The organism is Kosakonia sp. AG348, assembly GCF_003337365.1.
GTDB lineage: Bacteria > Pseudomonadota > Gammaproteobacteria > Enterobacterales > Enterobacteriaceae > Kosakonia.
On record NZ_QPJR01000007.1, the window covers coordinates 1 to 57,671 of the forward strand.

The 57,671-nt window shown below is 54.5% G+C and carries 53 protein-coding genes, 1 tRNA gene and 1 other RNA gene (1 of these 55 running past the window's edge); 23 read left to right on the forward strand and 32 right to left on the reverse strand.

Annotated features, from left to right (window positions below):
- Positions 1-874 precede the first annotated feature (874 nt).
- Positions 875-948 (reverse strand) — tRNA-Gly (locus tag DFO56_RS16765).
- A gap of 203 nt (positions 949-1,151) precedes the next feature.
- Between DFO56_RS16765 and DFO56_RS16770 the strand changes: the two genes are divergently transcribed.
- The gene (locus DFO56_RS16770) at positions 1,152-1,568 is read left to right on the forward strand and encodes a hypothetical protein (protein WP_020455121.1); all 417 of its coding nucleotides are present in this window, start codon (positions 1,152-1,154) and stop codon (positions 1,566-1,568) included.
- Between the two features lie 55 nt (positions 1,569-1,623).
- Here the strand turns inward: DFO56_RS16770 and actS are convergent, their stop codons facing one another.
- On the reverse strand, positions 1,624-2,358 hold the full coding sequence (gene actS / locus DFO56_RS16775; protein ID WP_045512762.1) for an amidase activator ActS: 735 nt from the start codon (positions 2,356-2,358) through the stop codon (positions 1,624-1,626).
- Positions 2,359-2,423: 65 nt separating this feature from the next.
- Positions 2,424-3,323, reverse strand: coding sequence for a LysR family transcriptional regulator (locus DFO56_RS16780; RefSeq protein WP_045512765.1), 900 nt, complete (start codon positions 3,321-3,323; stop codon positions 2,424-2,426).
- A gap of 218 nt (positions 3,324-3,541) precedes the next feature.
- On the opposite strand from DFO56_RS16780, the gene DFO56_RS16785 reads away from it, so the two are divergent.
- The 4 genes from DFO56_RS16785 to idi all read left to right on the forward strand — a co-directional run bounded on the left by DFO56_RS16785 (position 3,542) and on the right by idi (position 7,033).
- A complete protein-coding gene (locus DFO56_RS16785) occupies positions 3,542-5,035 on the forward strand; it encodes a UbiD family decarboxylase (RefSeq protein WP_045512769.1) in 1,494 nt (497 codons plus the stop codon).
- A 16-nt stretch (positions 5,036-5,051) separates the two neighbouring features.
- Positions 5,052-5,633 carry a UbiX family flavin prenyltransferase gene (locus DFO56_RS16790; protein WP_045512895.1) on the forward strand — a complete coding sequence of 194 codons (582 nt, stop codon included), beginning with the start codon at positions 5,052-5,054 and terminating at the stop codon, positions 5,631-5,633.
- A 15-nt stretch (positions 5,634-5,648) separates the two neighbouring features.
- The gene (locus DFO56_RS16795; protein WP_020455126.1) at positions 5,649-6,365 is read left to right on the forward strand and encodes a DUF554 domain-containing protein; all 717 of its coding nucleotides are present in this window, start codon (positions 5,649-5,651) and stop codon (positions 6,363-6,365) included.
- Between the two features lie 116 nt (positions 6,366-6,481).
- Positions 6,482-7,033, forward strand: coding sequence for an isopentenyl-diphosphate Delta-isomerase (gene idi / locus DFO56_RS16800; protein WP_045512772.1), 552 nt, complete (start codon positions 6,482-6,484; stop codon positions 7,031-7,033).
- 48 nt (positions 7,034-7,081) lie between these two features.
- On the opposite strand, the gene lysS is transcribed toward idi, so the two are convergent.
- The 5 genes from lysS to xerD all read right to left on the reverse strand — a co-directional run bounded on the left by lysS (position 7,082) and on the right by xerD (position 13,169).
- Entirely contained in the window at positions 7,082-8,599 is a 1,518-nt protein-coding gene (gene lysS / locus DFO56_RS16805; protein WP_045512775.1) for a lysine--tRNA ligase, read from the reverse strand.
- Positions 8,600-8,608: 9 nt separating this feature from the next.
- Positions 8,609-9,707, reverse strand: a protein-coding gene (gene prfB, locus DFO56_RS16810; RefSeq protein ID WP_097406127.1) for a peptide chain release factor 2 whose coding sequence is annotated in 2 segments (ribosomal slippage) — positions 8,609-9,631 and positions 9,633-9,707 — 1,098 coding nt in all. Because the reading frame shifts where the segments join, the coding sequence is not laid out codon by codon here.
- A 91-nt stretch (positions 9,708-9,798) separates the two neighbouring features.
- Positions 9,799-11,532, reverse strand: coding sequence for a single-stranded-DNA-specific exonuclease RecJ (gene recJ, locus DFO56_RS16815; RefSeq protein WP_045512778.1), 1,734 nt, complete (start codon positions 11,530-11,532; stop codon positions 9,799-9,801).
- Positions 11,533-11,537: 5 nt separating this feature from the next.
- Positions 11,538-12,248 carry a bifunctional protein-disulfide isomerase/oxidoreductase DsbC gene (dsbC, locus tag DFO56_RS16820; protein WP_020455131.1) on the reverse strand — a complete coding sequence of 237 codons (711 nt, stop codon included), beginning with the start codon at positions 12,246-12,248 and terminating at the stop codon, positions 11,538-11,540.
- 24 nt (positions 12,249-12,272) lie between these two features.
- Positions 12,273-13,169 (reverse strand): site-specific tyrosine recombinase XerD, encoded by an 897-nt coding sequence (gene xerD, locus DFO56_RS16825; protein ID WP_045512781.1) that lies wholly within the window; start codon positions 13,167-13,169, stop codon positions 12,273-12,275.
- 99 nt (positions 13,170-13,268) lie between these two features.
- Between xerD and fldB the strand changes: the two genes are divergently transcribed.
- Positions 13,269-13,790: a flavodoxin FldB gene (gene fldB / locus DFO56_RS16830; RefSeq protein WP_020455133.1), complete on the forward strand. Its 522-nt coding sequence runs from the start codon at positions 13,269-13,271 to the stop codon at positions 13,788-13,790.
- A 13-nt stretch (positions 13,791-13,803) separates the two neighbouring features.
- Here fldB and DFO56_RS16835 read toward each other — a convergent pair whose 3' ends face one another.
- Together DFO56_RS16835 and sdhE are read right to left on the reverse strand one after the other, a co-directional pair.
- Complete coding sequence (locus tag DFO56_RS16835) at positions 13,804-14,220, reverse strand: protein YgfX (RefSeq protein ID WP_020455134.1); 417 nt, start codon at positions 14,218-14,220, stop codon at positions 13,804-13,806.
- Positions 14,201-14,467, reverse strand: a complete 267-nt coding sequence (sdhE, locus tag DFO56_RS16840; protein ID WP_020455135.1) for an FAD assembly factor SdhE — start codon at positions 14,465-14,467, stop codon at positions 14,201-14,203. Before sdhE ends, DFO56_RS16835 begins: the two co-directional genes overlap by 20 nt.
- Positions 14,468-14,713: 246 nt before the next feature.
- Here sdhE and ygfZ point away from each other — a divergent pair, with 246 nt between their 5' ends.
- A complete protein-coding gene (gene ygfZ, locus DFO56_RS16845) occupies positions 14,714-15,697 on the forward strand; it encodes a tRNA-modifying protein YgfZ (RefSeq protein WP_020455136.1) in 984 nt (327 codons plus the stop codon).
- Between the two features lie 62 nt (positions 15,698-15,759).
- Here ygfZ and DFO56_RS16850 read toward each other — a convergent pair whose 3' ends face one another.
- Positions 15,760-16,419 carry a hemolysin III family protein gene (locus DFO56_RS16850; protein WP_045512784.1) on the reverse strand — a complete coding sequence of 220 codons (660 nt, stop codon included), beginning with the start codon at positions 16,417-16,419 and terminating at the stop codon, positions 15,760-15,762.
- A gap of 237 nt (positions 16,420-16,656) precedes the next feature.
- Here DFO56_RS16850 and DFO56_RS16855 point away from each other — a divergent pair, with 237 nt between their 5' ends.
- A complete protein-coding gene (locus DFO56_RS16855) occupies positions 16,657-17,385 on the forward strand; it encodes a MurR/RpiR family transcriptional regulator (protein ID WP_045512787.1) in 729 nt (242 codons plus the stop codon).
- 116 nt (positions 17,386-17,501) lie between these two features.
- Positions 17,502-18,935 (forward strand): 6-phospho-beta-glucosidase, encoded by a 1,434-nt coding sequence (locus DFO56_RS16860; RefSeq protein WP_045512790.1) that lies wholly within the window; start codon positions 17,502-17,504, stop codon positions 18,933-18,935.
- A 36-nt stretch (positions 18,936-18,971) separates the two neighbouring features.
- On the opposite strand, the gene DFO56_RS16865 is transcribed toward DFO56_RS16860, so the two are convergent.
- The 8 genes from DFO56_RS16865 to DFO56_RS16905 form a co-directional block, all read right to left on the reverse strand.
- Positions 18,972-19,715 (reverse strand): SDR family oxidoreductase, encoded by a 744-nt coding sequence (locus DFO56_RS16865; protein ID WP_045512793.1) that lies wholly within the window; start codon positions 19,713-19,715, stop codon positions 18,972-18,974.
- A 62-nt stretch (positions 19,716-19,777) separates the two neighbouring features.
- Positions 19,778-22,651, reverse strand: coding sequence for an aminomethyl-transferring glycine dehydrogenase (gcvP, locus tag DFO56_RS16870; protein ID WP_045512796.1), 2,874 nt, complete (start codon positions 22,649-22,651; stop codon positions 19,778-19,780).
- A gap of 173 nt (positions 22,652-22,824) precedes the next feature.
- On the reverse strand, positions 22,825-23,214 hold the full coding sequence (gcvH, locus tag DFO56_RS16875) for a glycine cleavage system protein GcvH (RefSeq protein WP_045512799.1): 390 nt from the start codon (positions 23,212-23,214) through the stop codon (positions 22,825-22,827).
- Between the two features lie 23 nt (positions 23,215-23,237).
- Positions 23,238-24,332 carry a glycine cleavage system aminomethyltransferase GcvT gene (gene gcvT / locus DFO56_RS16880; protein ID WP_020455143.1) on the reverse strand — a complete coding sequence of 365 codons (1,095 nt, stop codon included), beginning with the start codon at positions 24,330-24,332 and terminating at the stop codon, positions 23,238-23,240.
- 423 nt (positions 24,333-24,755) lie between these two features.
- Positions 24,756-25,958: an FAD-dependent 2-octaprenylphenol hydroxylase gene (gene ubiI, locus DFO56_RS16890; RefSeq protein WP_045512802.1), complete on the reverse strand. Its 1,203-nt coding sequence runs from the start codon at positions 25,956-25,958 to the stop codon at positions 24,756-24,758.
- Positions 25,959-25,976: 18 nt separating this feature from the next.
- The gene (gene ubiH / locus DFO56_RS16895; RefSeq protein ID WP_045512806.1) at positions 25,977-27,155 is read right to left on the reverse strand and encodes a 2-octaprenyl-6-methoxyphenyl hydroxylase; all 1,179 of its coding nucleotides are present in this window, start codon (positions 27,153-27,155) and stop codon (positions 25,977-25,979) included.
- Positions 27,152-28,465 (reverse strand): Xaa-Pro aminopeptidase, encoded by a 1,314-nt coding sequence (gene pepP, locus DFO56_RS16900; protein WP_045512809.1) that lies wholly within the window; start codon positions 28,463-28,465, stop codon positions 27,152-27,154. Before pepP ends, ubiH begins: the two co-directional genes overlap by 4 nt.
- Positions 28,466-28,489: 24 nt before the next feature.
- Positions 28,490-29,068 (reverse strand): YecA family protein, encoded by a 579-nt coding sequence (locus DFO56_RS16905; protein WP_086873856.1) that lies wholly within the window; start codon positions 29,066-29,068, stop codon positions 28,490-28,492.
- Positions 29,069-29,295: 227 nt separating this feature from the next.
- Here DFO56_RS16905 and zapA point away from each other — a divergent pair, with 227 nt between their 5' ends.
- The 3 genes from zapA (at position 29,296) to DFO56_RS16920 (ending at position 30,468) form a co-directional block, all read left to right on the forward strand.
- Positions 29,296-29,625, forward strand: coding sequence for a cell division protein ZapA (zapA, locus tag DFO56_RS16910; protein WP_017457603.1), 330 nt, complete (start codon positions 29,296-29,298; stop codon positions 29,623-29,625).
- Between the two features lie 43 nt (positions 29,626-29,668).
- A non-coding RNA gene (gene ssrS, locus DFO56_RS16915) (6S RNA) lies at positions 29,669-29,852 on the forward strand.
- A gap of 19 nt (positions 29,853-29,871) precedes the next feature.
- The gene (locus DFO56_RS16920) at positions 29,872-30,468 is read left to right on the forward strand and encodes a 5-formyltetrahydrofolate cyclo-ligase (protein WP_045512812.1); all 597 of its coding nucleotides are present in this window, start codon (positions 29,872-29,874) and stop codon (positions 30,466-30,468) included.
- Positions 30,469-30,504: 36 nt separating this feature from the next.
- Here DFO56_RS16920 and serA read toward each other — a convergent pair whose 3' ends face one another.
- Positions 30,505-31,737, reverse strand: coding sequence for a phosphoglycerate dehydrogenase (gene serA / locus DFO56_RS16925; RefSeq protein WP_017457601.1), 1,233 nt, complete (start codon positions 31,735-31,737; stop codon positions 30,505-30,507).
- 268 nt (positions 31,738-32,005) lie between these two features.
- Entirely contained in the window at positions 32,006-32,665 is a 660-nt protein-coding gene (gene rpiA / locus DFO56_RS16935) for a ribose-5-phosphate isomerase RpiA (protein WP_020455150.1), read from the reverse strand.
- Positions 32,666-32,829: 164 nt separating this feature from the next.
- Between rpiA and argP the strand changes: the two genes are divergently transcribed.
- Positions 32,830-33,723, forward strand: coding sequence for a DNA-binding transcriptional regulator ArgP (argP, locus tag DFO56_RS16940; RefSeq protein WP_017457598.1), 894 nt, complete (start codon positions 32,830-32,832; stop codon positions 33,721-33,723).
- Between the two features lie 39 nt (positions 33,724-33,762).
- Here argP and DFO56_RS16945 read toward each other — a convergent pair whose 3' ends face one another.
- The 8 genes from DFO56_RS16945 to tkt all read right to left on the reverse strand — a co-directional run bounded on the left by DFO56_RS16945 (position 33,763) and on the right by tkt (position 43,356).
- Positions 33,763-34,506 carry an oxidative stress defense protein gene (locus DFO56_RS16945; RefSeq protein WP_020455151.1) on the reverse strand — a complete coding sequence of 248 codons (744 nt, stop codon included), beginning with the start codon at positions 34,504-34,506 and terminating at the stop codon, positions 33,763-33,765.
- A 95-nt stretch (positions 34,507-34,601) separates the two neighbouring features.
- Entirely contained in the window at positions 34,602-35,237 is a 636-nt protein-coding gene (argO, locus tag DFO56_RS16950; RefSeq protein WP_045512820.1) for an arginine exporter ArgO, read from the reverse strand.
- 138 nt (positions 35,238-35,375) lie between these two features.
- Positions 35,376-36,236 (reverse strand): small-conductance mechanosensitive channel MscS, encoded by an 861-nt coding sequence (gene mscS, locus DFO56_RS16955; protein WP_020455153.1) that lies wholly within the window; start codon positions 36,234-36,236, stop codon positions 35,376-35,378.
- A gap of 187 nt (positions 36,237-36,423) precedes the next feature.
- Positions 36,424-37,503 carry a class II fructose-bisphosphate aldolase gene (gene fbaA / locus DFO56_RS16960; RefSeq protein ID WP_020455154.1) on the reverse strand — a complete coding sequence of 360 codons (1,080 nt, stop codon included), beginning with the start codon at positions 37,501-37,503 and terminating at the stop codon, positions 36,424-36,426.
- A 215-nt stretch (positions 37,504-37,718) separates the two neighbouring features.
- Positions 37,719-38,882 (reverse strand): phosphoglycerate kinase, encoded by a 1,164-nt coding sequence (pgk, locus tag DFO56_RS16965; RefSeq protein WP_017457593.1) that lies wholly within the window; start codon positions 38,880-38,882, stop codon positions 37,719-37,721.
- A 48-nt stretch (positions 38,883-38,930) separates the two neighbouring features.
- The gene (epd, locus tag DFO56_RS16970; RefSeq protein WP_045512824.1) at positions 38,931-39,950 is read right to left on the reverse strand and encodes an erythrose-4-phosphate dehydrogenase; all 1,020 of its coding nucleotides are present in this window, start codon (positions 39,948-39,950) and stop codon (positions 38,931-38,933) included.
- A gap of 353 nt (positions 39,951-40,303) precedes the next feature.
- Positions 40,304-41,053 carry a phage antirepressor KilAC domain-containing protein gene (locus DFO56_RS16975; protein WP_045512826.1) on the reverse strand — a complete coding sequence of 250 codons (750 nt, stop codon included), beginning with the start codon at positions 41,051-41,053 and terminating at the stop codon, positions 40,304-40,306.
- A 311-nt stretch (positions 41,054-41,364) separates the two neighbouring features.
- Entirely contained in the window at positions 41,365-43,356 is a 1,992-nt protein-coding gene (gene tkt, locus DFO56_RS16980; protein ID WP_045512828.1) for a transketolase, read from the reverse strand.
- A 279-nt stretch (positions 43,357-43,635) separates the two neighbouring features.
- Here tkt and DFO56_RS16985 point away from each other — a divergent pair, with 279 nt between their 5' ends.
- Entirely contained in the window at positions 43,636-44,394 is a 759-nt protein-coding gene (locus tag DFO56_RS16985) for a M48 family metallopeptidase (protein WP_017457589.1), read from the forward strand.
- Positions 44,395-44,679: 285 nt separating this feature from the next.
- Here DFO56_RS16985 and speA read toward each other — a convergent pair whose 3' ends face one another.
- Together speA and yqgB are read right to left on the reverse strand one after the other, a co-directional pair.
- Positions 44,680-46,656 carry a biosynthetic arginine decarboxylase gene (gene speA / locus DFO56_RS16990; protein WP_071925225.1) on the reverse strand — a complete coding sequence of 659 codons (1,977 nt, stop codon included), beginning with the start codon at positions 46,654-46,656 and terminating at the stop codon, positions 44,680-44,682.
- An 8-nt stretch (positions 46,657-46,664) separates the two neighbouring features.
- Positions 46,665-46,847, reverse strand: coding sequence for an acid stress response protein YqgB (gene yqgB / locus DFO56_RS25170; RefSeq protein WP_141402812.1), 183 nt, complete (start codon positions 46,845-46,847; stop codon positions 46,665-46,667).
- A gap of 675 nt (positions 46,848-47,522) precedes the next feature.
- On the opposite strand from yqgB, the gene metK reads away from it, so the two are divergent.
- The 8 genes from metK (at position 47,523) to ruvX (ending at position 54,722) form a co-directional block, all read left to right on the forward strand.
- Positions 47,523-48,677: a methionine adenosyltransferase gene (gene metK / locus DFO56_RS17000; RefSeq protein ID WP_020455159.1), complete on the forward strand. Its 1,155-nt coding sequence runs from the start codon at positions 47,523-47,525 to the stop codon at positions 48,675-48,677.
- A 402-nt stretch (positions 48,678-49,079) separates the two neighbouring features.
- A complete protein-coding gene (locus tag DFO56_RS17005) occupies positions 49,080-50,474 on the forward strand; it encodes a sugar porter family MFS transporter (RefSeq protein ID WP_017457585.1) in 1,395 nt (464 codons plus the stop codon).
- Positions 50,475-50,555: 81 nt separating this feature from the next.
- Complete coding sequence (locus DFO56_RS17010) at positions 50,556-51,062, forward strand: SprT family zinc-dependent metalloprotease (protein ID WP_017457584.1); 507 nt, start codon at positions 50,556-50,558, stop codon at positions 51,060-51,062.
- A gap of 87 nt (positions 51,063-51,149) precedes the next feature.
- Entirely contained in the window at positions 51,150-51,848 is a 699-nt protein-coding gene (endA, locus tag DFO56_RS17015; RefSeq protein ID WP_045512830.1) for a deoxyribonuclease I, read from the forward strand.
- A gap of 81 nt (positions 51,849-51,929) precedes the next feature.
- Positions 51,930-52,661, forward strand: a complete 732-nt coding sequence (rsmE, locus tag DFO56_RS17020; protein WP_045512833.1) for a 16S rRNA (uracil(1498)-N(3))-methyltransferase — start codon at positions 51,930-51,932, stop codon at positions 52,659-52,661.
- Positions 52,662-52,674: 13 nt separating this feature from the next.
- Complete coding sequence (gene gshB, locus DFO56_RS17025) at positions 52,675-53,622, forward strand: glutathione synthase (protein WP_045512836.1); 948 nt, start codon at positions 52,675-52,677, stop codon at positions 53,620-53,622.
- A 120-nt stretch (positions 53,623-53,742) separates the two neighbouring features.
- Complete coding sequence (locus DFO56_RS17030) at positions 53,743-54,306, forward strand: YqgE/AlgH family protein (RefSeq protein ID WP_017457580.1); 564 nt, start codon at positions 53,743-53,745, stop codon at positions 54,304-54,306.
- Positions 54,306-54,722 (forward strand): Holliday junction resolvase RuvX, encoded by a 417-nt coding sequence (gene ruvX, locus DFO56_RS17035; protein WP_017457579.1) that lies wholly within the window; start codon positions 54,306-54,308, stop codon positions 54,720-54,722. The genes DFO56_RS17030 and ruvX overlap by 1 nt, the downstream gene beginning before the upstream one ends.
- A 153-nt stretch (positions 54,723-54,875) precedes the next feature.
- Here ruvX and DFO56_RS17040 read toward each other — a convergent pair whose 3' ends face one another.
- The gene (locus DFO56_RS17040) at positions 54,876-55,568 is read right to left on the reverse strand and encodes a hypothetical protein (RefSeq protein ID WP_045512898.1); all 693 of its coding nucleotides are present in this window, start codon (positions 55,566-55,568) and stop codon (positions 54,876-54,878) included.
- A gap of 66 nt (positions 55,569-55,634) precedes the next feature.
- On the opposite strand from DFO56_RS17040, the gene DFO56_RS17045 reads away from it, so the two are divergent.
- Positions 55,635-57,671 carry the 5' portion of an FAD-dependent oxidoreductase gene (locus DFO56_RS17045; RefSeq protein WP_045512839.1) on the forward strand. Its footprint extends 222 nt past the window's final position, so the window shows 2,037 of its 2,259 coding nt (coding positions 1-2,037); it begins with the start codon at positions 55,635-55,637; its stop codon lies beyond the right edge, outside the window.

A 57,671-nucleotide genomic window follows, 5' to 3' on the forward strand; every position in this document is an offset into this window, starting at 1 on the left:
GTCGGCATGGTTCTAGCGAACAGATGTCACCGACAGAATATGAAAACCAGTATTATCAACGGCTCGGAAGTGTCTAGATTATCCGTGGCGATTCAGGAGATTCATTATCTCCCTATTCCGGCGGTACTGTAGGCGGTGTATTAAGGGGATCTTATGACAATGAAGAATAGAGTTAAAACCATCCTCCGATGGGGTGGAATTAGCATAGTATCACTTTGCTACTTTATTACATTGATAGCATCAACATTCGCTTACAGTGCATTCAGTGAGAGTGAAAGTATGCGTTTTTCTGGCCCAATCCCATTAAAAGAGTACAAAGCATCAATAGACTCGCTCATGCAAGCCACTGATGGCGTTTTTAGTGTCGCCTTCTTTGGCTTTGCGATCTGTGTCCCGCTGATCTTAATTATCTTTAAAACGGTACGATAATGAATAAGAAGTACTGGATTAGGTGGACGAGTATCGCGCTCATCTGCGTTGCGTATTTCGTTATCGTGCTTTACTTCGATCTTGTATTCGCAGTGAACTTTTCAGAAACAGTAAGCCAGGGATGGGATTTTACGCCCTCTCAGTTGACCTGGTTTGTTATGGAGTTATCACAAAATCACGTTGATTCGGCATTAGCCTCTCTTATAGGTTTCGCTGTCTGCGTTCCTTTGATCTTGCTCATCTTCAAGAAAGTAAGATGACCGCCAAAGGCTGGAGAGATCCAGCCTTTCCCTTTCTTTTTATTAAGACAATACACGCCGAATACCCGTTGGTGGTTCGTCGTTGAATGTCAGAACGATCAAAAACAACCTTCGCATAGTAAGTTTCTGAAACTAAACACATATAAACCAATTTCGGCGGTGTTTTATAAGAAAGAAGGGAATTCTGGAGCGGGCGAAGGGAATCGAACCCTCGTATAGAGCTTGGGAAGCTCTCGTTCTACCATTGAACTACGCCCGCATTGAGATGCGACAGGCATTATAACCTCTTAGCGCGTGAGAGCAAGGCGAGTTTGCGGGTAACCGCTGGAGTTTTAAGCAGTTAATCTTTTCTGGTATAGCGCCGTCATTTTGTTGCGAAAATTAGGACAACATAACCTCCCGCGTTACGCTTTCAGGCATAGCATAGCTCCCGTTGTTCCCACTCATTTTCAGAGAATCGCTATGAACGCTAAGCCGTTGGTTTTGGGATTTATTATTTTTGCGGGCTCGTTGAATACTGCACTGGCGGATAGTTGCCAATCGAACATTTTTGGCGGCCAGGATTGCCGCTATGACGATGGCACAACATCCAGCAGCCAGGCCAATATTTTCGGCGGGCAGGATACCAGGTACAGCGACGGAAGAACCACAACCAGCCGAGCCAATATCTTTGGTGGGCAAGATACAACGTCCAGTGACGGTAAATCATCCAGCAGCAGAGCGAATATCTTTGGCGGCCAGGACACCGATTACAGCGACGGTAGCCATTCCAGCAGCCGGGCCAACATTTTCGATGGCCAGGATACTAGCTACAGCAACGGTAAGTCCTCAACCAGCCGCGCAAATATCTTCGGCGGCCAGGATACGCAAAACAATTAATTCCAGACAACTATTCGAGCTAACAGGCCGGGCGACCGCCTGTTAGCTTTACTCATCAGCATTTCGGCGGGCTGCCCTGAGGCGGTAAATAACGCAGCGGATCGATAGCTGTCGCCTTATAGCGCAGCTGGAAGTGCAGGCGCACGGAATCCGCGTCACTGCTGCCCATGGTGGCGATCTTCTGCCCCGCTTTCACACTCTGCCCGTTATTGACCAGCAGCGTATCGTTGTGCGCGTAAGCGGTAATGTACTCTTCGCTGTGCTTAATCATGATCAGGTTACCGTAGCCGCGCAGCTGATTGCCGACATAGACCACTTTCCCGGCGCCAGAGGCATAAACCGGTTGACCGCGTGTACCAGCGATATCAATGCCTTTGTTCCCGCCATCAGAGGTGGAATAGGTCATGATGACTTTTCCGGTTGTCGGCCAGCGCCAGCAGCGTTGCCCTACCGGCGGCCACGACGAGAGCGGAACCTGCGAGGAAGGCACCACTTTCGCGGTTTTAGTACCGGATTTTGTCGAGGATGAGGTGGTTTTCGACGCGCCATTCACTTTCAATCGCTGCCCCACTTCAATGGTATACGGCGGTGAAATACCGTTCATGCTGGCAAGATCTTTTACGCTGGTGCCGGTAATACGGGATATGCGGTACAGGGTATCGCCCCGCTTCACCGTATAAACGGAGCCGGAATAAGTAGAGTTACTACCGGCGCAGCTCGCCAGCAGCAAACTGATTGCCAGGCAAATGACAATACGAAACGGGCTTTTCGTCAGGCATCCTGCGCGCAAAACAGATCCTCGAATAGAATAAATGGCGACATATCATACCAGCCACTCGCCGGTTGCTAAACCCTTCAAACGGAGTTGCGCGGAATCGGGTAACCCTGCGCGATAATTTCCATTATCTCCGGCAAAAAAGGTGTGGAGGGCATCTTCACCAGCGCCGGATAAAATACCTGCGGTGAGGGAAACACATCCACAACATGGCAATGACTGAGTTTACGGGCGTCGACTTCCGATGACGGCAGCAGCGTTGCCGCGGCAAGGCCAGACTCCAGCCACTCCAGAATCACCCCCGGCTGGGTGATGTGCATAATCACCTTCGGGTTACCACCCGCTTTACGAAACAGATCGATCAGCATCTCGTAAGTGCCGGCGTCTTTTGCCCGGTGCAGCAGCACCAGCGGGAACGCCGCCAGCGCCTGATAATCAAACGGGCTCACAGGGGCTTGCGCCAGGCACTGCTTACTGATCACCGCCACCAGCCGCACCGGATCAAAAGACACGTAATCGAAGCCTTCGCTGCGATAAGGCCGCTGGATCATCGCCAGATCGATCGTGCCTTCATTAAGCATGGTTTCTAAGTGGCTGGAATCGGTAACGGATATATTAATTTCAGCATCGGGGTGGCGCTTATAAAGCTCCAGTAATAACGGTTTAAAATAGCATTGAAAAAGATGGGTTAAGCCGAGTCTTAGCTGGAATTTTTCTTTATTGGCAATTGCTACAGTTTCCCGTGCCGTATCTTCAACCTGACGTAATATTTCACAGGCTTTACGATAAAGAAAATAACCGGCTTCGGTGGGTTCAATTCTGTTTCCCTGACGCGAAAATAAGGAAACCTGTAACTCTTCCTCCAGTTCCTGGATCCGTTTACTGAGCGGCGGCTGCGCCATATTCAGCACTTTCGCCGCCTGGCTTACGGAGCCCTGCTCTACCACACGGCAAAAATAACGCAATCTTTTCAAATCCATACCGCTTTTCTCCGCTATACCTGAGCGCTCAGTATCACACCTGGCGTAAAAAAGGAAAAGCACGACATTTTATGTCATTTATCAACCTGAATTTAACATTCTTATAAAGAGTACTTTTTTGATCTGGTCTGCCTCAGGAAAACGGTATTTGTTTAATCACCACAGGAAAAATAAGGTAACGGCAATCAGTAAATTCCCATCTGAAAATGGAAAAGACCATGTCAAATAGCAAAAATAATAATGCCAGCGGCGTTTGCGATTTACGTTCTGCTCTTGAATTACTCAAAACATTGCCCGGCGAATATGTGGAAACCGACACCGAAGTGGATCCACACGCGGAACTCTCCGGGGTTTATCGTTATGTTGGCGCAGGCGGAACCTGCCAGCGCCCGACGCGGAAAAACGGCCCGGTGATGGTGTTCAACAAGGTAAAAGGTTTTCAGGATATCAGCGTCGCCATCGGCCTCAACGGTTCCCGCAAACGCGTCAGCCACTTCCTTAACTGCGCGCCGGAAAAACTTGGTCACTTGCTGAAAGACTCGGTACAAAACCCGATTCCGCCAGTGCTGACCCAAGACCACGCGGTGTGCCAGGAAGTGGTGCATCTGGCAAGTGATGCGAATTTCGATCTACGCAAATTGCTACCTGCACCAACGAACACCGAAGAAGATGCTGGCCCCTACATTACCATGGGTCTGTGTTACGCCTCTGATCCAGAAACGCGTGAATCCGATATCACCATTCACCGCCTGTGCGTGCAGAGCCGCGATGAATTGTCGATGTGGCTAACGCCGGGTCGCCATATCGACGCATTTCGCATGAAAGCGGAAGCAGCGGGGAAACCGCTGCCGATCTCCATCAGTATCGGTGTCGATCCGGCAATTGAAATTGCCGCCTGTTTTGAGCCGCCGACCACACCGCTGGGTTATGACGAACTGAGCGTTGCCGGTGCGCTACGCGGGCACGCCGTGGAAATGGTGCAGTGTAAAACCATCAACGAACGCGCCATTGCCCATGCGGAAATCGTTATTGAAGGCGAACTGCTGCCGCACGTGCGTCTGCGTGAAGATCAGAACACCGATACCGGCAAAGCGATGCCTGAGTTTCCTGGCTACACCGGCGAAGCCAAAGAAGCCCTGCCGGTTATCAAGGTGAAAGCGGTAACCCATCGCTATAACCCGATCTGGCGTACCACGGTTGGGCCGGGCGAAGAACACGTCAACATGGCGGGTATTCCGACAGAAGCCAGCATTCTTGATATGGTGGGGCGCGCCATGCCGGGTAAACTGCTTAACGTCTTCGCGCACTCAGCGGGCGGCGGCAAGCTGCTGGCAGTGATGCAATTCAAAAAATTCTCGCCTGCGGATGAAGGCCGTCAACGCCAGGCCGCGCTGCTTGCATTCTCCGCGTTCCCGGAACTGAAACACGTGATTCTGGTTGATGAAGATGTCGACATTTTCGACAGCGACGATGTGCTATGGGCAATGCAAACCCGTTATCAGGGCGATGTCGATACCGTCACCATTCCCGGCGTACGTTGTCACCCGCTCGATCCATCGCAGGTGCCGGAATACAGCCCGAGCATTTTGCAGCAGGGCATGTCCTGCAAAACCATTTTTGACTGTACGGTGCCGTTCCATCTGAAAAGCCACTTTGAACGCTCGAAATTCAAAGCGGTGGATGTGAAACGCTTCCTGCCAGATTTCGAATAAGGGGGCCGGTGTGACCATATTGCAACGCATCATTGTTGGCATCAGCGGCGCTTCCGGTTTTCAGTATGGCGTGAAAGCACTTGAGCTTTTGCGCGGGCAGCCGCTGGAAGTCCATTTGGTTGTCTCGAAAGGGGCGGAAAAAACCTGTGCGCTGGAGACGGATTATCAGCTAGATGAGGTGATGGCGCTTGCGGATGTGGTGCATCCTGTCGGCAATCTTGGGGCTGCCATTTCCAGCGGATCGTATAAAACCATGGGCATGCTGGTTGCGCCCTGCTCCATGCGAACGCTGGGATCTATCGCCAACTGCCTGACGGATAACCTGCTCACCCGCGCCGCCGACGTGGTGCTCAAAGAGCGCCGCCGTCTGGTGCTGCTGGCGCGCGAAACGCCGCTTCATCTCGGACATATTCGCAATATGCAGGCAGTGACGGAAATGGGCGGGATTATTTTCCCGCCGGTCCCGGCGCTCTACCAGCGTCCGCAATCCACTGATGAGATCATTACCCACAGCGTCAGCCGTGCGCTGGATCTGTTTGGTATTGATGTGAAAAATCTCCCGCGCTGGGGCGAGGGAAACCTCGCTCATCACGCGTAACGTGCAGGAAACATTATGTTAATCGGTCCTTATGTGAACGGCGCCGCCGTCATTGTTGGTGGTCTGCTCGGTTCACTGGTTGGTACGCGCATTCCCGAACGCGTGAAAGTGGCGCTGCCGCTGACATTTGGTTTGTGCTCTGTTGGTCTGGGTATCAATCTCGTTATTAAAGTGAAATTTATGCCCGCCGTGGTGCTGGCGATGGTGATCGGCGCGGTGATCGGCGAAGCGTTTTTCCTCGAAAAACAGATCGGCAAAGCGGCCGGCACCACGCGTGGTTTAATCAACCGTATTTTCCCGCCGGTTCAGGGTCTTACCCATGATGAATTCACCGAGAAGTTCGTCGCCATTCTGGTGCTATTTTGCGCCAGCGGCACGGGGATTTTCGGTGCGATGCATGAAGGCATGACCGGCGATCCCTCGATTTTGTATATCAAGACGGTGCTGGATCTGTTCACGGCGGCGATTTTTGCCACCATGCTCGGCTTCTCGGTGATGACTATCGGTATTCCGCTGATCATCGTCCAGGTAGCGCTGGCTACGCTCGCAGTCTTTATCCTGCATATGATCACCCCGGATATGATGGGCGACTTCTCCTGCGCGGGTGGTTTAATCATGGTGGCGACGGGGCTGCGAATCTGTAATATCAAGCCCTTTCCGGTGGCGAACATGCTTCCCGGTCTGGTACTGGTGATGCCCTTTTCCGCTCTCTGGGCCACTCTTTTTGCCTGAGCCTCGGATATACTAGCGTTTGCCCGGTGGCGCTGTGCCTGGCTGGTCCGTGAGATCGCGTTCTCCCGGTAAGTCAGGCATAGCGCCACCCGGCGTTGTTATGTTCGGGAGTCGTTATGGTTATACAAGAGCACGTTATTTTAGTTAACGACCAGGGAGAGGTACTCGGCACAAAGGAGAAATATGCCGCGCATACCTCACATACACCGCTGCATCTGGCTTTCTCCTCCTGGCTTTTTCGCCCGACAGGCGAATGTCTGGTTACCCGCCGCGCCATGAGTAAAAAAGCCTGGCCCGGCGTCTGGACCAACTCCGTTTGCGGCCATCCGCAAATGGGTGAAACCATTGAGCAGGCGATTGTCCGCCGCTGCCGCTACGAAGTGGGAGCCGAAATCGCCGCTATCACCACTATCGCACCGGGTTTTCGCTACCGGGAAACCGATCCTTCAGGCATTGTCGAAAATGAGATCTGCCCGGTCTTTGCCGCAGAGATCGTATCGCCGCTTAAAATAAACAGTGATGAAGTGATGGAATATCAGTGGGTTAAACTGGATGCGTTGCTGCACGCGCTCAATGCTGCGCCCTGGGCTTTCAGCCCGTGGATGGCGGCGGAAGCCACAAGCGCGGAAAAGCAGTTACGAAAATTTGCCGCAGAATTAGCGCAATAAAAAAGCCCCGACGCGACAAACGCCGGGGCTTTTTTTATCGCTGAGCGATTATTTCACCGGACGCATCGCCGGGAACAGGATCACATCGCGAATGGTATGGCTGTTGGTGAACAGCATCACCATTCGGTCGATACCGATCCCCAGACCGGCAGTCGGCGGTAAGCCGTGTTCCAGCGCGGTCACGTAGTCTTCGTCGAAGAACATTGCTTCGTCGTCGCCCGCTGCTTTCGCATCGACCTGATCCTGGAAGCGCTGCGCCTGATCTTCCGCGTCGTTCAGCTCGCTAAAGCCGTTACCGATTTCACGTCCGCCAATGAAGAACTCAAAGCGGTCGGTGATTTCCGGGTTCTGATCGTTACGACGCGCCAGCGGCGAAACTTCCGCCGGGTATTCGGTAATGAAGGTCGGCTGGATCAAGTGCGCTTCGGCCACTTCTTCGAAGATCTCCGTGACGATACGGCCCAGCCCCCAGCTCTTCTCAACCTTGATACCGATGCTGTCAGCAATTGCTTTCGCGCTGTCGAAATTATCCAGATCCGCCATGTTGGTTTCCGGACGGTATTTCTTGATCGCTTCGCGCATGGTCAGTTTTTCGAACGGCTTGCCGAAATCAAACACTTCGTCGCCGTACGGCACTTCGGTTTTGCCGAGGATGTTCTGCGCAAGCGTACGGAACAGAGATTCGGTCAGCTCGATCAGATCTTTATAATCCGCGTACGCCATATAGAGTTCCATCATGGTGAACTCAGGGTTATGGCGAACGGAGATACCTTCGTTACGGAAGTTACGGTTGATTTCGAACACGCGCTCGAAACCGCCAACCACCAGACGTTTAAGGTACAGTTCCGGCGCGATACGCAGGTACATGTCGAGATCCAGCGCGTTATGGTGGGTGACAAACGGACGCGCAGACGCACCGCCCGGGATCACCTGCATCATCGGCGTTTCCACTTCCATAAAGTCGCGGCCTACCATGAACTGGCGGATACCGGCCAGGATCTGCGAGCGCACTTTGAAAGTGTTGCGGGATTCATCATTCGAAATGAGATCCAGGTAACGCTGACGATAGCGCGCTTCCTGATCCTGCAAACCGTGGAATTTGTCCGGCAACGGACGCAGCGCTTTAGTCAGCAGGCGCAGCTCGGTGCAATGGATAGAGAGTTCACCGGTCTTGGTCTTGAACAGCTTGCCGCGCGCGCCGAGGATATCGCCGAGATCCCATTTTTTGAACTGCTCGTTGTAGACACCTTCCGCCAGATCGTCACGAGAGACATACAGCTGAATGCGGCCCCCCATGTCCTGCAAGGTTACGAAAGAGGCTTTACCCATGATGCGGCGGGTCATCATACGGCCCGCAACGGCGACTTCAATGCCCAGCGCTTCCAGCTCTTCGTTCTCTTTGGTATCGAATTCCGCATGCAGCTTGTCAGAGGTCTGATCGCGACGGAAATCGTTCGGGAACGCCACGCCCTGCTCACGCAGTTGCGCCAGCTTCTCGCGGCGAGTTTTCAGTTCATTATTAAGATCGACTGCCGCGTCAGCGCCTTGTGCTTGTTGTTCAGACATGTTGGTTCCTCATAACCCTGCTTTCAAACTTGCTTCGATAAATTGATCCAGGCTGCCGTCCAGCACCGCCTGCGTGTTGCGGGTTTCAACCCCGGTGCGCAGATCTTTAATGCGGGAATCATCCAGGACATAAGAGCGGATCTGGCTGCCCCAACCGATGTCCGACTTGGTGTCTTCCATCGCCTGTTTCTCAGCATTTTTCTTCTGCATTTCCAGTTCATAAAGCTTCGCCTTCATCTGCTTCATGGCCTGGTCTTTGTTCTTATGCTGGGAGCGGTCGTTCTGGCACTGAGTGACCAGCCCGGTTGGAATGTGGGTAATACGCACCGCGGATTCCGTACGGTTTACGTGCTGACCGCCCGCGCCGGATGCGCGATACACGTCAATGCGCAGGTCCGCCGGGTTGATTTCGATATCAATATCGTCATCCACTTCCGGGTAGACAAACGCGGAGCTAAACGAGGTGTGGCGACGTCCGCCGGAATCGAACGGGCTCTTACGCACCAGGCGATGAACGCCGGTTTCGGTACGCAACCAGCCGTAGGCATAATCACCCATGATCTTAATGGTGACAGATTTAATGCCGGCAACTTCACCTTCGGACTCTTCAATAATCTCGGTTTTAAAGCCGCGCGCTTCCGCCCAGCGCAGGTACATGCGCATTAACATGCTCGCCCAGTCCTGCGCTTCGGTGCCGCCGGAACCGGCCTGAATATCCAGGTAGCAGTCGGCGCTGTCGTACTCGCCAGAGAACATGCGGCGGAACTCCAGTTGCGCCAGTTTCTCTTCCAGCACATCCAGTTCGGCGACCGCTTCGTTAAAGGTTTCTTCGTCTTCGGCTTCAACCGCCAGATCCAGCAGGCCGCTGACATCTTCCAGCCCCTGACGCATTTGATCCAGCGTATCAACGATAGCTTCGAGTGAGGAACGCTCTTTGCCCAGCGCCTGTGCGCGCTCAGGTTCGTTCCACACGTCCGGCTGTTCCAGCTCGGCGTTTACTTCTTCCAGACGCTCTTTCTTGGCGTCATAGTCAAAGATACCCCCTAAGAACGTCGGAGCGCTCCGTAAGGTCCTGAATACGATTTTTTACCGGGTTAATTTCAAACATGGTCTGATTTCTTTTAATGGACTAGTCAAAATGCGGTGATAAGGGCGGAAGTTTACCGGATTCCCGCCCTGTTTTATAGCGAATACTGGCGCTAAAGTGGCCAGAGATTCTCGATGATCAGCTGTACGCTACGATTGCCGCGAAACTCGTTCACATCCAGTTTATAAGCAATATTTACCTGTCGCACACCGTTGTCCGGCCAGCAGGAGGTATCGACGTTAAAAGCGATACCATCAAGCAGCGGACCGCCGCCAACCGGCTCCAGCATCACCTTGAGATGACGCTCACCCACCAGCCGCTGCTGCAGGAGGCGAAACTCACCGTCAAACAGCGGTTCCGGGAACATTTGCCCCCAGGGGCCAGCTTCCCGCAGCATCTCCGCGACTTCCAGCGTCATCTCCTGCGCCGACAGCGGGCCGTCAGAGACAATCTCACCTTGTAATAACGCCGGATCCAGCCATTCGGTCACCAGCTCGCCAAAGCGCTGGCGGAACTCTTCAAAACGGTTTTCTTCCAGCGTCAAACCGGCCGCCATTGCGTGACCGCCGAATTTGAGCATCATGCCAGGAAACAGCATATCCAGACGCTCCAGCGCATCACGCATATGCAGCCCCTGAATCGAACGCCCCGAGCCTTTCAGCACCCCGTCTCCGGCTGGCGCAAAGGCGATCACCGGGCGGTGAAAGCGCTCTTTAATGCGCGAAGCGAGAATGCCGACCACTCCCTGATGCCACTCGGGATGGTACATCGCTAAGCCGCCGGGCAACGTTTCACCGCTGCGTTCTAGCTGCTCGCACAGCGTCAGCGCTTCTGCCTGCATCCCCTGCTCAATCTCTTTGCGCGTCTGGTTCAACGCGTCAAGATCGCTGGCTAACTGGCGCGCTTCGCCAAGGTTATCGCACAGTAACAGCGCAACCCCTACCGACATATCATCCAGCCTGCCCGCCGCGTTAAGACGCGGCCCGAGCGCAAAACCGAGATCGCTTGCCGCCAGCTTTTGCGCGTCGCGGTTGGCAATTTCCAGCAGCGCCTTAATGCCCGGACGGCAGCGTCCGGCGCGAATACGACTCAGCCCTTGCCAGGTCAGAATGCGGTTATTGGCATCCAGCGGCACCACGTCCGCCACCGTTCCCAGCGCAACCAAATCAAGCAGTTCCGCCAGATTTGGCATCGCCAGGCCGCGCGCCTCAAACCAGCCGTTGTCACGCAAAAAGGCGCGCAGCGCCAGCATCAGATAGAACGCGACGCCAACCCCGGCCAGCGACTTCGACGGAAAATCACAGTCGCGCAGATTCGGGTTAACAATCGCTTCGGCATCCGGCAGCGTGTCACCCGGCAGATGGTGATCGGTCACTACCACCGGAATGCCGAGTTCATGCGCCCGCGCCACGCCGGCATGTGAGGAGATGCCGTTATCCACCGTCAGAATAAGCTGCGCACCGCGCGCATGCGCTTGATCAACCACTTCCGGGCTCAGCCCATACCCGTCGTCAAAACGGTTCGGCACCAAGTAACTGACGTTTTCGCAACCGAGCGCACGCAATGCCAGCACGCTAAGGGCGGTGCTGGTTGCGCCATCCGCATCGAAATCGCCCACCACAATAATGCGCAGCCCTTCACGCAAGGCGTTATAAAGCTGCGCCACTGCATCATCGATACCGGTAAGTTGTTGCCACGGCAGCATGCCTTTAACACTGCGTTCCAGTTCACTGGCCGTGCGCACACCGCGGCTGGCGTATAAGCGACGCAGCAGCGGCGGCAAGTCTGCGGCCAGTTCTGCTGCGTCATCCACCTCACGGCGGCGAAGTTGTATCTGAGCTTTCACGCGAATTATTTACCGCCGGTCGCTTTTTGATGTTGATCGAGGAAGGCTTTCATTTCCGCCGGAGCCTGATACCCCGGAACGAGGTAGCCGTCATTCAGCACGATGGCTGGCGTGCCGTTGACGCCAAACTGCACGCCCAGCGCGTAATGGTTGGCGATGTCGATATCACAGCTGGCGGGTTTCACCTCTTTACCTTCCATCGCATTATCGAAGGCTTTTTTAGGATCTTTTGCACACCAGATAGCCTTCATTTGGTTTTCAACTTCGCTCGGCACACCCTGACGCGGGAAGGCAAGGTAACGCACGGTGATGCCGAGCGCGTTGTAGTCTGCCATTTCGCTATGCAGTTTCTGGCAGTAGCCACACGTGATATCGGTGAACACGGTGATGACATGTTTTTCCTGTGGCGCTTTGTAGACAATCATCTCTTTTTCCAGCGCGTTCAGATGTGGTAACAGCATCTTCGTGGTGACGTTCACTGGCTGCGCGCCGCTGACATCGTACATCGGGCCCTGGATGATATGTTTGCCATCTTCGGTTACATACAGCACGCCGCTGTTGGTCAATACGGCTTTCATTCCGGCAACAGGTGCGGGCAGCACTTCACCACTTTGTACACCCAGTTTTGCCAGCGACTGTTTGATAGCCGCATCATCGGCATGCGCCGCGCCGGTAAACGCAGCCAGCAGGGTGAACATCACTAAACCTTTTTTCATAACACATCCTTAGATTGTCAGCATTCACGCCCGCGGGTGATGCTGTTGATGAAGCTTGCGCAGTCGCTCGGTAGCGACATGCGTATAAATTTGCGTGGTCGATAAATCCTGGTGGCCTAAAAGCATTTGCACCACGCGCAGATCCGCGCCGTGGTTCAGCAGATGAGTGGCAAACGCATGGCGCAAAACGTGGGGCGAGAGCTTTTCACTGTCGATGCCCGCAAGCGCCGCATAGTGCTTGATGCGGTGCCAGAAAGTCTGGCGCGTCATCTGCTGCGCGCGCTGGCTGGGAAACAGCACATCAATCGAGACACCGTTTAGCAGCCAGGGGCGACCATGCTCCAGATAGTTTTCGACCCAGTACACCGCCTCTTCGCCCAGCGGCACCAGGCGTTCTTTATTGCCTTTACCAATCACTCGCACCACGCCCTGGCGCAGGCTGATATCACTCATCGTCAGGCCAACCAGTTCAGAGACGCGAAGGCCGGTGGCATACAACACCTCAAGCATCGCTTTATCGCGTAACTCCAGCGGTTGGTCAACCACCGGCGCCTGCAAAAGCCTGCCCACCTGCGTTTCACTCAAGTCTTTCGGTAAACGTTGCGGCAATTTAGGTGATGCGAGTAAAGCGCTGGGATCGTCGCTGCGTATTTTTTCCCGATAAAGGTACTGAAAAAAACGCCGCACGGCGCTAAGCAAGCGCGCCGAGCTGGTGGCCTTATAACCACCGCTCACCCTTTCAGCTAACAGCGCTTGTAAATCATCGCTTTGCGCTTTTTCAAGACTGCTGGCGTGGTGGTGCAGCCACTCCACCACGCTTTTCAAATCGCGGCGGTAAGCGTTTAACGTATTTTCCGCCAGGTTGTTCTCAAGCCAGAGAGCATCGAGAAACTGTTCGATACGTACGAGATCCTGTTCCATCCAGCGTCTCCTTTACTCAAACGCTGCATTATGCCTGATTGATGTACGATTCTGGTACACTGCGTGAAAAGACACATCAAGAATCGAGAAGTTTACGTTATGAATATCGGTCTGTTTTACGGTTCCAGCACCTGCTACACCGAAATGGCGGCAGAAAAAATTCGCGATATTATCGGCCCGGAACTGGTGACGCTGCACAACCTGAAAGACGATGCTCCCGCCCTGATGGAACAGTACGATGCGCTTATTCTGGGCATTCCAACCTGGGATTTCGGCGAGCTGCAGGAAGATTGGGAAGCGATTTGGGATCAGCTTGATAACCTCAATCTCGACGGAAAAATCATTGCGTTGTACGGCATGGGCGATCAGCTCGGTTACGGCGAATGGTTCCTCGACGCACTCGGCATGCTCCACGACAAACTGGCCCCCAAAGGCGCGACATTCATCGGTTACTGGCCGACAGAAGGCTATGAGTTTACCAGTAAAAAACCGGTCATTGCCGACGGGCAGCTCTTTGTCGGGCTGGCGCTGGATGAAACCAATCAGTACGATTTAAGCGATGAACGTATTCAAGGCTGGTGCGAGCAAATACTGACGGAAATGGCGGAACGGCTCGGCTGAGCCATCCCCCACCTTAATGCAGCCCCTGCGCCGGATTTTGGGTGATCATCCGGCGTAGATCGCGCCACTCCTGCGAATCCATACTGTCTGCCGCCAGCCATAAATGCTGGCGCCGCCCATCTTCCGCACGGCGTAAACGCAACATCATGCCACCGCGGATCATCCAGGGCGTACCGACAATATCCCACTCCACACCTTGCCAGCGCAGGCGGGAATCCATCAGCAATTTGATCTCGCCATGGCAAGCGTTGATCCGCCGCTGGCTGCGCACACAGTCAAAAACCACCAGCGACAGCAGCAAAAGCCACAGCGGCGTATAGCTCAACGGCCAGGGCATAAAAAGAATGAACGCCGCCACCAGCCCGTGCAGTAACAACGAAATCCATTGTGCGCGCCATGAGACGCGTAAATCAGATTGCCACAGGACCACGATCCCGATTCCGTGTCTGAATTAACTGCACCATTCGCTGCAACTCCGCGTCCTGGGGTTTGCCATGATTCATCAACCAGTTGAATAAATCCGGATCATCACTCTCCAGCAGACGCACAAACAGGTGCTTGTCATGGTCGCTGAGCGAGTCGTACTCGTGTTCGAAAAAAGGCATGATGGAGATATCGAGTTCGCGCATTCCGCGGCGACAGGCCCAATGGATACGGGCTTTATTATTAATATCCATGTTCTTCTCCCTTCATAGGCATGAAGGCCTATTGTAACGTGTTTTTAATATTCCTTTTGCGGAATATTTCGCTTCCCGGGCCAGCTTCCAGAATAAATCGCATCGTCTGCAAAATTATCACTGTGCTGCGTAGCGCCTCGCAATGCTCGCACAATGGCACAAATCGCATGCTTTATCGCTTGCATTGAACAATGGCTCTTTTACCATTAAGTACCAACACAGCGTTAAGCTAATCAGGACATTATTATGGCTTTTACTCCATTTCCTCCGCGTCAGCCGACCGCATCTGCCCGTCTGCCGCTGACGCTTATGACGCTCGATGACTGGGCGCTGGCAACCATTACCGGTGCGGATAGCGAGAAATATCTGCAAGGCCAGGTTACCGCTGACGTATCGAAGATGGCGGCGGATCAGCATCTGCTGGCGGCGCATTGCGATTCTAAAGGCAAAATGTGGAGCAATATGCGGTTGTTTCACTATCAGGAAGGGTTTGCCTGGATTTTGCGCCGCAGCGTGCGTGAATCGCAGTTGCGCGAACTGAAAAAGTACGCCGTATTTTCAAAAGTCACTATCGCCGCAGATGACGAACATGTGCTGCTGGGCGTTGCTGGTTTTCAGGCTCGCGCCGCGTTGGCTAATCTCTTCACAACCCTGCCGGACAGCGAAAAGCAGGTTGTACAAGACGGTGAAACAACCATTCTGTGGTTTGAACATCCGGGCGAACGGTTCCTGCTGGTTACCGATGTCGCAACAGCAGAACAGGTGACGGATAAACTGCGCGGTGAAGCACAGCTTAATAACAGCCAACAGTGGCTGGCGCTGAATATCGAAGCCGGGTTACCCGTAATTGACGAGCCAAACAGCGCACAGTTTATTCCGCAGGCGACCAACCTGCAGGCGCTGGGTGGCATCAGCTTCAAAAAAGGGTGCTATACCGGGCAGGAGATGGTTGCTCGCGCGAAATTCCGTGGAGCCAACAAACGTGCGCTGTGGTACCTGGCAGGCGCTGCCAGCCGCACGCCGGAAGCAGGCGAAGATCTTGAGTTAAAAATGGGTGAAAACTGGCGTCGCACCGGTACGGTGCTGGCATCAACTCAGTTAGACGATGGCCGCGTGCTGGTTCAGGTCGTGATGAATAATGACATGGAACCAGACAGCGTGTTCCGCGTACGCGACGACGCCAATACGTTAAGCATTGAGCCTCTGCCCTACTCGCTGGAAGAAGAATAATCCGCGTTAACACATCCGCGCATGCTACAGCCGGGCCGGCACAAGCCGCCCGGCGCTACCGTTTAAACTTGTCCGACGTACAAATAGATTGCCAGGAAGTGACACACGCTGCCGCCCAGCACAAAGCCGTGCCAGATCGCGTGATTGTAGGGGATACGTTTACAGACGTAGAAAATGATGCCCAACGAGTACACCAGCCCGCCGACAGCCAGCAGCGTCACGCCGCCCACGGATAACCGCGTCGCAAGCTGATAAATCACAATCAACGACAGCCAGCCCATCGTCAGGTATGTCACCAGCGACAGCACTTTAAACCGGTGCGCAATGGTGAGCTTAAACAGGATCCCCAGTAAGGCGAGGCTCCAGATAACAATCATCAACCCACGCGCCAGCGGTGAATCCAGCCCAACCAGTAAAAAAGGCGTATAGGTTCCGGCAATCAGCAGATAAATGGCGCAGTGGTCAAATTTCTTTAACCACACTTTTGCGCGCTGATGGGGGATCGCATGGTACAGCGTGGAGGCCAGAAACAGCAGGATCATGCTGCCGCCATAAAGCGCGTAGCTGGTAATCGCCGTCATACTGGCGTTGCTGTCTACCGCCTGCACCAGCAGCAGTACCAGGCCGACAATACCGAACACCAGCCCGATGCCGTGGCTGATGCTGTTGGCAATTTCCTCTGCCAGTGTGTATCCCTGTGCGATTAAAGATTTCTTAACCATGGTAACTCCGGGAAAACTCAAAAAAACGTCGCAACACTAGAGTAACTGAGAATGATTCCAGTGCACACCTGTACGCTAAAATAAATATCGTTGATGAATGTTTCATGACGCGGACTGCCCCCATGAATGCAAAAGTCAGGGAAACGACGCCGGAGTTATGGCAGCATGTGAGCACGCAAAAGCCTGCCGGGTTGCATTGGGCTACGTTTACAGCAAGCAAAGGATATCGCCGTGACAATGTTTACTCACTCCGCCATCGCCAGCCTGAATACTCTGGAGATGTTGGTTTACAACTTTGTCATCAAAAATCGCGACAAAGTGATGTACATGACCATTCGTGAACTGGCCGATGCAGCGAGCGTCTCCACCACGACCGTGTTGCGCTTTTGCCGCAAGCTCAACTGCGAAGGTTACTCTGAATTTCGCGTACGTTTTAAATTATATTTAGAGCAAAATGAGCCGCCACAAGCGAATTTTGGCGCCAGCGAAGTGATCAGCTTTTTTAAAAGCGTCAACAATGATGAGTTTGATAAATTATTAGATAACACCGTTGAGATTATATTATCTTCCGAGCGCATTATATTTGTCGGCGCAGGCACATCGGGTGCACTGGCTAAATATGGTGCAAGATTCTTCTCAAATATCGGCAAGTTCAGTAACCATATCGACGATCCTTATTTCCCGGTTACCAATGATATGGCAAAAAATGCGCTGGCAATTGTTCTTTCAGTTTCTGGCGAGACGGAAGAGATCCTCCGTTTTGCCAGCCAGTTCAGCCTGCACCACTGCAAAGTGCTGTCGATCACCAGCCACGAACACTCCCGACTGGCAAAACTGGCGGACTTTAATATCTCCTGGCATGTGCCGCAAATGCGCATTAGCGGCGGCTACGATATCACTACGCAAATCCCTGTTATTTATATTCTCGAGTCGCTGGGACGTAAACTGGCGAAGAAAATAGCATAAAAAAACAGTATGTTTTTTCGGTGTAACAAATTACCCCAGCGGCAATTTGTTATATCGTGACATTTAATTCGCCTTTGTTAGACTCGTTATCAGCCAATATAACGGGAATAGCAACAATGAAAAAATTGACCTTACCGAAAGACTTTTTATGGGGCGGCGCGGTTGCCGCGCACCAGGTAGAAGGCGGCTGGAATAAAGGCGGCAAAGGCCCGAGCATTTGCGATGTTCTGACAGGCGGCGCGCACGGTGTTCCACGTGAAATCACGCAGGAAGTCGTCGCGGGCAAATATTACCCGAACCACGAAGCCGTTGATTTTTATGGTCACTATAAAGAAGACATCAAGCTGTTTGCCGAAATGGGCTTCAAATGTTTTCGCACCTCCATCGCCTGGACCCGCATCTTTCCGATGGGCGATGAGCAACAGCCGAATGAAGAAGGGCTCAAGTTTTACGACGACATGTTTGATGAGCTGCTGAAATACAACATCGAGCCGGTCATCACGCTGTCCCACTTCGAAATGCCGCTGCACCTGGTCCAGCAATACGGCGGCTGGACCAACCGTAAAGTGGTCGATTTCTTTGTACGCTTCGCCGAAGTGGTTTTCGAGCGCTACAAGAATAAGGTCAAATACTGGATGACCTTTAACGAAATCAACAACCAGCGCAACTGGCGCGCGCCGCTGTTTGGCTACTGCTGTTCCGGCGTGGTCTACACCGAACATGAAAACCCGGAAGAGACCATGTATCAGGTGCTGCACCACCAGTTCGTGGCCAGCGCCATGGCGGTGAAAATCGGCCATCGTATTAACCCGGAAATGAAAATTGGCTGCATGCTGGCAATGGTGCCGCTGTATCCCTTCTCCTGTAAGCCGGACGATGTGATGTACGCGCAGGAGTCAATGCGTGAGCGTTATGTCTTTACCGACGTGCAACTGCGCGGCTACTACCCTTCTTATGTGCTGAACGAATGGGAACGCCGTGGTTTTACCATCAACATGGAAGCCGGTGACGAGGCGATTTTGCGCGAAGGGTGCTGCGATTACCTCGGTTTCAGCTACTACATGACTAACGCGGTGAAAGCGGAAGGCGGTGCTGGCGATGCGCTCTCCGGTTTCCAGGGCAGTGTCCCTAACCCGCATGTTAAAGCGTCTGACTGGGGCTGGCAGATTGATCCGGTTGGCCTGCGCTATGCATTGTGCGAGCTGTACGAACGCTACCAGAAACCACTGTTTATCGTGGAGAACGGGTTTGGCGCGTACGACAACGTCGAAGCTGACGGCAGCATCAACGACGATTACCGCATTGATTACCTGCGGGCACACGTTAAAGAGATGGTCAAAGCGGTGACCCACGATGGCGTGGATCTGATGGGTTATACACCCTGGGGCTGTATCGACTGCGTCTCTTTTACCACCGGCCAGTACAGCAAACGCTACGGTTTTATCTACGTGAACAAGCACGATGACGGCACTGGCGATATGTCGCGTTCCCGTAAAAAGAGCTTTAACTGGTATAAAGAAGTGATTGCCAGCAACGGCGAAAATCTTTGACGTTGTTAACTCCTCTCCCTGGCGGGAGAGGAGTGCTTATCTGCCACCGGCTAAATCCAGAAAACTGCCGGTAACATACGACGCTTTGTCACTTAACAGCCAGACAATTCCCTGCGCCACCTCTTCCGGTTGCCCACCGCGCCGCATCGGGATCGCGCTGCTCACCCGGTCCACACGCCCGGGCTCGCCGCCGCTGGCATGCATCTCTGTATAGATAAACCCCGGACGCACGCCATTCACGCGGATGCCATCCGCCGCAACTTCCAGTGCCAGCCCGGTCGTTAGCGTATCGACCGCGCCTTTGGAGGCCGCATAATCCACATATTCACCGGGCGAACCGAGGCGCGCCGCAGCCGAAGAAACATTAACAATCGCGCCGCCGTGCCCACCGTGTTGGGTGGACATCCGTTTGACCGCTTCGCGACAGCAGAGGAAATAGCCCGTCACGTTGGTCGCCAGCACGCGATTAATACGCTCTGCGCTCAGTTGCTCCACCCGGCTTTGCTGAAACAGGATCCCGGCGTTATTGACCAGCGCGGTAAGCGGTTCCGGTTTTTCATCTATACACGCGAACATGGCCTGTACGTGCGCTTCATCGCTGATATCGGCCTGCACCGCGAACGCATGACCACCCCGTGCGATGATTTCCGCCACCACGCCGTCGGCAGCGGGCTTGTTGCTGTGGTAATTAACCGCAACGGTATAGCCTTCCTGCGCCAGCAGCAACGCGGTCGCGCGACCGATTCCCCGGCTGCCACCGGTGACTAATGCAATCGCCATCTGTGTCTCCTGAAAAGTAAAAGGGCGCCGAAGCGCCCTTAAAAGATAGCCGAATCAGCGTATTACTGATATTCACTCATCGGTACGCAGGAACAGAACAGATTACGATCGCCGTACACATCGTCCAGACGCTTCACGGTCGGCCAGTATTTGTTGGCAAAACCAGCCGGGAACACCGCCAGTTCGCGGGTGTAACCGTGGTTCCACTCAGCCACCAGCTCATTCTGCGTATGCGGAGCGTTAACCAGCGGGTTATCTTCCAGCGTCCACTCGCCCTGTTTCACACGTTCGATTTCCGCGCGAATCGCCAGCATGGCATCGATAAAGCGATCCAGTTCGACTTTGCTTTCTGACTCAGTCGGTTCCACCATCAGCGTACCGGCAACCGGGAAGGACATGGTCGGCGCATGGAAACCGTAATCGATCAGGCGCTTAGCGATATCCAGTTCGCTGATGCCGGTCTCTTCTTTCAGCGGGCGAATGTCGAGAATACATTCGTGCGCAACGCGACCATCGCGACCGGTATACAGCACCGGGAAAGCCTCTTTCAGACGGCTGGCGATGTAGTTGGCATTAAGGATCGCCACCTGGCTCGCTTGTTTCAGCCCTTCCGCACCCATCATGCGGATATACATCCAGCTGATTGGCAGAATCGACGCGCTGCCAAACGGTGCCGCAGAGACCGCGCCCTGACGGGTAAGCATCCCTTCAATCTGCACCACGCTGTGACCCGGTACAAACGGTGCCAGATGCGCTTTCACGCCAATCGGCCCCATGCCCGGACCGCCACCGCCGTGCGGAATGCAGAAGGTTTTATGCAGGTTGAGGTGCGACACATCCGCGCCGATAAAGCCCGGCGAGGTGATGCCCACCTGGGCGTTCATGTTCGCGCCATCCAGGTAAACCTGGCCGCCAAACTGATGCACCACTTCGCACACTTCGCGAATTGTCTCTTCATACACACCGTGGGTGGACGGGTACGTCACCATGATGCAGGAGAGGTTGTCGCCCGCCTGCTCCGCTTTCGCACGCAGATCGGCCAGATCGATGTTGCCGTTTTTATCACAAGCAACCACCACAACCTGCATCCCCGCCATCTGCGCCGATGCCGGGTTGGTGCCGTGCGCAGAGCTTGGGATCAGGCAGATATCGCGGTGACCTTCATTGCGGCTTTCATGGTAGTGACGAATCGCCAGCAGGCCTGCGTATTCGCCCTGCGCGCCGGAGTTCGGCTGCATGCAGAGCGCATCATACCCTGTCAGTTTTACCAGCCAGTCGGAGAGCTGGGCGATCATCTGGTGATAACCTTCTGCCTGTTCCGGCGGACAGAACGGGTGCAGTTCGGCAAATTCCGGCCAGGTGATCGGGATCATTTCCGCCGCCGCGTTCAGTTTCATGGTGCAGGAACCCAGCGGGATCATCGCCTGGTTCAGCGCCAGATCTTTACGCTCCAGCGAATGCATGTAACGCATCATCTCGGTTTCGCTGTGATAGCGGTTAAACACCGGGTGCGTCAGGAAAGCATCCTCGCGCAGCATGCTCTGCGGGATAGAACGGCTGTCGAGCGCGACCTCTTTATCCAGCGCATCAATATCGAGGCCGTGTTTATCGCCCAGCAACACGTTAAATAGCACCTGCACATCTTCACGCGTGGTGGTTTCATCCAGCGTGATGCCAACGGCGTTGAGAATGTCGCTACGCAGGTTGATCTCCTGCGCTTCGGCGCGGGCCAGCACGGCGGCTTTGTCCGCGACATCAACACACAGGGTGTCGAAGTAGTGCGCGTGGCGCAGTTTCAGGCCGCCACGCTGCAAACCGGCAGCAAGAATATCGGTCAGGCGATGAATACGTCCGGCAATGCGTTTCAGCCCGGCCGGGCCGTGGAACACCGCGTACAAGCTGGCAATGTTGGCCAGCAGCACTTGCGAAGTACAGATGTTGGAGTTGGCTTTCTCGCGGCGAATATGCTGTTCGCGCGTCTGCATCGCCATGCGCAGCGCGGTGTTACCGGCGGCATCTTTCGACACACCGATAATGCGGCCTGGCATGGAGCGTTTGAATTCATCTTTTGCAGCAAAGAATGCCGCGTGCGGGCCACCGTAGCCCATCGGCACGCCAAAGCGCTGCGCGGAGCCGAACACAATGTCGACACCCTGTTTGCCCGGCGCAGTCAGTTGCACCAGCGCCAGCAAATCAGCGGCGACACTAACCACAATTTTGCGGGATTTCAGCTCATTAATCAGCGCGCTGTAATCATGTACTTCGCCCGTGGTACCGACCTGCTGGAGCAGTACGCCGAACACATCCTGGTGATCAAGAACTTTGGCCGCGTCATCAACAATCACATCAAAACCGAAGGTTTCGGCGCGAGTGCGCACGACGTCCAGCGTTTGCGGATGCACATCGGCGGCGACGAAGAAGCGGTTGGCACCTTTCAGTTTGCTGACGCGCTTCGCCATGGCCATTGCTTCAGCCGCTGCGGTGGCTTCATCCAGCAGCGACGCGGAAGCAATATCCAGCCCGGTGAGATCGAGCGTAACCTGCTGAAAGTTAAGCAGCGCTTCAAGGCGACCCTGTGACACTTCTGGCTGATACGGGGTGTAAGCGGTGTACCAGCCCGGATTTTCCAGCATGTTGCGCAGAATAACTGGCGGCAGCTGCACGGCGGTGTAGCCCATGCCAATGTAAGACTTAAAGCGCTTGTTGCGGCTGGCAATAGCTTTCAGCTCGGCCAGGGCCGCGAACTCAGTGGTCGATTCCCCAACCTGCGGCGGTGTTGCAAGCTGGATGTCTTTTGGCACGATCTGGCCAATCAGTGCGTTTAACGAATCCGCGCCAACTGTGTTCAGCATCTCCTGCTGTTGCTGAGCATCCGGCCCGATGTGACGTCCAATGAAAGCGCCACGGTTTTCAAGCTGGCTTAAAGTCTGTGTCATGAGCGATGGTTCCTGAAACGTGCAGTGAATCGATGTAGAAATTACCTGAATACGCTGAACCCTTCGCGTTGCAGGAAGGCGGCGACGCAGCATATCCCCAGGCGCAGACATCAGTAAGCAACTAGGGGGAGCGAGGAAGCCAACGCGTCTGCCACGCGAAGGATAAGGCGTATTTACTCGTCTTCGAGCAGTGCGGCGTAGGCTGTTGCGTCCAGCAGGGCGGCAATTTCTGCTTCGTCGCTGGCTTTAATTTTGAAGATCCAGCCTTCGCCATACGGCTCGCTGTTGACCAGCTCTGGTGAATCCGCCAGTTGGTCGTTGACTGCCACGATCTCACCGCTGATTGGCGCGTAGATATCAGAAGCCGCTTTTACCGATTCGGCAACGGCGCAATCATCGCCCGCGCTAACGGTCGCGCCCGCTTCCGGCAGATCGACAAACACCATATCGCCCAGCAGTTCCTGTGCGTGTTCGGTGATGCCAACGGTGTAGGTGCCGTCCGCTTCTTTGCGCAGCCACTCGTGTTCTTTGCTGTATTTCAGTTCGCCTGGTACGTTGCTCATTTCATTCTCTCCAGATAAAAAGGTTACGCGACAGCTTTGCCAGCGCGTACAAAAACAGGTTTAGTGACTTTGACCGGCATTTCACGGTTGCGGATCTGTACAACGGCATTTTCGCCGATCCCCGCGGGAACACGCGCCAGTGCAATACTGTAGCCGAGCGTAGGCGAGAACGTACCGCTGGTGATCACGCCTTTTTGCACATTGCCATGCGCATCGGTGAAGTGCACCGGCAGTTCATTACGCAATACGCCTTTTTCCGTCATCACCAGGCCAACCAGCTGTTCGGTGCCTTTTTCACGCTGCAGTTCCAGCGCGTCGCGGCCAATAAAGTCTCGCTCCTGCGGCTCCCAGGCAATCGTCCAGCCCATGTTGGCGGCCAGCGGAGAGATACCTTCATCCATCTCCTGACCGTACAGGTTCATACCCGCTTCCAGACGCAGCGTGTCGCGCGCGCCCAGGCCGCAAGGTTTCACGCCTGCATTAACCAGCGCCTGCCAGAAGCTGGGCGCCTTTTCGTTAGGCAGCGCAATTTCATACCCTGCTTCACCGGTATAACCGGTGGTCGCAATGAACAGATCACCGGCTTCAACGCCAAAGAACGGTTTCATACCTTCAACGGCGCGGCGCTGCTCGTCAGTAAACAGGCTGGCGGCTTTCGCCTGCGCGTTCGGGCCTTGTACCGCGATCAACGACAAATCATCACGGACGGTGATGTCGATGGCATAAGGTTCAGCGTGTTGGGAAATCCAGGAAAGGTCTTTTTCGCGGGTGGCGGAGTTTACAACGAGGCGGAAGAAATCTTCGGTAAAGTAATAGACGATTAAGTCATCAATTACGCCGCCCGAGGCATTTAGCATACCGGAATAGAGCGCTTTACCGGGCTTCGTGAGTTTTGCGACGTCGTTTGCCAGTAAATAACGCAGAAACTCCCGGGTGCGGCTGCCTTTGAGATCGACGATGGTCATGTGCGACACATCAAACATTCCGGCATCGGTGCGCACCGCATGGTGCTCGTCAATTTGCGAGCCGTAATGCAGCGGCATCATCCAGCCATGGAAGTCCACCATGCGGGCGCCGTTTAGCGTGTGTTGTTCGTATAAAGGGGTCTGCTGAGCCATCTTTTCCTCGTCGAATAAGCTGAGCCATCACGTTTTTCGGCGGCGTGATTTGCGCCAAAACAACTGGTGCCGACACCGTTTTACGGCGTCGACGCAAACGTTCTCTTTGGCCTGAACTTATCACCGAAAGCAGTGCTTAACCATAAAGAAAAATGGTCCATCACATTAGCTTATGACCCGTCACGCACAAAATGCCACCAGAGCATTATTCTATTGAATAACGCCTCACCCTTCATAAAAAATCAGCATCAACGACAAACCAGATGAGAGCGCAGCATTTCACTCTGTAAAAGAGTGGATTTTCCCGAAAAGAAAAAAACGTGACATGAGAAAATCTAACCCGAAAAATGAGGTGAAATTAGAATATTTCAAATGAGGAAGAGGCATCCCTTCCCGGGACCGGGAAGGGAAAGTGTGATGCAGTTAACGTAACCACTCAGGCAGATCGTTAAGACCCATCGCCTGGCGTAACAACCGCGTTTTTACACCGGGAAGGGTATCTGCCAGTTTCAGGCCGATATCGCGCAGCAGTTTCTTAGCCGGGTTTGCACCCGAGAAGAGTTCGCGAAAGCCCTGCATCCCGGCCAGCATCAGCGCCGCGCTGTGTTTGCGGCTGCGCTCATAGCGGCGCAAATAGAGATGTTGACCAATGTCTTTACCTTCGCGACTCAGACGCTTCAGCTCGGTGATCAACTCAGCGACATCCATAAACCCGAGATTAACACCCTGCCCCGCCAGCGGATGAATAGTGTGCGCTGCATCGCCAACCAGCGCCAGACGATGCCCGGCAAACTGGCGCGCATAGCGGCCGGTGAGCGGATAAACCTGACGTTCGCTCTCAACGCGGCACAGCCCAAGACGGTTATCGAACGCCACGCACAGCGCCTGGTTGAATGCTTCCTCGCTCGCCTGCTGCATGGCTTTCGCCTGCTCTGGCGACAACGACCAGACAATTGAGCACAAATGCGGATCGCTAAGCGGCAAAAATGCGAGAATGCCGTCGGCGTGAAACACCTGACGCGCTACCGCCTGATGCGGCTCGTCGGTGCGAATGGTCGCCACGAGCGCATGATGATGGTAATCCCAGAACGTCAACGGAATGTCGGCCTTGTTGCGCAACCAGGAGTTCGCGCCATCTGCGCCAACCACCAGCCGTGCAGTAAGCATGGTGCCGTCTTTTAAGGTCAGAAACGCGTCGTTTTCGCCCCACGCCACCTGCTGCAACTCAGCCGGGGCCAGCAGGGTGACATCCTTGCATTGGCGGGCTTTATCCCACAGCGCCTGGTGGATCACCGCGTTTTCAATAATGTAACCAAGATGGCTGTAGCCCATGCTCTGGTCGTCAAACGCGATGCGGCCAAAACTGTCTTTGTCCCACACTTCCATGCCGTGATAGCGCCCGGCACGTTGGGCAATAATGTTTGACCAGACGCCAAGGTGCGTCAGTAACTTTTCGCTGGCAGCATTGATCGCTGACACGCGCAGCGCCGGAGGCGCATCCTCCGCCAGCGGTGTCGGTTCATTCTGCTCCAGCACCGCCACGCGCAACCCACTGCCCTGTAAACCACAGGCCAGCGCTAACCCGACCATACCGCCGCCGACAATCGCAACATCAACACTCTGCACTCTTCGCTCCTTTTGTCTTTAACGGGCAACCCAACCGAGGGTACGCTGCGCCAGCGCATCGCGCGCCGGAGTAAATAATTCCATCGCCATCAGTCCGGCATTCCGCCCGACGACCAACGGCATCCAGTGATTGGCAAACAGATGCACCAGCCCATCGGTGACGCCGATAGTGGCTTTTTTGTCCGCATGGCGGCGATCGCGGTAGCCCGTCAACACGGGATAGTAGCCAACATCTCGCTGCGCCGCCCACGCCTCAGCCAGCGTTTCCGCCAGCGTCATCACATCCCGCATGCCGAGGTTAAAACCCTGTCCGGCGATAGGATGCAGCGTTTGCGCGGCATTACCGACCAGCACCGCGCGGTGCGAGACAGGCGAAGAGGCCACGGTCAGCGTCAGCGGGTAAACGCTGCGTTTGCCCACATGCAGGATGCGCCCAAGCCGCCAGCCAAAGGCTTTTTGTAACTCGTGGCAGAAACGTTCGTCAGACCAGGCGGCAATCTGCCGCTGTTTTTCCAGCGGATGACACCACACCAGCGAACAGCGACCTTGTGACATCGGCAACATTGCCAGCGGGCCATGTTGGGTAAAACGCTCAAACGCCCGCCCCTGATGCGCCACAGAGGTGGTGACGTTGGCGATAACCGCCGCCTGGTGATAAGGCGCTTGCTGCCAGTCCACACCCAGTTGCTCACCAATGCGTGAACGGGAGCCGTCTGCCGCCACCAGTAACTGACCAGTAATCGATTCACCACTTTCCAGCGTTACGCTCACCTGCCCCTCATCACGGGCAACCGCGCTGACTTTCGCCGGGCAATGCAGCGTCACGCCGGGCGCGTTTTGCAGTAACGTGAACAGCCGCTGCCCAACGTCGTGCAGTTCGACAACGTAGCCAAGCGCATCGATGTGGTAATCCTGCGCATCCAGCGTGACAAAGCCTGCATGGCCGCGATCGCTGACATGAACCGTTGAAATTGGCGTTACGCAGGAGGTGATAGTTTGCCAGATGCCGATACGCGCCAGCTGCTGGCACGTGCCTGCCGCTAACGCAATGGCGCGGGCGTCAAACCCCGGATGCGCGGATGCGCCGGGAATACTGGCTTCTACCAGATGAACAGGTAATTTGCCGTGAGTAAGATGAGAAATCGCCAGCGCAAGCGTTGCGCCAGCCATGCCACCGCCAACGATAATCACACTCATGAACGTGATGCCGCCATCAGCGCTTCAATCTCGTCAGCGGTTTTCACGACGCTGGCGGTCAGATTTTCGTTGCCGTCTTCAGTGATGACGATGTCATCTTCAATACGAATACCAATACCGCGATACTGCTCCGGCACATCGGCATCCGGCGCGATGTAAAGACCTGGTTCAACCGTCAGCACCATGCCCGGTGCCAGCTCACGCGAGCGGTCTTTGCCGTAGACACCGACATCGTGTACATCCAACCCGAGCCAGTGGCTTAAGCCGTGCATAAAAAACGGGCGGTGGGCGTTTTTTTCCACCAGTTCATCGACTTCACCTTTCAGGATACCGAGCTTCACCAGCCCGGTAATCATGATACGCACCACTTCGCTGGTCACTTCCTGGATCGACGTGCCTGGGCGGAAAAGCGCAAGGGCTCGTTCCAGCGAGGCCAGCACGATATCGTAGATTTCACGCTGCGCCGGGCTGAATTTACCGTTTACCGGGAAGGTGCGGGTGATATCACCGGCATATCCTTTGTATTCGCAACCGGCATCAATCAGCACCAGATCGCCGTCACGCATCTGGCTCTCATTTTCCGTGTAGTGCAGAATGCAGCCGTTGACGCCGGAACCCACAATGGTGTTATAGGAGGGATAACGCGCGCCGTGGCGGTTAAACTCGTGCTGAATTTCACCTTCAAGCTGATATTCAAACATCCCCGGACGGCAAACCTGCATCGCGCGGGTATGCGCCAGCGCGGAGATCTCCCCGGCGCGACGCATCACGTCTATCTCTTCGGCAGATTTAAACAGGCGCATTTCATGCACCATCGGCCGCCAGTCGGTTAACGTTGGCGGCGCAAGCAGATTCTGACGCGAGCCTTTGCGCAACTTATCCAGCGCAGTGAACACAATGGTGTCGGCATAGTCGAATTCACCCTGCGCGTGGTACACGGCATCAAGACCGTTAAGTAATTGATAAAGATGTTCGTTGATTTCCGGGAACGCCAGTGCGCGATCGACGCCCAGCTTTTCCGGCGCGGCTTCCTGACCCAGGCGACGACCAAACCAGATCTCGGCGGTTTTGTCGCGCACGCGGTTGAACAGCACGCTGTGGTTGTGGGTGTCATCACTTTTGATCAGCACCAGCACCGCTTCCGGCTCGTTAAAACCGGTGAAATACCAGAAATCGCTGTGCTGGCGGTACGGGTATTCACTGCCTGCGCTGCGGGTGGCTTCCGGTGCGGCGAAAATTAGCGCCGCGCTGCCCGGAACCATCTGCGCCAGTAATACCTGGCGGCGACGGAGAAATTCAAGCTGTGTCATGACACCGACTCCCTACAAGGTGAATTAATGTAACGTGGGCTTACGCACTTCCGGTGCGGTAGGCTGCGGGCGAGTGAACGTGTCGTGGCACAGCAGCGCCGCGACGCGGACGTACTCGACGATCTCTTCGAGCGACATTTCCAGCTCTTCTTGATCTTCGTCTTCGTCATAACCCAACTGTGCAATATTGCGCAGATCGTCAATCGCTTCGCCGGTTTCACCCGTCACTTTATCGAGCTTCGGCTGGGTGACGCCCAGCCCCAGCAGGAAATGGTTCACCCAGCCCGCCAGCGCGTCGGCGCGGTCGAAAACGCTAACATCGTCGCCATCCGGCAGATAGAGCTGAAACAAGAAACCGTCATCTTCCAGCGAGTCGCTGGTGGCTGAATGCATGCTGCGCAGCGCTTGCGCCAGCTCGTGACCGAATGCCAGACCGTCGTTGGTTAAATCATGCAGCAACGGCTGCCAGGAACTATCGTTGTTACCGCCGCAGAGGATCCCCGCGATAAGCCCGTGCATTTCAGCAGGAAGTAATCCCACGCCCTGTTGGTTGAGTAGCTGGGCTACATCGTTGTAACCAGGTATTTCGTTCTGTATAGACATGCGCATTCGTCGTCGTTGGGGGGAATATTCATGATATGCTACCACTTTGGCCCCTGGTGATATACCCGTGATGCTTCACGTTCCATGCGTTTGCATGCACACCGAATCATTAAGGTATAGACGCAAAAAGCTTGAAAGCGCGCGCCGGGGTAGCTTATAGTGTCGCCCCTTCGCAGCCCAGGGCTCGGATGCGAAGGCAGAGCGCAGTCAAACAGCAGGAAGGTGGCATGTCTGCACAACCCGTCGATATCCAAATTTTTGGCCGTTCACTGCGAGTGAATTGCCCGCCTGAACAGAGGGATGCTCTGAATCAGGCCGCGGAGGATCTGAATCAGCGGTTGCAAGATCTGAAGGTTCGCACTAGAGTCACAAATACTGAGCAGTTGGTGTTTATCGCCGCGTTGAACATTAGTTACGAGCTGACTCAGGAAAAAGCAAAGACCCGCGAATACGCCGCCAGCATGGAACAGCGTATTCGGATGTTACAGCAGACCATCGAACAGGCATTGCTTGATCAAGGTCGCATAACAGAAAGACCGGGACCAAAGTTTGAATAACGCTTCAGGGTCATCTGTGTTAGAGTGACCGTGAAGCCAAAAAATATCTCTGAGATGTTTGCAAGCGGGCCAGTCCCCTGAGCCGATATTTCATACCACAAGAATGTGGCGATCCATGGTTGGTGAGCATGCTCGGTCCGTCCGAGAAGCCTTAAAGCTATGACGACGCATTCACCTTGAACCAAGGGTTCAAGGGTTACAGCCAGCGGCGGCATCTCGGAGATTCCCTTCTTTTTTACAACCATCATGACGCAACTTCCTGATTTTCCTTCGTCACGACAAGAAATCCGCAAAATTATTCGCCAGCGCCGGCGTGAACTCACTCCTGAACAACAAACGCACTTCGCCCAGCAGGCCGCGGCACGCATGATGGCATATGCGCCGGTTGTGATGGCACACAGCGTAGCGTTGTTTCTCTCTTTTGATGGCGAGCTGGATACCCAACCGTTGATTGAGCAACTCTGGCGTAGCGGTAAACGGGTTTACTTGCCGGTATTGCATCCCTTTAGCCCCGGTAATTTGCTGTTTCTGCATTACCATCCGCACAGCGAGCTGGTGATTAACCGTCTGAAAATTCAGGAACCGAAGCTGGATGTGCGTGATGTGTTGCCGCTCAGCCAACTCGACGTGCTGATTACGCCGCTGGTCGCCTTTGATGAACAAGGGCAACGCCTGGGCATGGGCGGTGGTTTTTACGATCGCACGTTACAAAACTGGCGTGAGTATGGCCTGCAACCGGTGGGTTATGCGCATGATTGCCAGGGTGTGGAGAAGCTGCCAGTGGAAGAGTGGGATATCCCGCTGCCTGCGGTGGTTACGCCATCCAGAATATGGCAGTGGTAACTTTCCCCTCCCTTGCGGGAGAGGAAAGCGCAACGTTTAAAACAGCAGACGGGAACGAATGGTGCCCGGAATCGCTTTCATGCTCTGCAGCGCTTTCTGCGCCACATCTTCATCCGCTTCAATATCAATAACCACATAACCCATATACGGCGTGGTCTGCAGGTACTGCGCGGCAATGTTGATATTCTGGCTGGCGAAAATCTGGTTGAGCGCGGTCAGCACACCAGGGCGGTTTTCGTGGATGTGCAGTAAACGACGGCCACCGTGCAACGGCAAAGAAACTTCCGGGAAATTCACCGCAGAAAGCGTCGAACCGTTGTCGGAGTACTTGATCAGTTTACCGGCCACTTCCAGACCGATATTTTCCTGCGCTTCCTGCGTGGAACCGCCAATGTGCGGCGTCAGCAGGACATTATCGAATTCACACAGCGGAGAGTCGAACGGATCGCTGTTGGTCGCCGGTTCAGTCGGGAACACGTCGATTGCCGCGCCCGCCAGATGTTTACGCTTCAGCGCATCGCACAGTGCCGGAATATCCACCACCGTACCGCGTGCGGCGTTGATCAGCAGTGCGCCCGGCTTCATCAGCGCCAGCTCTTCCGGCCCAATCATATCTTTTGTAGAAGCGTTTTCCGGCACATGCAGGCTCACGACATCGCTCATATTCAGCAAGTCGGAGAGATGTTGCACCTGCGTTGCATTGCCGAGTGGCAATTTGCTTTCGATATCATAGAAATAGACATGCATCCCCAGCGATTCCGCCAGAATACCGAGCTGCGTGCCAATATGGCCGTAACCGATAATACCGAGTTTTTTACCGCGCGCTTCATACGAACCAACTGCCAGCTTGTTCCAGATACCACGGTGCGCTTTGGCGTTCGCTTCAGGAATCCCACGCATCAGCAGCAGCAGCTCGCCAATGACTAACTCTGCCACCGAACGGGTGTTAGAGAACGGCGCGTTGAATACCGGAATACCGCGCTTCGCCGCCGCATCCAGATTCACCTGGTTGGTACCGATACAGAAACAGCCGATAGCCACCAGTTTTTCCGCCGCAGCGATGATATCTTCAGTCAGTTGAGTACGGGATCGCAGGCCGATAAAGTGGGCATCACGGATGGACTCTTTCAGTTGCTCGCTATCCAGCGCGCCTTTGTGAAACTCAATGTTGGTGTAACCCGCAGCGCGAAGGCTATCCAGAGCTTTCTGGTGCACCCCTTCGACGAGCAGAAATTTAATCTTGTCTTTCTCCAGTGATACCTTTGCCATTTACCCGACCCTGTTTTTTGTCTTGACTGTGATGTTGTGCAGATTGCAATCCGCGTTAGTCAACATATCAAAAAAAACTATCGCGGCAATATGAACGTTTGCGTCAGGTATCTGAAGAAATGTCATACAGCGGGAAATGGCAGAGAAAAATGCTAAAAAACAAGACGCAAGCGGCAGGTAACGCATGACGAGGGCGAAAACGTGACAGATATCACCAAATTTGCCCATTGCAGATTTTTTACAGGGAAGCATGCGCCTCCCCGTCAGATCATTTCACGATAGTTTTCACGCCATCAGCGGTGCCGATCAGCGCCACATCCGCGCCACGGTTAGCAAATAACCCTACAGTCACTACGCCCGGCAACGCATTGATGCTGTTTTCCAGCGCAATCGGGTCGATGATCTCAAGACCATAAACATCCAGGATGACGTTGCCGTTATCCGTCACCACGTTCTGGCGATATTCCGGGCGACCGCCCAGCTTGACCAGCTCGCGGGCAACAGCGCTACGCGCCATCGGAATCACTTCCACCGGCAGCGGGAATTTGCCAAGGATATCAACCTGCTTGGAGGCATCCGCGATGCAGATGAATTTATCCGCCACCGAGGCAATAATTTTCTCACGCGTCAGCGCCGCGCCGCCGCCTTTGATCATCTGCATCTGGCCGTTAATCTCATCCGCGCCGTCCACATAAATGCCAAGCCGGTCCACCTCGTTGAGATCGAACACGGTAATGCCAAGGCTTTTCAGTTTCTCGGTGGACGCGTCCGAGCTGGAAACCGCGCCTTCAATCTGGCCTTTCATCGTGCCCAGCGCGTCAATAAAATGTGCAGCGGTAGAACCGGTGCCAACCCCTACAATGGTACCAGGTTCTACATACTTCAGCGCTGCCCAGCCCACTGCTTTTTTGAGTTCATCCTGCGTCATGGTCGTTTGCCTGTGGTGTGAAATTTCAGGCGCATTATAGACCAGCGTTACCCAAAATGTCCCTGTGACCAGTATCACATTACGCGAGGTCCAATTTCGTCTGTACCGAACAAAAAATTATGTCATAGTGCTGAGTACGATTTTTTCAGGAGAATGCCCGAGCCATGAAACGTCCGGACTACAGAACATTACAGGCGCTTGATGCGGTTATTCGTGAGCGCGGATTTGAACGTGCCGCACAAAAGCTGTGTATTACCCAGTCCGCCGTGTCGCAGCGCATTAAGCAACTGGAAAATATGTTTGGTCAGCCGCTACTGGTGCGTACCGTTCCACCTCGTCCCACCGAGCAGGGGCAAAAGCTGCTGGCGTTGCTGCGCCAGGTCGAGCTACTGGAAGAAGAGTGGCTTGGCGACGAACAAACCGGCTCCACGCCGCTACTGTTATCGCTGGCGGTCAACGCCGACAGCCTGGCGACCTGGCTGTTGCCTGCATTAGCCCCGGTACTGGCCGACTCACCTATTCGCCTGAATCTGCAGGTGGAAGACGAAACCCGCACTCAGGAGCGTTTACGTCGCGGTGAGGTCGTTGGCGCGGTGAGTATTCAGCCACAGGCGCTTCCCAGTTGCCTGGTCGACCAACTTGGCGCGCTGGATTACCTGTTCGTCGGTTCGAAAGCGTTCGCCGAGCGCTATTTCCCGAACGGCGTCACCCGCTCCGCATTGCTCAAAGCACCGGCGGTCGCGTTTGATCATCTCGATGATATGCATCAGGCGTTTTTACAGCAGTATTTCGACTTACCGCCGGGCAGCGTGCCTTGCCATATCGTCAACTCTTCCGAAGCGTTTGTTCAACTGGCGCGCCAGGGGACGACCTGCTGCATGATCCCACATCTGCAAATCGAAAAAGAGCTGAACAGCGGTGATCTGATCGACCTGACGCCCGGCTTGCTGCAGCGCCGGATGCTGTACTGGCACCGTTTTGCGCCAGAAAGCCGGATGATGCGCAACGTCACGGACGCACTGCTGGAATATGGGCATCGGGTGTTAAGGCAGGATTAATAAAACGCCCTCTTCCCGGCCGGGAGAGGGCGAAGAGGATTACTTCGCCGGTGCCGCAGCCTGCGGCTGGCTCTGAGTCGGTTCCAGCTGGAATACGACATCTACCTGATCAGCAAACTGAATCGACGGTTGCTCATAGGTTTCCTGTGCGGATGCGGCTTCTGGCGCATCCGCTTTCATCATGCGTACCATCGGGCTCGGCTGATAGTTGGACACATGGTAGCGCACGCTGTAGATCGGGCCGAGTTTAGCGTTAAAGCCCGCCGCTAACTGCTGCGCCTGGTGCGTTGCATCATCGATAGCCGCTTTGCGCGCTTTATCTTTGAAAGACTCCGGTTGCGCAACGCCCAGCGATACAGAACGAATTTCGTTCAGCCCCGCTTTCAGTGCGCCATCCAGCAGTGAATTAAGTTTATCCAGCTCACGCAGCGTGACTTCCACAGTACGCACTGCGCGGTAGCCTTTCAGAATACTTTTGCCGTTCTGGTAGTCATAATCAGGTTGTGTGCGTAAGTTGGCGGAATTAATGTCTTTCCGGGCGATGCCGTTTTGCTCAAGAAAGCTAAGATATTGTGCAACACGGTCATCGGCCTGTTTTTTGGCTGAGGCAGCGTCTTTCGCGGCGACATTAACCTCAATCGCCAGCGTGGCGATGTCCGGGGTCGCGTCCACGCTTGCCGTACCTGAGGTGACAATATGCGGGCCGTCCGGCAATTCGCTCGCCTGTACCGCCATCCCGCTGAAACCGACCATTGCCGCCAGGGCCATCACTTTAAATTTCACAGTTGCTCCTCCATGGTGCTTTTGTTACGCCCAGAATTGCAGGACGCCTGGCAGCAAGCTTAGCGGCTAAGCGTGAATTGTCCATCGGACTTACCTTAACTGAATAATCCCTGCATATGGTGCACGCCTTCGCGCGCCAGCTGCAAAGCGATAAACCACATCACCAGCCCCACCAGCGTGTTAATCACCCGCTGTGCTTGCACTGTGCGCAAACGTGGAGCAAGCCAGGCCGCAAGTAAAGCAAGGCTGAAAAACCACAGGAAGGAGGCGCTCACCGTGCCCAACGCAAACCAGCGTTTTGGCTCCTCATCCAGCTGGCCGCCCAAACTGCCGAGCACCACAAACGTATCGAGGTAAACGTGGGGGTTCAACCAGGTAACCGCCAGCATCGTGGCGATTATGCGCCAGCGCCCCTGGCGCATTGCTTCAGCATTCGCCAGTTCAATAGTGCTACCGAACGCCGTTTTCAGTGCACCAAAGCCGTACCACAACAGAAACGCCACGCCGCCCCACGTCACCAGTGCCAACAGCCACGGCGACTGCATCAGCAATGCGCTCCCACCGAAAATACCCGCACAAATCAGTAATACGTCGCTGAGCGTGCAAAGCGCTGCGGTCATGATATGGAACTGCCTGCGGATGCCCTGATTCATGACAAAGGCATTTTGTGGCCCAAGCGGCAGGATCAACGCAGCCCCAAGCATAAGGCCTTGAAAATAATAAGATAGCACGAGGTGATTCCATCAGAGTTGTTTCGAACACTGACTATAGCGCGGGACAATCATTAGATGAAATGGATAATACTAATCGTTAATAAGCTTTCCTAATAACGAAGAGCACAAATAAGGCCGGAATCCCGGCCTTGATATTTACTGCTCTGTGGAATTTTTCACGCGTTTGAAATTCACGTCCATCTGTGGATACGGGAAACTGATACCGTGTTCGTCAAAACGGCGTTTGATAAGTTCCAGCACATCCCAATAAACGTTTTGCAGATCGCTGCTTTTGCTCCAGACGCGGACTACAAAATTGATCGATGAAGGTCCTAATTCATTGAGGCGTACCGTCATTTCGCGATCTTTGATAATGCGTTCGTCAGCCTGAATAATTTCAGTCAGGATGCGTTTCACCTCATCAATATCTGAATCATACGCCACGCCAATAATAAACTCGTTGCGCCGCACCGGTTCACGGGAGAAGTTAACAATATTCCCGGCGATGATTTTGCCATTCGGTATAACCACAATACGCCCATCGACAGTGCGCATGGTGGTGGAGAAAATCTGCACCTGCAATACCGTACCGGCCACACCACCCAGATCAACATACTCGCCTGAGCGGAACGGGCGGAAAGTTACCAGCAGCACGCCAGCAGCAAGGTTAGAGAGCGAGCCTTGCAACGCCAGACCGATGGCCAGACCGGCGGCGCCAAGAACCGCGATCACCGAGGCGGTTTGCACGCCAACGCGCCCCAGTGCGGCAATCAAAGTGAACGCGATAATACCGTAGCGCACCAGCGCGGAAAGGAAATCCGCCACCGTCGCGTCAATGTGGCGCGCCACCATCAGGCGGTTAACAGTATTCGAGACAATGCGCGCCACAATCATCCCGACAATGATGATAGCAATAGCCGCCACGATATTAACGGCATAGCTCAATAGCAGCGCCTGGTTGTTCACCAGCCATGAACCTGCATTATTAATGCTGTCGACAACGTCAAGATCTTCCATTCGAGCTTCCTTATGTTGTTCCAAAACGGGAAAACCACCCCTTCCAGCAAGGAGAGATCCCTAAAGGGTAAACAATAAGCCGCCATTTCGCCAAGTTGATCACATTTTGTGTTCGCAGGCATTTTGTTGAATTCACAATAAAAAAGGCCCGCAAAATGCGGGCCTTTTCAGACAGAAGCAGCGTAAATTACAGAACGTCTACTGCGTTCAGCTCTTTGAAAGCCTGCTCCAGACGAGTCACCATGCTGGTCTGCGCAGCACGCAGCCATACACGCGGATCGTAGTATTTTTTGTTCGGCTGGTCTGCGCCTTTCGGGTTACCCAACTGGCCCTGCAGATAGCCTTCGTTTTCTTTGTAGTACTTCAGAATACCTTCCCAGGTTGCCCATTGGGTGTCGGTATCGATGTTCATTTTGATAACGCCATAGCTTACGGAGTCTTTGATTTCCTGAGCAGAAGAACCGGAACCACCGTGGAATACGAAGTTCAGGCTGTTGTGCGGCAGGTTATGTTTCTTAGAAACATATTCCTGAGAGTCGCGCAGGATAGTCGGGGTCAGTTTCACGTTACCCGGTTTGTACACGCCGTGTACGTTACCGAAGGAAGCGGCGATGGTGAAACGCGGGCTGATTTTGTTCAGCTCAGTGTATGCGTAATCAACGTCTTCCGGCTGGGTGTACAGTGCAGACGCGTCCATATGGCTGTTGTCTACGCCGTCTTCTTCACCGCCGGTGCAACCCAGTTCGATTTCCAGCGTCATGCCCATTTTGGCCATACGCGCCAGGTATTTGGAGCTGATCGCGATGTTCTCTTCCAGAGACTCTTCAGACAGGTCAATCATGTGAGAAGAGAACAGCGGTTTACCGGTAGCTGCGAAGTGTTTTTCACCCGCGTCCAGCAGGCCGTCGATCCACGGCAGCAGTTTTTTCGCGCAGTGGTCGGTGTGCAGGATAACCGGTACGCCGTAGTGCTCTGCCATCTGGTGTACGTGATGCGCACCAGAGATAGCACCCAGAATTGCCGCGCCCTGAGGAACGTCCGTTTTCACGCCTTTACCCGCGATGAACGCTGCGCCGCCGTTAGAGAACTGAACGATAACAGGCGCTTTAACTTTCGCTGCAGCTTCCAGAACAGCGTTAATGGAGTCAGTACCTACGCAGTTAACCGCAGGCAGAGCGAAGTTGTTTTCTTTAGCTACCTGGAACACTTTCTGAACGTCATCACCAGTGATCACGCCAGGTTTTACGAAATCAAAAATTTTAGACATGTTACGTAGTCCTGTATCTTCGGCCGTTGTACACATCATCCTTCAAGCTGACTCGGCGCTGGCTGCCTTCGCTTACATCAGAGACTTATTGCAGTCAGTTCCTGATGATTCACTCCGTTGCCGCCTTGATGCAACTTGAATGATTTTGTGTAGAGAATTAAAGCGAGCCCGAAAGCGCGCTGAAAACAGGGCAGGTTTCCCTGCCCTTGAATGTCTTACTTCTTAGCGCGCTCTTCGAGCATGGCTACTGCCGGCAGTACTTTGCCTTCCACAAATTCGAGGAACGCGCCACCGCCAGTGGAGATGTAGGAAATCTTGTCAGAGATACCAAACAGGTCAATCGCCGCCAGAGTGTCGCCGCCGCCTGCGATGGAGAACGCGTCGCTGTCTGCAATCGCGTTAGCCACAATTTCGGTACCTTTACGGAAGTTCGGGAATTCAAACACGCCAACCGGACCGTTCCACAAAATAGTTTTGGCGTTTTTCAGGATTTCAGCCAGTTTTTGTGCAGAAACGTCGCCCAGATCCAGAATTTGCTCATCATCTTTGATGTCAGAAACAGATTTCAGGGTTGCAGTTGCGGTTTCAGAGAACTCAGTCGCAACGCGAACATCTGTCGGAACCGGGATATCGCAAGTACCGAGCAGGCGTTTGGCTTCATCAACCAGGTCAGCTTCGTACAGGGATTTGCCAACATTGTGGCCTTGAGCAGCAACGAAGGTGTTAGCGATGCCGCCGCCAACAATCAGCTGGTCAGCGATTTTGGACAGAGAGTCCAGAACAGTCAGTTTAGTGGAAACTTTAGAACCACCCACGATAGCAACCATCGGACGAGCCGGTTCTTTCAGCGCTTTACCCAGCGCTTCCAGTTCGTCTGCCAGCAGCGGGCCTGCGCAAGCGACATCAGCAAATTTACCGATACCATGCGTAGACGCCTGAGCGCGGTGCGCGGTACCGAATGCGTCCATCACGAACACGTCGCACAGTGCAGCGTATTTTTTAGACAGTGCTTCGTCGTCTTTCTTCTCGCCTTTGTTAAAGCGAACATTTTCCAGAACGACCAGCTCACCCGCAGCAACTTCTACGCCGTCCAGGTAATCTTTAACCAGGCGAACCGGGTTGGACAGTTTGTCTTTCAGATAGTTAACAACCGGCAGCAGAGAGAATTCTTCGTTGTACTCGCCTTCGGTCGGACGACCCAGGTGGGAAGTCACCATTACTTTCGCACCCTGCTTCAGCGCCAGTTCAATGGTCGGCAGAGAAGCACGAATACGCGCGTCGCTGGTCACTTTGCCATCTTTAACCGGCACGTTCAGATCAGCACGGATGAAAACGCGTTTACCAGCCAGATCCAGATCGGTCATCTTAATTACAGACATGGTGAATCCTCTCAATGATTCTTAAAGTTTTGCGAGCGCTGTTGCGCCCTACCTGAAACCAATAGCCGCCATTGCTAACGTCGTGTCGAGCATTCGGTTAGCAAAGCCCCATTCGTTATCGCACCATACCAGGGTTTTAATCAGGTGCGCGCCACTGACCCGTGTCTGCGTGCCATCAACAATGGCACTATGCGGATCGTGGTTAAAATCGGTTGAAACCAACGGTAATTCCGTATAGTCAACTATACCATGAAATGTTCCCTGCGCTGCTTTTTGCAGCAACGCATTGACTTCACTGGCTTTTACCGGTTTCCTCACCGTTACACTCAGATCGATAGCGGTGACATTAATTGTCGGCACACGTACCGCTATCGCTTCAAATCTGTCATTAAACTGCGGGAAAATTCTCGTGATGCCTGCCGCCAGTTTTGTATCCACCGGGATGATGGACTGACTGGCTGCGCGTGTACGCCGCAAATCGGGATGGTAGGCGTCAATCACTTGCTGGTCGTGCATCGCCGAGTGAATCGTTGTCACGGTTCCTGACTCAATACCATACGCATCGTCGAGTAGTTTTATGACCGGAATAATACAGTTTGTCGTACAGGACGCGTTAGAAACCAGCAGATCGTCGGCTCGCAGCGTGTTTTGATTGACGCCGAAAACGATAGTTGCATCAAGGTCGTGGCTGCCAGGATGGGAGAAGAGCACTTTTTTTGCCCCCGCCGCCAGATGCGCCTCGCCATCTTCACGGTTGCCGTACACGCCTGTACAGTCGAGCACCACATCAACGCCTAACTCACGCCACGGCAGCGCATCGATAGCACGCTCATGCAGGATGCGAATAACGTCATCGCCGACTATCAGTTGTTCACGCTCCTGGCGAACATCCCATGCGAAACGCCCATGGCTGGTGTCATATTTCAACAAATGCGCCATGCCCACGGCATCGGCCAGTTCGTTGATTGCCACCACGGTGATTTCCGCCCGACGCCCGGATTCGTACAAAGCACGAACCACATTGCGCCCGATGCGACCGAAACCATTAATCGCTATGCGTACGGTCATAACTCTCCTGCAAGGCTAGCCAGCCTGAAGTGGATGACAGAGTAATCCAGCAACCACAGAAGGGGAATCCTCGCCTACTTAAACTGCGTCTGTTTGATTATTTGTCGAACATTTAGCCGACTGAAACGCTTCAGCTAGAATAAGCGAAACATGGAATAAAAGGAATGATTGTCCAGACGGTTTCGCCAGTAATCTGACCTGCATCACATTTTCACTGGAATAATTGGCGCGCCAGAAGGGCTTTTTGCTGAGGTTAAGAATTAACAGAAAGGGGAACAAGCGCAACAACGCATCCCTGCGTGATGTGTTGATAAAGGAAGATTGATTCCGGCAAAACGCTTTACTGGGGATGATTAAAACCAGCTACGTTCCGCTGTTTTTGGTTCGGTGCGCTCTGCGCGCGGCATCTCAACCGGCAGCGAGGAGAGTTGTTTAGCCCACAGATCGGCTACCCACTTCACGCCCCTGGCGGTAAAACGCGCCTGAGACCAGCTACGTTTGTTTTCCCCTACGCCGCCGTGGACGGTAAAGTAGCCCGCATCGATATGGTACTGCGGCGGCATCAGCGCACCGTCGACGCGCTGCATAATGTTGCGCTCAAGCAAAAAGCTCCGGAACAGAGACTCCTTCACCCGCAGCATCTTACAAAGCTGTCGGAAACCAAGCGACTCTTCAACCCTGACATACCGGTCAAAGAACTCCGCCTTTGGGGCAGAAACGGCAAGCAGCGCTTCCGCACGCTGACGCTTTTCGTACTGTTCGGCCCATGCGCGCGCCGCGGCTGCGGGATTAGTGAAATCGGGCAGGCTGATATTCTTTTCTTTCTCCTGCCAGCGATCGAGCATCTCTGCAGTAAAGCCTGGCGAGAGGCGCGAAACCGTCAGCAGTGAGTCCCGCTTATTGAGCAAAAACTCCTGTCGCATCTCACCTTCCCGCTCATACACATGTTCGTTCACCGGCTGGGAGAGTCGTTGCGCAGTCTCCAGGCTTTTCACCATCCGTTTCACTTCGGTGTGAGTCAGGCCTGTCAACTTTGCGATTTCGCGGCTGCTGACCGTCGCCAGAGCCTGTTGGGAATTGAAATTTTCACCAGGAATTACCATAGGTTCACTCCTTACACATACTCACCCTGGATAATCTGTAGAATTATTATACGACTTACTGTACAAACATCCAGTATATTTTTTATGCACAAATCAACGGCGTAGAGGTTGTTCTGTAAAAAGAGGGCTAAAAATGGGAAGTAAACGGCTGGAGACGCTAACGCAGCGGTATGGCTGATTGAGGGGGATAGGGGTGGATAAAACTATGTTTAGCTGGCCTGCAAATCTGTGGCCTTGATAAAACCCAGGCACAATGGGAAATGGTGGTCATGCTGGCCCGGCAGGACTTGCGCCGCCGGGCCAGAGGATGATTACAGCAGCGCTTTCGCTTTTGCTACAACATTCTCGACGGTGAAACCAAACTCCTCGAACAGCTGCTCTGCCGGGGCGGACTCACCAAAGGTGGTCATACCGACGATAGCGCCGTTCAGGCCGACATATTTGTACCAGAAGTCAGCAATACCGGCTTCAATCGCCACGCGAGCAGAGACCGCTTTCGGCAGTACGGACTCACGGTAGGCCGCATCCTGTTTGTCGAATGCGTCGGTGGACGGCATGGAAACCACGCGCGCTTTCACGCCTTCGGCAGAGAGTTTTTCCCATGCCGAGACAGCAAGCTCAACTTCTGAGCCGGTGGCAATCAGGATCAGCTGCGGCTGACCTGCGCAATCTTTCAGTACGTACGCACCGCGGGCGATATCTGCCAGCTGCTGCGCGGTACGCTCCTGTTGCGCCAGGTTCTGACGGGAGAGGATCAGCGCAGTTGGGCCGTCATGGCGCTCAACACCGTATTTCCACGCCACCGCAGATTCTACCTGGTCACACGGACGCCAGGTGCTGACGTTCGGAGTAACGCGCAGGGAAGCGACCTGCTCTACCGGCTGGTGAGTCGGGCCATCTTCGCCCAGACCAATTGAGTCGTGGGTGTAAACCAGCACCTGACGCTGTTTCATCAGCGCTGCCATACGCACCGCATTACGGGCATATTCAACGAACATCAGGAAGGTGGAGGTGTACGGAAGGAAACCGCCGTGCAGAGCGATACCGTTAGCAATCGCGGTCATGCCGAATTCGCGCACGCCATAGTGAATGTAGTTACCGGCAGCGTCTTCGTTAATCGCTTTCGAACCGGACCAGAGGGTCAGGTTCGAAGGTGCCAGGTCAGCGGAACCGCCGAGGAATTCCGGCAGCAGCGGACCGAAGGCTTCGATAGCATTTTGAGAGGCTTTACGGCTGGCGATTTTCGCCGGATTGGCCTGCAGTTTTTCAACAAACGCCTGCGCTTTAGCATCGAAGTCAGACGGCAGCTCGCCCTTCATACGGCGGGTGAATTCAGCCGCTTCCTGCGGGAAGGCTTTCGCGTAAGCCGCGAACTTGTCGTTCCACGCCGCTTCTTTCGCCTTGCCAGCTTCTTTTGCATCCCACTGAGCATAGATTTCAGACGGGATTTCAAACGGTGCGTATTTCCAGCCAAGCTGCTCACGGGTCAGCGCGATTTCCGCATCGCCCAGCGGCGCACCGTGGGAGTCGTGGGTACCGGCTTTGTTCGGCGAACCGAAACCGATGATAGTTTTGCACATCAACAGGGACGGTTTATCCGTCACGCTGCGAGCCTCTTCAACGGCGCGTTTGATGGCATCAGCGTTGTGGCCGTCAATGCCGCGAACCACGTGCCAGCCATAGGCTTCAAAGCGTTTCGCCGTATCATCGGTAAACCAGCCTTCCACGTGACCGTCGATGGAGATGCCGTTGTCATCATAGAACGCCACCAGTTTTCCCAGCTTCAGCGTACCGGCCAGCGAGCAGGCTTCGTGGGAGATGCCTTCCATCATGCAACCGTCGCCCATAAAGGCGTAGGTGAAGTGGTCAACAATGTCATGCCCAGGACGGTTGAACTGCGCTGCGAGAGTTTTCTCCGCAATCGCCATACCTACCGCGTTGGCAATGCCCTGGCCCAGCGGACCGGTAGTGGTTTCAACACCTGCGGTGTAACCCACTTCCGGGTGACCTGGCGTTTTTGAGTGCAGCTGACGGAAGTTCTGCAGCTCGGACATCGGCAGATCGTAGCCGGTGAGGTGCAGCAGGCTGTAAATCAGCATTGAGCCGTGGCCGTTAGACAGCACAAAGCGGTCACGGTCAGCCCAGGCCGGATTTGTCGGGTTATGGTTCAGAAAATCACGCCACAGCACTTCGGCGATATCGGCCATCCCCATCGGGGCTCCCGGGTGACCGGATTTGGCTTTCTGTACCGCGTCCATGCTCAGCGCACGAATAGCATTAGCAAGCTCTTTACGTGAGGACATTTTGACTCCAGATCGGACTGTTAAGGGCTGTTCCCGTAACGACTTGACGACAGCGCGTTTTGGGCTACGCCGGAAAAAAGTGCCAACAATGTAACCCAAGCGACAAGTCATGTACATGGAGCATCCTTTTGCCGATTCAGAAATCTCTGGAAGCTGCTCGCATGTTGCGCAATCTCCTCGCCCGCCTTCTGTTCTGTTCCTTATACTTAGGCTCACCACCGGTTCGCCTGAATTGGTGTATGAACAGAATAGCTATCCAATCATTGCGGAAGAGAACAAATGAAAATTCGCCCAGCCCTGCTTGCTCTGGGAATGACCACCCTGCTTGCCGGGTGTCAGAACATGAACTCCAACGGTTTTCTCAGCTCAGGAGCGGAAGCGTTCCAAGCCTACACGTTGAGCGACGCGCAGGTAAAAGCGCTAAGCGATGACGCCTGTAAGCAGATGGACAGCAAAGCGACTATCGCCCCGGCGAGCAGCCCGTACACGCAGCGTTTGAATAAAATTGCCACCGCTCTGGGTGACAACATCAATGGCCAACCGGTGAACTACAAAGTCTACGTGGCGAAAGACGTTAACGCCTTCGCCATGGCGAATGGCTGCATCCGTGTTTACAGTGCGCTGATGGACATGATGACCGATAACGAAGTTGAAGCGGTGATTGGCCACGAAATGGGCCACGTGGCGCTAGGCCATGTGAAGAAAGGCATGCAGGTTGCGCTCGGCACCAATGCGGTGCGCGCGGCGGCGGCCTCCGCCGGCGGGATTGTGGGCAGTTTGTCGCAGTCGCAGCTTGGCGCACTGGGCGAGCAACTGGTTAACTCCCAGTTCTCTCAGCGCCAGGAAGCCGAAGCGGATGACTACTCTTATGACCTGCTGCGCAAACGCGGCATCAGTCCAGCCGGGTTAGCCACCAGCTTCGAAAAACTGGCGAAGATGGAAGAAGGCCGTCAGAGTTCGATGTTTGACGATCACCCCGCCTCGGCTGAACGTGCGCAGCATATCCGCGATCGCATGGCGGCAGATGGCATTAAATAATGCATTGGGAGGCAATCTTGCCTCCCTTTTTTTCTATGGCTGAAACCGCCTCTCGCTGAACGACGCAGAGTGACTGCTGCATTGCGCCGTTATCACAGGATCACTACACGTTGTTCCTTCCCGGCCTCTTTGATCCATCTGCGGTGATGCAAAGGAAGCAGATCGCGAGTAACACCGCTTTCGCGCAACGCTCTTTGTGTCGAGCCTTAGATAAAAAAATCCCTTCCGCACCGTGCTGGCGTGGAAGGGATTCAGTTCGTTACCGGTCAGACGCTATAACCTGCGTTATTCGTCTTCCAGATAGGTGTAGCCGTAAAGCCCGGCTTCGAACTCTTCGAGGAACTGCTGTTGCAGGGTCTCATCAAGCCCGGTTTGTTTCACCTGATCGCGGAACTGCGTCAGCAGCGTGTTCGGATCGAGCTGCACGTACTGCAGCATATCCGCCACGGTGTCGCCTTCATCAGAAAGCTCCACTTCAACGCTACCATCCGGGAAGACAAACACGTCCACCGCTTCGGTATCGCCGAACAAGTTATGCATGTTACCGAGGATCTCCTGGTAAGCACCGACCATAAAGAAGCCCAGCATCGGCGGGTTCTCCGGATCGTATTCCGGCATCGGCATGGTGGTCGCAATCCCGTCGCCATCCACGTAGTGATCGATAGCGCCGTCGGAATCACAGGTGATATCCAGCAGCACCGCACGACGTTCCGGGGCATGGTTCAACCCTTCCAGCGGCAGAACCGGGAACAGTTGATCGATCCCCCACGCATCCGGCATCGACTGGAACAGCGAGAAGTTGACGTACATTTTGTCCGCCATGCGCTCCTGCAACTCATCAATGATCGGACGATGCGCGCGGTTGCTCGGATCGAGTTGCTTCTGCACTTCGTGGCACATATTCAGATAAAGCTGCTCGGCCCACGCGCGCTCTTGCAAACTGAACGTGCCGGAGGAATAACCGACATGGATATCGTGCAGATCCATCTGGCTGTCGTGCAGCCATTCGCGTAGCGAACGGCGGGTACCCGGTTCATGCATCTCCTGCCAGGTTTCCCACATGCTCTGCAACGCGCGCGGCGCGTCTTCAGCCGGTGGCGTCGCTGGCGTGTATTCGTTACGCTCAACGCCAATAATGTTGGAAACCAGCACGGTATGGTGCGCGGTGACGGCACGGCCAGACTCGGTGATCACCGTCGGGTGCGGCAGACCATGCTCTTCACAAGCATCGCCAATCGCCCAAATGATGTTGTTGGCGTATTCATTCAGGCCATAGTTCACTGAACAATCGGACTGGGAACGCGTACCTTCATAGTCCACGCCCAGGCCGCCGCCCACGTCAAAGCACTGAATATTGACGCCAAGTTTATGCAGCTCAACATAGAAGCGCGCCGATTCGCGCACGCCAGTGGCGATATCGCGAATGTTCGCCATCTGCGAACCGAGGTGAAAATGCAGCAATTGAATGCTGTCTAAGCGTCCGCGCTCACGCAGGATTTCCACCAGTTGCAGTACCTGGGTCGCCGCCAGACCGAATTTGGATTTTTCGCCACCGGAGGACTGCCATTTACCGGAACCCTGCGATGCCAGACGCGCACGCACGCCAAGACGCGGTACCACGTTCAGGCGCTCGGCTTCTTCCAGCACAATGGCGATTTCGGTCATTTTCTCAATCACCAGATAGACCTTATGGCCCATCTTTTCGCCAATCAGCGCGAGGCGAATGTATTCACGGTCTTTATAACCATTACACACAATCACCGAACGGGTCATGCCCGCATGCGCCAGAACCGCCATCAGTTCCGCTTTGGAGCCCGCTTCCAGCCCCAGCGGTTCGCCGGAATGGATCAGGGACTCAATCACACGGCGATGCTGGTTCACCTTGATCGGGTAAACGAGGAAATAGTCACCGTTGTAACCGTAGGATTCACGCGCACGTTTGAAAGCGGCGTTAATCGAACGCAGACGGTGTTGCAGGATCTGCGGGAAACAGAACAGCGCGGGCAGACGTTGCCCCTGCGCTTCACGCGCTTTTACCAGCTGCGCCAGGTCGACACGGGCTTGTGGGACGTCCGGATCCGGGCAAACGCTGATATGGCCCAGCTCGTTGACGTCGTAGTAATTATTACCCCACCAGGCAATGTTATAAGTACGAAGCATCTTGCTGGCTTCCTGGGAGCTCATCGCAACCTCCTGCATGGAACGTAGTACACCTTGTTCGCCTGCTGACGAAGGCGAAACCGAAGACATGTCGTCAGACATAACGAACCTCAATAGATGAAAGTGTATACCCTGTGCACATCACGACGCCCAAAGGCGGCCGCGCGAAAATGCATACGGATAAAATAGTTGACTACTATCGCAGTGACACATAGCGATAACAACCCATAAACAGCCTGACTTTTCAGCGCAATATGCTGAAGCACCGACTGTGCGACCGGTTTCTTATTCATATCATTGTAAAACACGTATCGGGACTCGAGTATGACAGCCCGGCGAAACCACGAGAAAACCCCTGATCTAACAGGAGAGCCCTTGTTCAGTTATCACAATGCCTTACCGGCTCTGGAGTCCTGAGAAGCGCCGAAATGGGTATAACATCGGCAGGTTTGCAGATTTGAAATGCAGGTTGCGGGGAATAAACGCACGTCAGAACGACGCGACAGGTCCTGTAGAAAACAGCGCTTCATTATCTCTTATCACCTCCACGCAAGCCGTTAAGACCCGCGACAAGCCAAAGCCATTAAATTCACTGCTTAACCCGGCTGGAAGTGGCGACACAGCGTTTCTGCCGTGCGCTTTTTTAATGAGCCGCGCGCGGCGTTTTATACCGAGAACGGGGTGAAAATGCAAAATAAAAAAGCTGTGTTTGCCGCATTGCCAGGAAAATTTTCCGTCACTATTTGTGACAGGATGTGGCGAACATCAAAAAACGCTGGCAATAAGGTCAAGAGTTAACCTAGAATAGCCATCCAGATGTTAATCCGTCCATACGTGAAGAATGTATGCGCAGACCGATTAACACGCAGACTTCATGTGTCACCTTCTGCAGTCCGCGTCCGCCAGACGCGAAGACCTCCGGACACAGAATTCGAGCTAACCGTATTACTCCAGGGTGAAAACTTACTATGGCAAAACACCTTTTTACGTCCGAGTCCGTCTCTGAAGGGCATCCTGACAAAATCGCTGACCAAATTTCCGATGCCGTGCTGGACGCTATCCTTGAGCAGGATCCGAAAGCACGCGTTGCTTGTGAAACCTACGTCAAAACCGGCATGGTACTGGTAGGTGGCGAAATCACCACCAGCGCGTGGGTAGATATCGAAGAGATCACCCGTAACACCGTCCGTGAAATCGGCTATGTGCATTCTGACATGGGCTTTGACGCGAACTCCTGCGCCGTACTGAGCGCAATTGGTAAACAGTCTCCGGATATCAACCAGGGTGTTGACCGTGCAGACCCGCTGGAACAGGGCGCTGGCGACCAGGGCCTGATGTTTGGCTATGCGACCAATGAAACCGACGTGCTGATGCCAGCACCGATCACCTATGCTCACCGTCTGGTTCAGCGCCAGGCTGAAGTGCGTAAAAACGGCACGCTGCCGTGGCTGCGTCCGGACGCGAAAAGCCAGGTGACGTTCCAGTATGACGACGGCAAAATCGTCGGCATCGACGCGGTAGTTCTGTCTACTCAGCACGCAGAAGAGATCGATCAGAAATCCCTGCAAGAAGCGGTGATGGAAGAGATCATCAAACCGATCCTGCCGACCGAATGGCTGAACGCCTCAACCAAATTCTTCATCAACCCGACTGGCCGTTTCGTTATCGGTGGTCCAATGGGCGACTGCGGTCTGACCGGGCGTAAAATCATCGTTGATACCTACGGCGGCATGGCTCGTCACGGCGGCGGTGCATTCTCCGGTAAAGATCCATCAAAAGTTGACCGTTCTGCGGCATATGCTGCGCGTTACGTGGCGAAAAACATCGTTGCGGCAGGCCTTGCCGATCGTTGTGAAATCCAGGTTTCTTACGCTATCGGCGTGGCTGAACCGACCTCCATCATGGTGGAAACGTTCGGTACGGAGAAAATTGCCATCGAACAGCTGACGCTGCTGGTGCGCGAGTTCTTCGATCTGCGTCCGTACGGCCTGATCCAGATGCTGGATCTGCTGCACCCGATCTACAAACAAACCGCCGCATACGGTCACTTTGGTCGTGAAACTTTCCCATGGGAAAAAACCGACAAAGCGGCGCTGCTGCGAGAAGCTGCCGGTCTGGAATAATTCTCTGACCGCGTTGCCGTTCAGGCCAGCCTTGTGCTGGCCTTTTTATTTTTGACACCTGTTCATTCCGCCGCGATTTTTTCCAGCGCCTATACTCACTTATCCCGCACCGCACTTATCTGAAAGCGATTACACCGCTGCGCTTCGCTGATTTTTCAGACTTTTCCTTTTGAAAAACGAACATAACATGACTGTTACATTCCGTTTCGGTTTAGTCTGAAACTCACCGCGCCCCCTCTCCTTTACCGCCCAACAATTCTATAATAATTAACACTTTTATTTACATTGACGGCCTTATTGCAATGTAACCGATTACACTCATGTGATGTAAATCACGTATTTTTAGAGATGAGTGGCCTACCTTTTACATCGAAAAAACCAATGACATGAATGGAGGGCATAATGCCTGACAATAAAAAACAGGGGTATTCAAACAAGGCAATGACCTTCTTTGTTTGTTTCCTCGCTGCACTGGCAGGACTGCTTTTTGGCCTGGATATTGGGGTAATCGCTGGTGCGTTGCCCTTTATTACCAAAGATTTTCAGATTAGCGCACACACGCAGGAGTGGGTGGTCAGCTCAATGATGTTCGGTGCCGCCGTCGGCGCCGTCGGCAGCGGCTGGCTCTCCTGGCGCCTCGGGCGTAAAAAAAGCCTGATGATTGGCGCGATCTTGTTTGTCATCGGTTCGCTCTGTTCTGCGGCCGCACCAAACGTGGAAGTGCTGATTATTTCCCGCGTACTGCTTGGTCTGGCGGTTGGTATTGCCTCTTATACCGCGCCGCTGTATCTCTCCGAAATCGCGCCGGAAAAAATTCGCGGCAGCATGATTTCCATGTATCAGTTGATGATCACTATCGGGATTCTGGGCGCTTATCTCTCTGACACCGCGTTCAGCTATAGCGGCGCATGGCGCTGGATGCTGGGCGTTATCATCATTCCGGCGATTTTACTGCTGATTGGCGTGTTCTTCCTGCCGGACAGTCCGCGCTGGTTTGCCGCCAAGCGCCGCTTCCATGACGCCGAACGCGTGTTGTTGCGCCTGCGCGATACCAGCGCCGAAGCGAAAAACGAGCTGGAAGAGATCCGCGAAAGCCTGCAGGTAAAACAGACCGGCTGGGCGTTGTTCAAAGAGAACAGCAACTTCCGCCGCGCGGTGTTCCTTGGCGTGTTGTTGCAGGTGATGCAGCAGTTCACCGGGATGAACGTCATCATGTATTACGCGCCGAAGATCTTTGAACTGGCGGGCTACACCAATACCACTGAGCAGATGTGGGGCACGGTGATCGTCGGTCTGACTAACGTACTGGCGACCTTTATTGCCATCGGTCTTGTCGATCGCTGGGGACGCAAACCCACGCTGGTGCTGGGCTTCATGGTGATGGCGGCTGGTATGGGCATTTTGGGTACCATGCTGCATCTGGGTATCCATTCGCCATCGGCACAATACTTTGCTGTCGCCATGTTGCTGATGTTTATTGTTGGCTTTGCCATGAGTGCCGGTCCGTTGATTTGGGTACTGTGTTCCGAAATTCAGCCGCTGAAAGGCCGCGACTTCGGTATCACCTGCTCCACCGCGACCAACTGGATTGCCAACATGATTGTCGGCGCAACCTTCCTGACCATGCTGAACACGCTGGGCAACGCCAACACCTTCTGGGTCTACGGCGGTCTGAACGTGTTGTTCATCGTGCTGACGCTGTGGCTGGTGCCGGAAACAAAACATGTTTCGCTGGAGCACATCGAGCGTAACCTGATGCGTGGCCGCCCGCTGCGCGAAATTGGTTCCCATAACTAACCTTAAAGGCTTCCTCTGCGGAGGAAGCCTTTGCTTTTTGCCTGTTGCACTCCTGCCCCGCCCCACCTATTCTCTGCACTTATGAAAACTCCCCGTCTTCCAATCGCTCTTCAGCAAGCCGTGATGCGCAGCCTGCGGGATAAACTCGCGCAGGCGAACCTGAAACTGGGGCGCAACTACCCGGAACCGAAACTGGTATATCAACAGCGCGGCACGGCGGCAGGCACTGCCTGGCTGGCTGATTACGAGATCCGACTTAACCCCGTATTGCTACTCGAAAACCAGCAGGCGTTTATTGAAGAGGTGGTTCCTCACGAACTGGCCCACTTGCTGGTGTGGAAGCACTTTGGTCGCGTCGCGCCGCACGGTAAAGAGTGGAAGTGGATGATGGAGAGCGTACTCGGTGTGCCCGCTCGCCGCACACATCAGTTCGAACTGGAATCTGTGCGGCCCAATACTTTCCCATACCATTGCAAATGCCAGCAGCACCAGTTAACGGTACGGCGACACAATCGCGTGCTGCGCGGCGAGGCGGTTTACCGCTGCGTACACTGCGGCGAGCCGCTGGCTGCTGGCGCGAGTAACTGAATCCATTAAGAAGTTTTCCGCGCGAACTGATTGCATCAGGCAACAGCTTCCGCTACGTTGCGAACTCGTTTTGACAGGGAGTTCGCCATGTTTCGTTTTATCTCACTCTTCTTCGCGCTGATAGCAGTTCCCGCCTTCGCAGCGGACGGCATCAACAGTTTTGCCCAGGCTAAAGCGGCGGGCGTCAAAGTTAACGCCGATGTGCCGGGAGATTTTTACTGCGGCTGTAAAATTAACTGGCAGGGTAAAAAAGGGGTTATCGACCTCGCGTCTTGCGGCTATCAGGTGCGTAAAAACGAAAACCGCGCCAGCCGGGTAGAATGGGAACATGTCATGCCCGCCTGGCAGTTCGGCCATCTGCGCCAGTGCTGGCAGGATGGCGGGCGTAAAAACTGCGCCAACGATCCGGTGTACCGTAAAATCGAAAGCGATATGCACAACCTGCAACCCGCCGTCGGCGAGGTAAACGGCGATCGCGGCAACTTTATGTACGGTCAATGGAACGGCGGTGAAAGCCAGTATGGCCAGTGCGGCATGAAAATCGATTTCAAAGAAAAACTCGCCGAGCCGCCGGAACGCGCTCGCGGTGCGATTGCCCGTACCTATTTCTATATGCGTGACCAGTACCAACTCAGCCTTTCACGCCAGCAAACGCAGCTTTTCACCGCCTGGGACAAGCTTTATCCGGTAACCGACTGGGAGTGCAAACGTGACGAGCGCATCGCCAACGTGCAGGGCAACCATAACCCTTACGTGCAGCGCGCTTGCATGGCGCGAAAGAGCTAACCTACACTAGCGGCATTTGTTACAGTCCGCCCCGCCCGTTAATCCCGGCCGGGGCTGCAACCTAAGCGGATTCGAAATACCATGCGCATTCCCCGCATCCACCACCCAGAACTTATCCAGCCAGGCCATGATATCGCCCTCAGCGAAGATGCCGCCAACCATGTCGGCCGCGTGCTGCGTATGGGGCAAGGCCAGGCCATTCAGCTTTTCGACGGCTCCAATCAGGTGTTTGAGGCCGAAATTATCCGCGCCGATAAAAAAAGCGTGGTGGTGAAAATTCTTGGCAGTGAAGTGGACGATCGTGAATCGCCGCTGCATATTCACCTCGGCCAGGTGATGTCGCGTGGTGAAAAAATGGAATTCACTATCCAGAAATCGATTGAGCTTGGGGTAAGCCTCATTACGCCACTTTTTTCTGAGCGCTGCGGGGTTAAACTGGATGCTGAACGCCTGAACAAGAAGCTTCAGCAGTGGCAAAAAATTGCCATTGCCGCTTGTGAACAGTGCGGCCGCAACCGGGTGCCGGAAATACGTCCGGCCATGGATCTCGAAGCCTGGTGCGCCGAAGAGGAAACAGGCTTAAAGCTGAACCTGCATCCGCGCGCCAGCCAGAGCATTAACACGCTGCCGCTGCCCGTTGAACGCGTGCGCTTACTGATTGGCCCGGAGGGCGGGTTATCCGCCGACGAGATTGCGATGACCGCGCGTTATCAGTTCACAGATATTTTGTTAGGCCCCCGTGTGCTACGCACAGAGACTACGGCGCTTACCGCCATCACCGCGCTTCAGGTGCGCTTCGGCGACCTGGGTTGAAAGGAGAAGCAGAATGATCAAGCTCGGTATCGTGATGGATCCCATCGCGGACATCAATATCAAAAAAGACTCCAGCTTCGCCATGCTGCTGGAAGCTCAGCGCCGCGGCTACGAGCTGCACTATATGGAGATGGCAGATCTTTATCTGATTAACGGTGAAGCCCGCGCCCGTACCCGCACGTTGTCCGTCGAACACAATTACGACAAATGGTATGAATTCGGCAGCGAACAGGATCTTGCTCTCGCTGAGCTGGATACCATCCTGATGCGTAAAGATCCGCCGTTCGATACCGAATATATTTATGCGACGTACATCCTTGAACGCGCGGAAGAAAAAGGCACGCTGATCGTTAACAAGCCGCAGAGCCTGCGCGACTGCAACGAAAAGCTGTTCACCGCCTGGTTCCCGGAGTTAACCCCGGAAACGCTGGTTACGCGCAACAAAGCACAGCTAAAAGCCTTCTGGCAGAAGCACACCGACATCATTCTTAAGCCGCTGGACGGCATGGGCGGTACCTCAATTTTCCGCGTTAAAGAGGGCGATCCAAACCTCTCGGTTATCGCCGAAACGCTCACAGAGCTGAGCAGCCGCTACTGCATGGCGCAAAACTACCTGCCCGCCATCAAAGATGGCGACAAACGTGTGCTGGTCGTTGATGGCGAACCGGTGCCTTACTGTCTGGCACGCATTCCGCAGGGCGGTGAAACTCGCGGTAACCTCGCCGCAGGCGGACGCGGCGAACCGCGTCCGTTAAGCGAAAGCGACTGGGCTATCGCGCGTAAAGTCGCGCCGGTGCTGAAAGCCAAAGGCTTGATCTTTGTCGGACTGGATATTATCGGCGATCGCCTGACCGAAATTAACGTCACCAGCCCAACCTGCATTCGCGAAATCGAAGCGGAATTCCCGATCTCCATTACCGGTATGTTGATGGACGCTATCGAGAAACGCCTCGGAAAATAACTGTCATAGAAAGGTGCGGGACGGATCCCGCCCCTCGCCAGCTTTGGCTAGTGACAGCACTCCGCTTTCCCCCCATACTAGGCTGTCGCTTTTTTGAACCAGGAAACAGAACCTCTGACAATGAATTTACAGCATCACTTTCTTATTGCCATGCCTGCTCTTCAGGATCCCCTCTTTCGTCGCTCCGTGGTTTACATTTGCGAGTACAACGATGAAGGTGCGATGGGGCTGATTATTAATAAGCCCCTGGAAAACCTGAAAGTGGAAGGTGTTCTGGAAAAACTCAAAATCCAGCCCACAGAACGCGATCCGGCAATCCGCCTGGATAAACCGGTGCTGCTTGGCGGCCCGTTGGCTGAAGATCGCGGTTTTATTCTGCACACGCCACCAGCGGCATTCTCGTCGAGCATTCGCGTGTCGGATAACACCGTGATCACCACCTCGCGCGATGTGCTGGAGACGCTTGGCACGGCAGAGCAACCGAGCGAAGTGCTGGTAGCGCTGGGTTATGCCTCGTGGGAGAAAGGGCAGCTCGAGGAGGAGATCCTTGATAACGCCTGGCTCACTGCGCCTGCGGATCTCAACATTCTGTTTAAAACGCCGATCGCCGATCGCTGGCGTGAAGCGGCCAAACTTATCGGTATCGATATCTCTACCATGCCTGGCGTGGCAGGGCACGCCTGATGAGCGGAACCCTGTTAGCCTTTGATTTCGGTACCAAAAGCATTGGCGTTGCCATCGGGCAGCGTATCACGGGCACCGCTCGCCCACTCAGCGCGCTGAAAGCGCAGGACGGCACACCGGACTGGAAGCTTATCGAAAAGCTGTTAAAAGAGTGGCAGCCCGAGTCTGTCATTGTGGGTTTGCCGTTGAATATGGACGGCACCGAGCAACCCCTCACCGCCCGTGCCCGTAACTTTGCCAACAAAGTTCATGGCCGTTTTGGCGTGCAGGTGACGCTGCATGATGAGCGTTTAAGCACCGTAGAAGCCCGCGCCGGGCTGTTTGAACGCGGCGGTTTTCGCGCGCTCGACAAAGGAAGTGTCGATTCCGCTTCCGCAGTCATCATCCTTGAGAGCTACTTCGAACAACATTTCTGAACCTGCCCCGACCAGCCGTTCTCCCTGTTCCTGACCCGACGAAAGCCGCGACCTGTTCGCGGCTTTCTGCCGATCGTTCTCACAGTTTCTGGCTATGCTTTTTGCATTTCATCGAGTGTTTCTATAAAAGAAACATAGTGGCGTTAGCCAGCGTCAGGATTTTTCCGTCAGGCGTTCGACCAGCGCGTGAAGTGCCTGCAGCCGTGTGTCCACGACCGTGTCGTCAACGTGCCACATTCCGGCAAAGGCAAGTGCGGCAGAGTGCGCACCAAGCGGTTTTGCCATCGAGACTTCACCGTCATCATGGTGCCAGACCACATGGCCGCGCTCGCGTTGCTCGGCAACATGCGGACCAAGCAGTTGCCACTGCTCTTCGCTAAAGCGCTGTTGCAGGGTTTCATCACTTTCTGCCGCCAGTAACGCCATGCCGATGACGGACTGCCAGGCCGGAAGCATATGAAAACCAGCCAGCGCCTGGCTGACCTGGCTACCGGGCTCGGAGTGATAGATATAGATCACCTGATCCTCCCAGAGCACGCCCATTGCCACCACGATATCTTTCGGGGCATGGCTTTCCAGTAGTGGCAGCGCCTGGGAAAACAGTGCCGAACCACGAATAGCCTGTGCTGCCAGCGCATGGATACCGGGACCGGGCAGATAGCGGCGCTGTGCGTCCTGCATCGTCAGGCCAATAGAAGCCATGGTCATCAACAACCGGTTTACACGGGTTGTGTTAATGCCCATCAGGCGAGCCAGTTCGCGACAGCCAATGGCGCGATCGCTGGAAACCAGATACTGCAGGCAGCGAATGCCGTCGATCAGGCTTTGATTGGGTTGTGAAGACATTGCAGGTTCACTTTTCAGGTTGCTCGAAAAACCGATTTTACCGCCAGTAAAGAAGGAAACAAGGTTATGAAAATCTTTCCTCAAACCGATGCCAGAACATTTCCAACGCAGCAACTGCACGCAGACCTGTTAGTTGCGGGTGGCGGGCTGGCGGGGCTTTGCGCCGCGCTGGCGGCAGCGCGAGACGGCTTGCAAGTGGTGCTAGTTCAGGACAGGCCGGTGCTTGGCGGAAATGCCTCCAGCGAAGTGCGTCTGTGGGCCAACGGCGCAACCTCCCATATGGGGAATAATAACCGTTGGGCACGCGAAGGCGGCATCATGGGCGAAATCATGGAAGAGAACCTCTGGCGGAACAAAGAGGGAAACCCGGTGATGTTCGACCTCGTGTTGCTGGATCTTGCCAAAAGCCAGCCGGGGCTGACATTGCTGCTCAATACCGCCGTCTTTGAGGTCGAAAAAACGGAAAATGCCCTCACTGCGGTAAAAGCCTTCAACCCGATTAACGAGACCTTTTACAGCGTAAGCGCCGCGCAGTTCTGCGATGCTACCGGCGACGGCGTGCTCGGTTTTCTGGCGGGCGCAGAATACCGTGAAGGCGCGGAAGAAGAGGAAGAACTGGGTGAAAAAATGGCGCCCGGTGACAATTTTGGCCATAAGCTGGGCCACTCCATCTATTTCTACACGAAGCAAACCGCCGGGCCGGTCAACTTTGTTCCCCCCTCTTTCGCCCTGAGAGATATCACCGCAATCCCGCGCTACAAGCGCCTGACGTCAACGCTGAACGGCTGCGATTTATGGTGGCTGGAGTGGGGAGGCCGCCTCGATACCGTGCACGAAAGTGAAGAGATCAAATGGGAACTGTGGAAGATTGTCTGGGGCGTCTGGGATCATATTAAAAACTCTGGCGAATTCCCAGAAGCTGCCAGTATGACTATCGAATGGGTCGGCGCGATCCCCGGCAAACGCGAAAGCCGCCGTTTCCTTGGCGACCATTTGCTGTGCCAGCAGGACATTATTGAGCAACGCGATCACTATGATGCCGTGGGTTATGGCGGTTGGTCGATAGATTTGCACCCGGCTGATGGCGTGTACAGCACCCACGACGGCTGTCGGCAGTTTCACAGCAAAGGAACCTACACCATTCCGTTTCGCAGCCTCTACAGCCGCTCGCTCGATAACTTATTGCTTACCGGGCGGCTCATCTCCGCCTCACATGTCGCCTTCGGCAGCGCCCGCGTAATGTGTACCTGCGGTCTGCTGGGCGAAGTGGTCGGACGCGCCGCTGCGCAGTGTAAGGCACTTAACCTGCTGCCGCGTGAACTGGCGCAGCGGGAGCATATCAGCGCTTTGCAGCAACATTTACAGGCCACTGGCTGTTATATCCCACGCCAGTGGCTGAACGACCCGGCGCAAGGCGCCACCGTCAGCGCCAGCAGCGAATACCAACTGAGCGAGCTGGAACCCAACGGCAACTGGCAGTCACTTTCGGAGCGCATGGCGATACTGTTACCCGTACGCGCAGGCGCGCAACTGCCCGAGATGACGCTGCGTTTACGGGCATCAACACCGCAGCCACTGGCGGTTTCGCTGCTTGGCAGTGCACGCGCCGGGAACTTCACCCCGGACTATCAATACGACGAAAACGTGCTTCAGGTCTCCGGCGAAGCAGAGCACACCCTGGCCTTCCAGTGGCAAAGCGATCGCGATCAGTACGTATTTGTCGCTTTCGAAGCGCAGGAAAATATCGAAATTGCGCTCACGAATACCCACCTGCCAGGTCTTATGACGGTCTTTAACAGCCTTAACGCCCGTGTGGCAAAACACACCCGGCAGGTCGCAGATGGCGATTATGGCGTCGACGAGTTCGATTTCTGGCTGCCACGCCGCCATCCGCAGCAGATCTTCCCCGCCCTGCGCTTCAGCCAGCCATTGAATGGCTGGTGTGCGCAGAATGTCTTAAATGGCCGCTTGCGTCCGGAGCAGCAAATCAACGCATGGACACCGGCCGCAGATGATGTCGCCCCGGAGATCATCTGGCGCTGGGCGGAGCCGCAAACGCTGCGGCATCTGACGCTGGTGCAGGACAACGACTTCGATAACGCG

Bases quoted from the DNA above. Each gene is read 5' to 3' on its own strand.
- DFO56_RS16770 (WP_020455121.1), top strand. From the start codon at position 1,152: ATGAACGCTAAGCCGTTGGTTTTGGGATTTATTATTTTTGCGGGCTCG.
- DFO56_RS16780 (WP_045512765.1), bottom strand. From the start codon at position 3,323: ATGGATTTGAAAAGATTGCGTTATTTTTGCCGTGTGGTAGAGCAGGGC.
- DFO56_RS16785 (WP_045512769.1), top strand. From the start codon at position 3,542: ATGTCAAATAGCAAAAATAATAATGCCAGCGGCGTTTGCGATTTACGT.
- DFO56_RS16795 (WP_020455126.1), top strand. From the start codon at position 5,649: ATGTTAATCGGTCCTTATGTGAACGGCGCCGCCGTCATTGTTGGTGGT.
- idi (WP_045512772.1), top strand. From the start codon at position 6,482: ATGGTTATACAAGAGCACGTTATTTTAGTTAACGACCAGGGAGAGGTA.
- lysS (WP_045512775.1), bottom strand. From the start codon at position 8,599: ATGTCTGAACAACAAGCACAAGGCGCTGACGCGGCAGTCGATCTTAAT.
- dsbC (WP_020455131.1), bottom strand. From the start codon at position 12,248: ATGAAAAAAGGTTTAGTGATGTTCACCCTGCTGGCTGCGTTTACCGGC.
- xerD (WP_045512781.1), bottom strand. From the start codon at position 13,169: ATGGAACAGGATCTCGTACGTATCGAACAGTTTCTCGATGCTCTCTGG.
- fldB (WP_020455133.1), top strand. From the start codon at position 13,269: ATGAATATCGGTCTGTTTTACGGTTCCAGCACCTGCTACACCGAAATG.
- sdhE (WP_020455135.1), bottom strand. From the start codon at position 14,467: ATGGATATTAATAATAAAGCCCGTATCCATTGGGCCTGTCGCCGCGGA.
- ygfZ (WP_020455136.1), top strand. From the start codon at position 14,714: ATGGCTTTTACTCCATTTCCTCCGCGTCAGCCGACCGCATCTGCCCGT.
- DFO56_RS16850 (WP_045512784.1), bottom strand. From the start codon at position 16,419: ATGGTTAAGAAATCTTTAATCGCACAGGGATACACACTGGCAGAGGAA.
- DFO56_RS16855 (WP_045512787.1), top strand. From the start codon at position 16,657: ATGTTTACTCACTCCGCCATCGCCAGCCTGAATACTCTGGAGATGTTG.
- DFO56_RS16860 (WP_045512790.1), top strand. From the start codon at position 17,502: ATGAAAAAATTGACCTTACCGAAAGACTTTTTATGGGGCGGCGCGGTT.
- DFO56_RS16865 (WP_045512793.1), bottom strand. From the start codon at position 19,715: ATGGCGATTGCATTAGTCACCGGTGGCAGCCGGGGAATCGGTCGCGCG.
- gcvP (WP_045512796.1), bottom strand. From the start codon at position 22,651: ATGACACAGACTTTAAGCCAGCTTGAAAACCGTGGCGCTTTCATTGGA.
- gcvH (WP_045512799.1), bottom strand. From the start codon at position 23,214: ATGAGCAACGTACCAGGCGAACTGAAATACAGCAAAGAACACGAGTGG.
- gcvT (WP_020455143.1), bottom strand. From the start codon at position 24,332: ATGGCTCAGCAGACCCCTTTATACGAACAACACACGCTAAACGGCGCC.
- ubiH (WP_045512806.1), bottom strand. From the start codon at position 27,155: ATGAGTGTGATTATCGTTGGCGGTGGCATGGCTGGCGCAACGCTTGCG.
- pepP (WP_045512809.1), bottom strand. From the start codon at position 28,465: ATGACACAGCTTGAATTTCTCCGTCGCCGCCAGGTATTACTGGCGCAG.
- DFO56_RS16905 (WP_086873856.1), bottom strand. From the start codon at position 29,068: ATGTCTATACAGAACGAAATACCTGGTTACAACGATGTAGCCCAGCTA.
- zapA (WP_017457603.1), top strand. From the start codon at position 29,296: ATGTCTGCACAACCCGTCGATATCCAAATTTTTGGCCGTTCACTGCGA.
- DFO56_RS16920 (WP_045512812.1), top strand. From the start codon at position 29,872: ATGACGCAACTTCCTGATTTTCCTTCGTCACGACAAGAAATCCGCAAA.
- serA (WP_017457601.1), bottom strand. From the start codon at position 31,737: ATGGCAAAGGTATCACTGGAGAAAGACAAGATTAAATTTCTGCTCGTC.
- rpiA (WP_020455150.1), bottom strand. From the start codon at position 32,665: ATGACGCAGGATGAACTCAAAAAAGCAGTGGGCTGGGCAGCGCTGAAG.
- argP (WP_017457598.1), top strand. From the start codon at position 32,830: ATGAAACGTCCGGACTACAGAACATTACAGGCGCTTGATGCGGTTATT.
- mscS (WP_020455153.1), bottom strand. From the start codon at position 36,236: ATGGAAGATCTTGACGTTGTCGACAGCATTAATAATGCAGGTTCATGG.
- fbaA (WP_020455154.1), bottom strand. From the start codon at position 37,503: ATGTCTAAAATTTTTGATTTCGTAAAACCTGGCGTGATCACTGGTGAT.
- pgk (WP_017457593.1), bottom strand. From the start codon at position 38,882: ATGTCTGTAATTAAGATGACCGATCTGGATCTGGCTGGTAAACGCGTT.
- epd (WP_045512824.1), bottom strand. From the start codon at position 39,950: ATGACCGTACGCATAGCGATTAATGGTTTCGGTCGCATCGGGCGCAAT.
- DFO56_RS16975 (WP_045512826.1), bottom strand. From the start codon at position 41,053: ATGGTAATTCCTGGTGAAAATTTCAATTCCCAACAGGCTCTGGCGACG.
- tkt (WP_045512828.1), bottom strand. From the start codon at position 43,356: ATGTCCTCACGTAAAGAGCTTGCTAATGCTATTCGTGCGCTGAGCATG.
- DFO56_RS16985 (WP_017457589.1), top strand. From the start codon at position 43,636: ATGAAAATTCGCCCAGCCCTGCTTGCTCTGGGAATGACCACCCTGCTT.
- speA (WP_071925225.1), bottom strand. From the start codon at position 46,656: ATGTCTGACGACATGTCTTCGGTTTCGCCTTCGTCAGCAGGCGAACAA.
- yqgB (WP_141402812.1), bottom strand. From the start codon at position 46,847: ATGAATAAGAAACCGGTCGCACAGTCGGTGCTTCAGCATATTGCGCTG.
- metK (WP_020455159.1), top strand. From the start codon at position 47,523: ATGGCAAAACACCTTTTTACGTCCGAGTCCGTCTCTGAAGGGCATCCT.
- DFO56_RS17005 (WP_017457585.1), top strand. From the start codon at position 49,080: ATGCCTGACAATAAAAAACAGGGGTATTCAAACAAGGCAATGACCTTC.
- DFO56_RS17010 (WP_017457584.1), top strand. From the start codon at position 50,556: ATGAAAACTCCCCGTCTTCCAATCGCTCTTCAGCAAGCCGTGATGCGC.
- endA (WP_045512830.1), top strand. From the start codon at position 51,150: ATGTTTCGTTTTATCTCACTCTTCTTCGCGCTGATAGCAGTTCCCGCC.
- rsmE (WP_045512833.1), top strand. From the start codon at position 51,930: ATGCGCATTCCCCGCATCCACCACCCAGAACTTATCCAGCCAGGCCAT.
- gshB (WP_045512836.1), top strand. From the start codon at position 52,675: ATGATCAAGCTCGGTATCGTGATGGATCCCATCGCGGACATCAATATC.
- DFO56_RS17030 (WP_017457580.1), top strand. From the start codon at position 53,743: ATGAATTTACAGCATCACTTTCTTATTGCCATGCCTGCTCTTCAGGAT.
- ruvX (WP_017457579.1), top strand. From the start codon at position 54,306: ATGAGCGGAACCCTGTTAGCCTTTGATTTCGGTACCAAAAGCATTGGC.
- DFO56_RS17040 (WP_045512898.1), bottom strand. From the start codon at position 55,568: ATGTCTTCACAACCCAATCAAAGCCTGATCGACGGCATTCGCTGCCTG.